Annotated in this window: 57 protein-coding genes (2 of these 57 only partly in view); 21 read left to right on the top strand and 36 right to left on the bottom strand. The window is 67.0% G+C overall.

Going from position 1 to position 54,874, the window contains the following annotated elements; translation table 11 throughout:
* Window positions 1-536: the end of an alcohol dehydrogenase catalytic domain-containing protein gene (locus ACZYZ9_RS19685; protein WP_463827945.1), read on the top strand. Its footprint begins 571 nt before the window's first position; only the last 536 of its 1,107 coding nucleotides appear in the window; its start codon lies beyond the left edge, outside the window; its stop codon occupies window positions 534-536.
* 11 nt (window positions 537-547) lie between these two features.
* Window positions 548-1,930 (top strand): sensor histidine kinase, encoded by a 1,383-nt coding sequence (locus ACZYZ9_RS19680; RefSeq protein ID WP_463827944.1) that lies wholly within the window; start codon window positions 548-550, stop codon window positions 1,928-1,930.
* On the opposite strand, the gene ACZYZ9_RS19675 is transcribed toward ACZYZ9_RS19680, so the two are convergent.
* The 8 genes from ACZYZ9_RS19675 to ACZYZ9_RS19640 form a co-directional block, all read right to left on the bottom strand.
* Entirely contained in the window at window positions 1,918-2,841 is a 924-nt protein-coding gene (locus tag ACZYZ9_RS19675; RefSeq protein ID WP_463827943.1) for an alpha/beta hydrolase, read from the bottom strand. The genes ACZYZ9_RS19680 and ACZYZ9_RS19675 overlap by 13 nt on opposite strands.
* The gene (locus tag ACZYZ9_RS19670) at window positions 2,838-3,545 is read right to left on the bottom strand and encodes an SDR family NAD(P)-dependent oxidoreductase (RefSeq protein WP_463827942.1); all 708 of its coding nucleotides are present in this window, start codon (window positions 3,543-3,545) and stop codon (window positions 2,838-2,840) included. Before ACZYZ9_RS19670 ends, ACZYZ9_RS19675 begins: the two co-directional genes overlap by 4 nt.
* On the bottom strand, window positions 3,542-4,282 hold the full coding sequence (locus tag ACZYZ9_RS19665; protein WP_463827941.1) for an HpcH/HpaI aldolase family protein: 741 nt from the start codon (window positions 4,280-4,282) through the stop codon (window positions 3,542-3,544). Before ACZYZ9_RS19665 ends, ACZYZ9_RS19670 begins: the two co-directional genes overlap by 4 nt.
* Window positions 4,279-5,247, bottom strand: coding sequence for a zinc-binding dehydrogenase (locus ACZYZ9_RS19660; RefSeq protein ID WP_463827940.1), 969 nt, complete (start codon window positions 5,245-5,247; stop codon window positions 4,279-4,281). Before ACZYZ9_RS19660 ends, ACZYZ9_RS19665 begins: the two co-directional genes overlap by 4 nt.
* 1 nt (window position 5,248) lies before the next feature.
* Complete coding sequence (locus ACZYZ9_RS19655; RefSeq protein WP_463828027.1) at window positions 5,249-6,421, bottom strand: cytochrome P450; 1,173 nt, start codon at window positions 6,419-6,421, stop codon at window positions 5,249-5,251.
* Between the two features lie 35 nt (window positions 6,422-6,456).
* Window positions 6,457-7,161 (bottom strand): NIPSNAP family protein, encoded by a 705-nt coding sequence (locus ACZYZ9_RS19650; protein WP_463827939.1) that lies wholly within the window; start codon window positions 7,159-7,161, stop codon window positions 6,457-6,459.
* A 6-nt stretch (window positions 7,162-7,167) separates the two neighbouring features.
* Window positions 7,168-7,707: a hypothetical protein gene (locus tag ACZYZ9_RS19645; protein WP_463827938.1), complete on the bottom strand. Its 540-nt coding sequence runs from the start codon at window positions 7,705-7,707 to the stop codon at window positions 7,168-7,170.
* Window positions 7,708-7,787: 80 nt separating this feature from the next.
* Complete coding sequence (locus tag ACZYZ9_RS19640; RefSeq protein ID WP_463827937.1) at window positions 7,788-8,951, bottom strand: CaiB/BaiF CoA transferase family protein; 1,164 nt, start codon at window positions 8,949-8,951, stop codon at window positions 7,788-7,790.
* A 288-nt stretch (window positions 8,952-9,239) separates the two neighbouring features.
* Here ACZYZ9_RS19640 and ACZYZ9_RS19635 point away from each other — a divergent pair, with 288 nt between their 5' ends.
* Window positions 9,240-9,896, top strand: coding sequence for a DUF427 domain-containing protein (locus ACZYZ9_RS19635; protein ID WP_463827936.1), 657 nt, complete (start codon window positions 9,240-9,242; stop codon window positions 9,894-9,896).
* Here the strand turns inward: ACZYZ9_RS19635 and ACZYZ9_RS19630 are convergent.
* Genes ACZYZ9_RS19630 through ACZYZ9_RS19620 form a run of 3 tightly spaced genes read right to left on the bottom strand, consistent with a single transcriptional unit; the run spans window position 9,866 to window position 12,852 of the window.
* Window positions 9,866-11,032, bottom strand: a complete 1,167-nt coding sequence (locus tag ACZYZ9_RS19630) for an acyl-CoA dehydrogenase family protein (protein ID WP_463827935.1) — start codon at window positions 11,030-11,032, stop codon at window positions 9,866-9,868. The genes ACZYZ9_RS19635 and ACZYZ9_RS19630 overlap by 31 nt on opposite strands.
* Window positions 11,033-11,953, bottom strand: a complete 921-nt coding sequence (locus ACZYZ9_RS19625) for an LLM class F420-dependent oxidoreductase (RefSeq protein WP_463827934.1) — start codon at window positions 11,951-11,953, stop codon at window positions 11,033-11,035. It abuts the gene before it with no gap.
* 5 nt (window positions 11,954-11,958) lie between these two features.
* Complete coding sequence (locus tag ACZYZ9_RS19620) at window positions 11,959-12,852, bottom strand: acyl-CoA thioesterase (protein ID WP_463827933.1); 894 nt, start codon at window positions 12,850-12,852, stop codon at window positions 11,959-11,961.
* A 120-nt stretch (window positions 12,853-12,972) separates the two neighbouring features.
* On the opposite strand from ACZYZ9_RS19620, the gene ACZYZ9_RS19615 reads away from it, so the two are divergent.
* Genes ACZYZ9_RS19615 through ACZYZ9_RS19605 form a run of 3 tightly spaced genes read left to right on the top strand, consistent with a single transcriptional unit; the run spans window position 12,973 to window position 15,213 of the window.
* The gene (locus ACZYZ9_RS19615; RefSeq protein ID WP_463827932.1) at window positions 12,973-13,803 is read left to right on the top strand and encodes an SMP-30/gluconolactonase/LRE family protein; all 831 of its coding nucleotides are present in this window, start codon (window positions 12,973-12,975) and stop codon (window positions 13,801-13,803) included.
* Between the two features lie 34 nt (window positions 13,804-13,837).
* Entirely contained in the window at window positions 13,838-14,671 is an 834-nt protein-coding gene (locus ACZYZ9_RS19610; protein WP_463827931.1) for a thioesterase family protein, read from the top strand.
* Window positions 14,668-15,213, top strand: a complete 546-nt coding sequence (locus ACZYZ9_RS19605) for a TetR/AcrR family transcriptional regulator (RefSeq protein WP_463827930.1) — start codon at window positions 14,668-14,670, stop codon at window positions 15,211-15,213. Before ACZYZ9_RS19610 ends, ACZYZ9_RS19605 begins: the two co-directional genes overlap by 4 nt.
* A 63-nt stretch (window positions 15,214-15,276) precedes the next feature.
* Here ACZYZ9_RS19605 and ACZYZ9_RS19600 read toward each other — a convergent pair whose 3' ends face one another.
* From ACZYZ9_RS19600 to ACZYZ9_RS19590, 3 genes are read right to left on the bottom strand one after another with little or no spacing between them, the layout of a single operon-like run.
* Window positions 15,277-16,644 (bottom strand): FAD-binding oxidoreductase, encoded by a 1,368-nt coding sequence (locus ACZYZ9_RS19600; protein ID WP_463827929.1) that lies wholly within the window; start codon window positions 16,642-16,644, stop codon window positions 15,277-15,279.
* On the bottom strand, window positions 16,641-17,411 hold the full coding sequence (locus ACZYZ9_RS19595) for a glucose 1-dehydrogenase (RefSeq protein WP_463827928.1): 771 nt from the start codon (window positions 17,409-17,411) through the stop codon (window positions 16,641-16,643). The genes ACZYZ9_RS19600 and ACZYZ9_RS19595 overlap by 4 nt, the downstream gene beginning before the upstream one ends.
* A gap of 15 nt (window positions 17,412-17,426) precedes the next feature.
* Complete coding sequence (locus ACZYZ9_RS19590) at window positions 17,427-18,527, bottom strand: NAD(P)H-dependent amine dehydrogenase family protein (protein ID WP_463827927.1); 1,101 nt, start codon at window positions 18,525-18,527, stop codon at window positions 17,427-17,429.
* 180 nt (window positions 18,528-18,707) lie between these two features.
* Here ACZYZ9_RS19590 and ACZYZ9_RS19585 point away from each other — a divergent pair, with 180 nt between their 5' ends.
* Window positions 18,708-20,120 carry a PE family protein gene (locus tag ACZYZ9_RS19585; RefSeq protein WP_463827926.1) on the top strand — a complete coding sequence of 471 codons (1,413 nt, stop codon included), beginning with the start codon at window positions 18,708-18,710 and terminating at the stop codon, window positions 20,118-20,120.
* 9 nt (window positions 20,121-20,129) lie between these two features.
* Here ACZYZ9_RS19585 and ACZYZ9_RS19580 read toward each other — a convergent pair whose 3' ends face one another.
* A complete protein-coding gene (locus ACZYZ9_RS19580) occupies window positions 20,130-20,753 on the bottom strand; it encodes a TetR/AcrR family transcriptional regulator (protein ID WP_463827925.1) in 624 nt (207 codons plus the stop codon).
* Window positions 20,754-20,915: 162 nt separating this feature from the next.
* Between ACZYZ9_RS19580 and ACZYZ9_RS19575 the strand changes: the two genes are divergently transcribed.
* Window positions 20,916-21,041: a hypothetical protein gene (locus ACZYZ9_RS19575; RefSeq protein WP_463827924.1), complete on the top strand. Its 126-nt coding sequence runs from the start codon at window positions 20,916-20,918 to the stop codon at window positions 21,039-21,041.
* 2 nt (window positions 21,042-21,043) lie between these two features.
* On the opposite strand, the gene ACZYZ9_RS19570 is transcribed toward ACZYZ9_RS19575, so the two are convergent.
* From ACZYZ9_RS19570 to ACZYZ9_RS19555, 4 genes are all read right to left on the bottom strand, one after another.
* On the bottom strand, window positions 21,044-22,486 hold the full coding sequence (locus ACZYZ9_RS19570) for an NAD(P)(+) transhydrogenase (Re/Si-specific) subunit beta (RefSeq protein ID WP_463827923.1): 1,443 nt from the start codon (window positions 22,484-22,486) through the stop codon (window positions 21,044-21,046).
* Entirely contained in the window at window positions 22,483-22,803 is a 321-nt protein-coding gene (locus ACZYZ9_RS19565; protein ID WP_463827922.1) for an NAD(P) transhydrogenase subunit alpha part 2, read from the bottom strand. The genes ACZYZ9_RS19570 and ACZYZ9_RS19565 overlap by 4 nt, the downstream gene beginning before the upstream one ends.
* Window positions 22,804-23,910, bottom strand: a complete 1,107-nt coding sequence (locus ACZYZ9_RS19560; protein ID WP_463827921.1) for a Re/Si-specific NAD(P)(+) transhydrogenase subunit alpha — start codon at window positions 23,908-23,910, stop codon at window positions 22,804-22,806. It abuts the gene before it with no gap.
* 94 nt (window positions 23,911-24,004) lie between these two features.
* Window positions 24,005-24,466, bottom strand: coding sequence for a nuclear transport factor 2 family protein (locus tag ACZYZ9_RS19555; protein WP_463827920.1), 462 nt, complete (start codon window positions 24,464-24,466; stop codon window positions 24,005-24,007).
* Window positions 24,467-24,609: 143 nt separating this feature from the next.
* Here ACZYZ9_RS19555 and ACZYZ9_RS19550 point away from each other — a divergent pair, with 143 nt between their 5' ends.
* From ACZYZ9_RS19550 to ACZYZ9_RS19525, 6 genes are all read left to right on the top strand, one after another.
* Window positions 24,610-25,830: an acyl-CoA dehydrogenase family protein gene (locus ACZYZ9_RS19550; RefSeq protein WP_463828026.1), complete on the top strand. Its 1,221-nt coding sequence runs from the start codon at window positions 24,610-24,612 to the stop codon at window positions 25,828-25,830.
* Entirely contained in the window at window positions 25,823-26,665 is an 843-nt protein-coding gene (locus ACZYZ9_RS19545; RefSeq protein ID WP_463827919.1) for a tyrosine-protein phosphatase, read from the top strand. The genes ACZYZ9_RS19550 and ACZYZ9_RS19545 overlap by 8 nt, the downstream gene beginning before the upstream one ends.
* Window positions 26,666-26,740: 75 nt before the next feature.
* Window positions 26,741-28,384 (top strand): PE family protein, encoded by a 1,644-nt coding sequence (locus ACZYZ9_RS19540; protein ID WP_463827918.1) that lies wholly within the window; start codon window positions 26,741-26,743, stop codon window positions 28,382-28,384.
* Between the two features lie 138 nt (window positions 28,385-28,522).
* Window positions 28,523-30,103 carry a PE-PPE domain-containing protein gene (locus ACZYZ9_RS19535; protein ID WP_463827917.1) on the top strand — a complete coding sequence of 527 codons (1,581 nt, stop codon included), beginning with the start codon at window positions 28,523-28,525 and terminating at the stop codon, window positions 30,101-30,103.
* A 151-nt stretch (window positions 30,104-30,254) separates the two neighbouring features.
* The gene (locus tag ACZYZ9_RS19530) at window positions 30,255-32,069 is read left to right on the top strand and encodes a PE-PPE domain-containing protein (protein WP_463827916.1); all 1,815 of its coding nucleotides are present in this window, start codon (window positions 30,255-30,257) and stop codon (window positions 32,067-32,069) included.
* Between the two features lie 102 nt (window positions 32,070-32,171).
* Window positions 32,172-33,881 carry a PE family protein gene (locus ACZYZ9_RS19525; protein WP_463827915.1) on the top strand — a complete coding sequence of 570 codons (1,710 nt, stop codon included), beginning with the start codon at window positions 32,172-32,174 and terminating at the stop codon, window positions 33,879-33,881.
* Here ACZYZ9_RS19525 and ACZYZ9_RS19520 read toward each other — a convergent pair.
* From ACZYZ9_RS19520 to ACZYZ9_RS19480, 9 genes are all read right to left on the bottom strand, one after another.
* Complete coding sequence (locus ACZYZ9_RS19520) at window positions 33,878-34,846, bottom strand: NADPH:quinone oxidoreductase family protein (protein WP_463827914.1); 969 nt, start codon at window positions 34,844-34,846, stop codon at window positions 33,878-33,880. The genes ACZYZ9_RS19525 and ACZYZ9_RS19520 overlap by 4 nt on opposite strands.
* Before the next feature lie 8 nt (window positions 34,847-34,854).
* Window positions 34,855-35,715: an SDR family NAD(P)-dependent oxidoreductase gene (locus ACZYZ9_RS19515; protein ID WP_463827913.1), complete on the bottom strand. Its 861-nt coding sequence runs from the start codon at window positions 35,713-35,715 to the stop codon at window positions 34,855-34,857.
* 47 nt (window positions 35,716-35,762) lie between these two features.
* Complete coding sequence (locus ACZYZ9_RS19510) at window positions 35,763-37,196, bottom strand: aldehyde dehydrogenase family protein (RefSeq protein ID WP_463827912.1); 1,434 nt, start codon at window positions 37,194-37,196, stop codon at window positions 35,763-35,765.
* A gap of 133 nt (window positions 37,197-37,329) precedes the next feature.
* Window positions 37,330-38,271 (bottom strand): class I SAM-dependent methyltransferase, encoded by a 942-nt coding sequence (locus tag ACZYZ9_RS19505; protein WP_463827911.1) that lies wholly within the window; start codon window positions 38,269-38,271, stop codon window positions 37,330-37,332.
* Window positions 38,268-39,200, bottom strand: coding sequence for a class I SAM-dependent methyltransferase (locus tag ACZYZ9_RS19500; protein WP_463827910.1), 933 nt, complete (start codon window positions 39,198-39,200; stop codon window positions 38,268-38,270). Before ACZYZ9_RS19500 ends, ACZYZ9_RS19505 begins: the two co-directional genes overlap by 4 nt.
* 76 nt (window positions 39,201-39,276) lie before the next feature.
* Entirely contained in the window at window positions 39,277-39,921 is a 645-nt protein-coding gene (locus ACZYZ9_RS19495) for a TetR/AcrR family transcriptional regulator (protein ID WP_463827909.1), read from the bottom strand.
* Window positions 39,922-39,923: 2 nt separating this feature from the next.
* A complete protein-coding gene (locus ACZYZ9_RS19490; RefSeq protein WP_463827908.1) occupies window positions 39,924-40,895 on the bottom strand; it encodes a pirin family protein in 972 nt (323 codons plus the stop codon).
* 120 nt (window positions 40,896-41,015) lie between these two features.
* Complete coding sequence (gene dps, locus ACZYZ9_RS19485) at window positions 41,016-41,567, bottom strand: DNA starvation/stationary phase protection protein Dps (RefSeq protein WP_463827907.1); 552 nt, start codon at window positions 41,565-41,567, stop codon at window positions 41,016-41,018.
* 86 nt (window positions 41,568-41,653) lie between these two features.
* Window positions 41,654-42,565, bottom strand: coding sequence for a DNA-3-methyladenine glycosylase family protein (locus ACZYZ9_RS19480; protein ID WP_463827906.1), 912 nt, complete (start codon window positions 42,563-42,565; stop codon window positions 41,654-41,656).
* Between the two features lie 98 nt (window positions 42,566-42,663).
* On the opposite strand from ACZYZ9_RS19480, the gene ACZYZ9_RS19475 reads away from it, so the two are divergent.
* Window positions 42,664-43,008 carry a nuclear transport factor 2 family protein gene (locus ACZYZ9_RS19475; protein WP_463828025.1) on the top strand — a complete coding sequence of 115 codons (345 nt, stop codon included), beginning with the start codon at window positions 42,664-42,666 and terminating at the stop codon, window positions 43,006-43,008.
* Window positions 43,009-43,015: 7 nt separating this feature from the next.
* Here the strand turns inward: ACZYZ9_RS19475 and ACZYZ9_RS19470 are convergent, their stop codons facing one another.
* Genes ACZYZ9_RS19470 through ACZYZ9_RS19460 form a run of 3 tightly spaced genes read right to left on the bottom strand, consistent with a single transcriptional unit; the run spans window position 43,016 to window position 44,952 of the window.
* Window positions 43,016-43,390 carry a DUF427 domain-containing protein gene (locus ACZYZ9_RS19470; protein WP_463827905.1) on the bottom strand — a complete coding sequence of 125 codons (375 nt, stop codon included), beginning with the start codon at window positions 43,388-43,390 and terminating at the stop codon, window positions 43,016-43,018.
* Between the two features lie 36 nt (window positions 43,391-43,426).
* Window positions 43,427-44,449, bottom strand: a complete 1,023-nt coding sequence (locus ACZYZ9_RS19465; RefSeq protein WP_463827904.1) for an NAD-dependent epimerase/dehydratase family protein — start codon at window positions 44,447-44,449, stop codon at window positions 43,427-43,429.
* Complete coding sequence (locus ACZYZ9_RS19460) at window positions 44,446-44,952, bottom strand: nuclear transport factor 2 family protein (protein WP_463827903.1); 507 nt, start codon at window positions 44,950-44,952, stop codon at window positions 44,446-44,448. The genes ACZYZ9_RS19465 and ACZYZ9_RS19460 overlap by 4 nt, the downstream gene beginning before the upstream one ends.
* A 59-nt stretch (window positions 44,953-45,011) precedes the next feature.
* On the opposite strand from ACZYZ9_RS19460, the gene msrA reads away from it, so the two are divergent.
* On the top strand, window positions 45,012-45,527 hold the full coding sequence (msrA, locus tag ACZYZ9_RS19455) for a peptide-methionine (S)-S-oxide reductase MsrA (RefSeq protein ID WP_463827902.1): 516 nt from the start codon (window positions 45,012-45,014) through the stop codon (window positions 45,525-45,527).
* Here msrA and ACZYZ9_RS19450 read toward each other — a convergent pair whose 3' ends face one another.
* Window positions 45,528-46,835, bottom strand: a complete 1,308-nt coding sequence (locus ACZYZ9_RS19450) for a cytochrome P450 (RefSeq protein WP_463828024.1) — start codon at window positions 46,833-46,835, stop codon at window positions 45,528-45,530. It lies immediately after the preceding gene.
* Between the two features lie 128 nt (window positions 46,836-46,963).
* Here ACZYZ9_RS19450 and ACZYZ9_RS19445 point away from each other — a divergent pair, with 128 nt between their 5' ends.
* A complete protein-coding gene (locus ACZYZ9_RS19445) occupies window positions 46,964-47,569 on the top strand; it encodes a TetR/AcrR family transcriptional regulator (protein WP_463828023.1) in 606 nt (201 codons plus the stop codon).
* An 11-nt stretch (window positions 47,570-47,580) separates the two neighbouring features.
* The gene (locus ACZYZ9_RS19440) at window positions 47,581-48,624 is read left to right on the top strand and encodes a zinc-binding dehydrogenase (protein WP_463827901.1); all 1,044 of its coding nucleotides are present in this window, start codon (window positions 47,581-47,583) and stop codon (window positions 48,622-48,624) included.
* On the opposite strand, the gene ACZYZ9_RS19435 is transcribed toward ACZYZ9_RS19440, so the two are convergent.
* Both ACZYZ9_RS19435 and ACZYZ9_RS19430 read right to left on the bottom strand, forming a co-directional pair.
* A complete protein-coding gene (locus ACZYZ9_RS19435) occupies window positions 48,614-49,498 on the bottom strand; it encodes an alpha/beta fold hydrolase (RefSeq protein WP_463827900.1) in 885 nt (294 codons plus the stop codon). The genes ACZYZ9_RS19440 and ACZYZ9_RS19435 overlap by 11 nt on opposite strands.
* A gap of 10 nt (window positions 49,499-49,508) precedes the next feature.
* A complete protein-coding gene (locus ACZYZ9_RS19430) occupies window positions 49,509-50,666 on the bottom strand; it encodes a sulfotransferase family protein (protein WP_463828022.1) in 1,158 nt (385 codons plus the stop codon).
* Between the two features lie 91 nt (window positions 50,667-50,757).
* Here ACZYZ9_RS19430 and ACZYZ9_RS19425 point away from each other — a divergent pair, with 91 nt between their 5' ends.
* Together ACZYZ9_RS19425 and ACZYZ9_RS19420 are read left to right on the top strand one after the other, a co-directional pair.
* Complete coding sequence (locus ACZYZ9_RS19425; RefSeq protein ID WP_463828021.1) at window positions 50,758-51,333, top strand: TetR/AcrR family transcriptional regulator; 576 nt, start codon at window positions 50,758-50,760, stop codon at window positions 51,331-51,333.
* Window positions 51,330-52,442, top strand: coding sequence for a DUF1214 domain-containing protein (locus ACZYZ9_RS19420; protein WP_463827899.1), 1,113 nt, complete (start codon window positions 51,330-51,332; stop codon window positions 52,440-52,442). Before ACZYZ9_RS19425 ends, ACZYZ9_RS19420 begins: the two co-directional genes overlap by 4 nt.
* Window positions 52,443-52,540: 98 nt before the next feature.
* On the opposite strand, the gene ACZYZ9_RS19415 is transcribed toward ACZYZ9_RS19420, so the two are convergent.
* Complete coding sequence (locus ACZYZ9_RS19415) at window positions 52,541-53,653, bottom strand: fatty acid desaturase family protein (RefSeq protein WP_463827898.1); 1,113 nt, start codon at window positions 53,651-53,653, stop codon at window positions 52,541-52,543.
* A gap of 35 nt (window positions 53,654-53,688) precedes the next feature.
* Window positions 53,689-54,789, bottom strand: coding sequence for a ferredoxin reductase (locus ACZYZ9_RS19410; protein WP_463827897.1), 1,101 nt, complete (start codon window positions 54,787-54,789; stop codon window positions 53,689-53,691).
* 70 nt (window positions 54,790-54,859) lie between these two features.
* Between ACZYZ9_RS19410 and ACZYZ9_RS19405 the strand changes: the two genes are divergently transcribed.
* Window positions 54,860-54,874, top strand: partial view of a TetR family transcriptional regulator gene (locus tag ACZYZ9_RS19405; protein ID WP_463827896.1) — the 5' end (the start) only. Its footprint extends 672 nt past the window's final position; only the first 15 of its 687 coding nucleotides appear in the window; it begins with the start codon at window positions 54,860-54,862; its stop codon lies beyond the right edge, outside the window.

Below are 54,874 nucleotides of genomic sequence, written 5' to 3'. Positions count from 1 at the left end.
ACCCCCGGCCGGGACAGTCGGTCGCCGTGGTCGGACTCGGCGGTGTCGGCATGGCGGCGGTCCTCACCGCGTTGACCTTTCCCGACGTGCGCGTCATCGGTGTCGATCAACTGGACGAAAAGCTCTCGGCGGCAACCGCTTTGGGTGCACATGAGACCTACACACCGCAGCGGGCCGAGGACGCCGCGGTCAAGGCCGATGTAGTCGTCGAGGCCGTCGGCCATCCCGCGGCGCTGCAGACCGCGATCGGGCTGACCGCGCCGGGCGGACGCACCGTCACCGTCGGACTGCCGCCACCGGATGCTCGAATCAGTGTGTCGCCGTTGGGGTTTGTCGCCGAAGGCCGGTCGCTGATCGGCAGCTATCTGGGTTCGGCGGTGCCCAGCCGTGACATTCCCCGGTTCGTCTCGTTGTGGCAGTCAGGCCGGTTGCCGGTGGAAGCGCTGGTGTCCTCGACGATCCGGCTGGACGACATCAACGAGGCGATGGACCATTTGGCCGACGGCACCGCAGTGCGTCAACTCATCACCTTCTGACGGGGCGGGACATGTCAATCAACGATCGGGTGTCCCGGTTGCTGCGGTTGCCGCTGCCGCTGGTGTCGTTGCGCACCATCGTCATCGTCGCGGCGATGTCGGTGATCGCGCTGGTCATCATTCTGGGCACCTGGGTGTGGGTCGGCGTCACCAACGATCAGTACAGCCAGCTGGATCGCCGGCTGGACTCGGTGAGCAGTCTGGGCGACGTGAGCACGCTGCTCAGCCCGCCACGCCCGGACGACGACCAGCCGGCGCCCGACGACCGGGTGGCCCGCACGGTGCGGGTGGGCGGCGAGATCCGGTCGGTGCCCAGCGGAGTCGTGCTGCCCGCGCTGCCACCCGGTTACGTCACCACCACGATCGACGGCGTCCCCTACCGGGTGCGCACCTTCACCGCCGGCGACGCCACGGTCGCCCTGGGTGCGCCGCTGGCCCAGGCCGAGGACCGGATCGACCGGCTACACCTGCGGGTGCTGCTGATCTGCGGCAGCGTCATCGTCGGCACCTTCCTGGTGGGCAGCGTGATGTGGTTGATCATGATCAACCCGTTTCGGCTGCTGGCTCAGCAGGCCCGGGCGATCAACGCGCAATCCAAGCCGGACGAGGTGCAGGTCCGCGGGGTGTGGGAGGCAGTGGAGATCGCCGAGGCCGTCGAAGGCATGCTGGCGCGCATCGGCGACGAACAACAGCGCACCAAGGACGCCCTGGACTCGGCCCGCGACTTCGCCTCCGTCGCCTCCCACGAGTTGCGCACCCCGCTGACCGCGATGCGGACCAACCTGGAGGTGCTGGCCACGCTGGAGTTGCCCGCCCGGCAGCGCGAAGAGGTGATGGCTGATGTGATGCGCACCCAGAGTCGCATCGAGGCCACCCTGTCCGCGCTGGAACGCCTCGCCCAGGGGCAGACGATCACCACCGACGACTTCGTGCCGGTGGACATCACCGAGTTGCTCGACCGCGCCGCGCACGACGCGGAGCGCAGCTACCCCGGGTTGACGGTGTCGCTGTTGCCGTCCCCGACGCTGCTGATGCTGGGCCTGCCCACCGGTCTGCGGCTGGCGGTGGACAACGCGATCGCCAATGCGGTCAAGCACGGCCACGCCGAACGGGTGCAGCTGTCGGCGGTCAGCTCCCGGGCGGGCGTGGAGATCGCGATCGACGACGACGGCACCGGTGTACCCGAGCACGAACGCGAGACCGTCTTCGACCGGTTCTCCCGGGGGTCGACGGCGTCGCACTCGGGATCCGGTCTGGGCCTGGCCCTGGTGGCACAACAAGCCGAATTGCACGGCGGCACCGCATCTCTGCACGCCAGTCCGCTCGGCGGCGCGCGGCTGCTGTTGCGGCTGCCCGGCCCACGCCCGCCCGGCGAGACGGCTCAGTCCGGGTAGAAGACTTTGGCCAGGGCCTCGCCCTGCAGCGCGAAAAGCCTTTGACTGGAGGACCATTCGGGCAGCAGCGAGTCGAATCCGTGACATGCGCCGGGAAATACGTGCAGTCCGGTGCCGACCCGCGCGCGCAGCATCCGCAGCGCGTATTCGACCGCCTCGTCCCGGAACGGGTCGATCTCGGCGCAGGTGATCAATGCCGGTGGCAGACCGGCCAGTTCGTCGCGGCGGGCGGGAACCGAGATCGCCGACGGCGCCTGCCCGCCCAGATAATGCCGCCACATCAGCTGCGCACCCTCGCCGTCGAAGGCCGGGGTGGCGCGGAATTCTGTCATGGACGCGGTCCGGCGGTCGTCCAGGACCGGCTGGTGCAGCAGCTGAAAAACCAACGGCGGCAACCACCCGTCGGCCGCGCCGTGCGCCAGGCAGGCGGCCAGCGCGGCGCCGGCGCTGCTGCCCGCGACGGCCACCCGAGCCGGGTCGACCTCCAGTTGCGTCGCACTGCCGGCCACCCACCGCAGCACCGTGACGGCGTCCTCGAGCGCCGCCGGAAAGGGATCCTCCGGCGCCAGCCGGTAGTCGACCGACACCACCGAACACCGTGCGCGACGGGCGAGTTCGAGGCACTGGCGATGGTCGGTGTCGAGGTTGCCCAGCGCGAAACCGCCTGCGTGGCAGTAGACCACAGCCGGCGCCGGCCGCGGGCCGCCCCGGTAGATGCGCACCGGCACGGTGCCGGCGACCGCGTTCTCGATGTCCACCCCGGGCGCGCCCTGCGCGATTTCGGCGCGGCGTTGATTCATCGAGTCGCGGATCAGCGGGATCGCCTCGGCGGTGAAGACAGTCCGGGTGACCGCCACGGCGCGCAGGGCAGGATGCAGCCGCTCGACGGCCTGTAATTGCCTCGTGCTCATCGGATCTGCAGACACTGGCCACCGTCGACGACGAGTTCAGACCCGGTGATGAAGGACGCCTCCTCGGACACCAGAAAAGCTACCGCGTCGGCGATCTCGGCCGGCCGGCCGAGCCGGCCGAACATCGCGACCGCGGCCAGCCGCTGCTGGATGTCCTGGTCCAGCATCGGGGTGGCGATCGGGCCGGGGAACACCGCGTTGACCCGGATCCCGTCCGGTGCCAGCTCGGCCGCCGCGGTCTGGGTCAACCCGCGCAGCGCCCACTTGGCCGAGCCGTAGGCACAGTGCTGCGGGAACGGCCGGATCGCTCCGGTGCTGCAGATGTTGACGATCGCGGCGCCGTCAGCCACACGCAACGCCGCCAGTGCGGCACGGATGCCGAGGAACGCACCCATACAGTTGACCCGCCAGGAGTTTTCGAAGTCTCCGACTGTTTCGTCGGCCAGCGCGGCGCGATGCAACACCCCGGCGTTGTTGACCAGCGTGGTCAGTGCGCCGAACCGGTCGACGGTGGCGGCGACGGCGGTCTCCCACTGGACCGGGTCGGTGATATCGAGCGGGATCGCCAGCACCGCGGCATCGGTGTCAGTGCCGACGGCTCGCAGATCGCAGGCCGCCACGGAATACCCTTGTGCACTGAGCTTTTGCACGATCGCCGACCCCTGCCCGCCGGCGGCGCCGGTGACCAATGCGACGCGGGTCATGGCGCGGTCGCCTCACGCAGGTGCTCGGCCGCGCCGCGGCGCAGGGCCTGCGATTCGGCCGCCAGGGTGATCATCTGAAATCCCATCCTGGACAGCGTATTACCCGTCGGGCCGTCACTGCCATGGATGCCGGTGACCAGGCCGGCGGCGGTGGCCGCGCGCTGAATCCGCGTGATCGCATCCTGCACCTGCCGGTTCCCGACGGCGCCGACCACGTCGAGGCCCATCGAGATCGCCAAATCGGCCGGTCCCACATAGATTCCGGCCAAGCCGTCGACGGCACAGATTTCGTCGATGCCGGCCACCGCGGACGCGGTCTCGATCATGGCGAACACACTCGCCCGGGATTCCAGCGCGGCCGGGTCGTGGCCGAGGCTGGCCCGCAGCGGCCCGAAGCTGCGCACCCCGGCGGGCGGAAACCGGGTCGCTGCGACCGCCGCGGCGGCCTGGTCCGCCGATTCGATCATCGCGATGATCACCGCGTCCGCCCCCGCGTCCAGCACCCGGCCGATCGGCGCCGGGTCGGCGTTGGGCAACCGCACCGCGGTGCCGATCGGGACATGCTCGAGGCGGCGCAGCATCCGTGCGACGTCGGCGTCGTCGAGATAGCCGTGCTGGGTGTCGAATCCGACGTAGTCGTATCCGGCCTTCGCGAATTCCTCGGGTCCGATCAGGGTGGGCCCGGTGACCCAGCCTCCCCAGATGGGCCGGTGCAGGGCGGTCTGGAAGATGCTCATCGGGCGATCGCGATCTTGACCCGCTCGGGGACCGGGCGGCACGCGAGGTCGAACGCGGCCTGCACATCCTCGACCGCGAAGGTGTGCGTCAGGTACGCCTCGAGCAGCTCCGGATGCCGAGCGGCGAACTTACCGGCGTCGCCCAGGACCCGCCGACGATCCAGTGTCACACCGGATTTCAAGGTCAGATTGTTGCGCAGCATGGCGCGCATGTTGATCGGGTAAGCGTCGTCGTCGGCCACACCGAAGTAGAACACGGTGCCTCCCGGCGCGGTGGCACTGATGGCGTGGTTCAGGGTGGCCACCTGGTGTCCGACCGCCTCGATCACCACGTCGGCACGGTCGGCGGCGGTGAGCCGGCTCGCCCACCGGTCGCTGGTGGCCCGTACCGCGTCGTCGACTCCAAAAGTGCGGGAGACGTTTTCGCGATCGACCGGGTCGACGCCGGTGACGCGCCGCGCTCCGGCCGCTTTGGCGACGTAGGAGAACAGCAGCCCGATCGAGCCCTGCCCGATGACCGCGACGTGCCGGCCGGCGAGGTCCGGCAGCTGTTCGCAGGCGTACAGCACGCAGGCCAGCGGTTGCAGGCCGACTGCCTGCGCGGGTTTCAGGGCCGGGTCGTAGGGTGCCAGGCCGTCGCCGTTGCTGATGACGCGTTCCATCAGCCCGTCGAAGCCGGATGCCCAGCCCACCACCAGGTCACCCGGACGATGATCGGGGTGGCGGCTGGCGATCACCTCCCCCGCGACTTCGTGGATGGGAAAGCCGTCCTTCTCCGCCGCACTGCGCCCGTCGTCACCGGGCAGGCGGCCACGGACGCCGCGGAACGCGGGCAGATCGCTGCCGCACACGCCGGCGGCCAGAAATCGCAGCAGCACGTGACCTTGCGTGAGGTCGGCCGCCGTCTTGTCGGGGATGTCGGTTCTTTCGAACAGGTAGGGGGCGATGATCCGATAGGACCACACGTCAGACCTCCACCGGGACGTTGTTCCAGCCCCACTGGAAGCTCGACGGCAGCCGGGTCGCTTTGTCGTCCTGGATCGCGAAGTCCGGCACCCGGCGCAGCCATTCCTCCAGCAGCACAGCCACTTCCAGCCGGGCGAGGTGGAAACCGAGGCAGAAGTGCTGACCCCGACCGAACACCAGCGAACGTTTGATCGGCCGGTCCCAGATGAATTCGTCGGGGTCAGGGAATTCCCGCTCGTCCCGGTTCGCCGACGCGAGCAGGGTGATGACGCGTTGCCCGGGCTCGATGGTCTGGCCGTGGATGGTAAAGGGTTTACGCGCGGTGCGGGCAAACCATTGTGCGGGTGCACAGTAGCGCAGTATCTCCTCGCGGGCTATCTGCACGTTGGTGGCCAGGTCGGCGCGCACCGCGGCCATCTGGTCGGGCCGGCGGCTGAGCTCCCAGAGCCCGGTCGCCACGATCTTGGGCACGGTCTCGGTGCCGCCGATGAAGACGCACAACATCTGGGTGGCGACCTCGACATCGCTGAGCCCGCTGCCGTCGGGCAGCTGGTAACCGAGCAGCCCGTCGACGATCGGCAGGGCTTGTGGGGTGCCGGCGCGGTGACGTTCGACCACCGGGACCAGGAATTGCAGGTAATTCGGCCGGGATTCGGCGGTGTCGACACCTTCACCGGGCTGGGCCAGGCTTCCGGCGTTGACCGCCGCCAGTACCTGCGCCGCGAGTTCTGTTGGGATGCCGAGTAAGTCGCACACCATCGACGCCGCGACGATGCCGCCGTACTCCTGGGTGAGATCGAACTCACCCCGGGGCAGCAGCAGGTCGAGGCGTTCGTTGGCCAATGCGCGGATGCGGTCCTGCAAGGCGGTGACCGACCGCGGCCGGAACGGCGCAGAGTGCGCACGGCGGATCTCGCCGTACAGATCGGCGTCGAACACGGCGTGAAAAGGCATGGGATGCAACGGTGGATCGGCGACCGGCCCGTCGTTGTGCCTGGCCAGCACCGATGCCGGCGGCAACGTTCCCTCCGACGCGACAAAGGTGCCGTCGTTGACTTCCAGCACCCGCCAGATGTCGTCGAACCGGGAGAGCGCGAAGGTATCCCACTGCGGCAGGTAATACACCGGGTATTCGTCGCGCAGGATGCGGTAGTAGGCGGGAGGGTTGGCCATCACCTGCGGGTCGAAGGGGTCGTAGCGGAAGTCCTTCACTGCAACGGCGACGGTGGTAGCGCCTGCAGGATCGAATCCTCCCAGCCGTCGCGCAGTGCGGGCGCCACACTCATCCAGGTGACGATCTCCGCCGGTGGGCTGTCCTTCCACGACGGGTAGTGGTTGGCGAAGCACGCCCAGCCGCCTTCGAGCGCCCAGTAATGGATCACCTCGTTGAACCGGAAGGTGGTGGTGAAGGAACCGAGCCAGTGTTTGCCGGTGCTTTCCGACCACGGGACGTAGAGCCGCTCCAGTTCGCGGATGTAGTCGTCCTGACGGCCAGGCTTGGTCTGCATGATCTCCTGAATCACCAGCGACGCACTGAAATTGGCTTCGGTGAGTTGCGCCAGACTCCGGTTGCTCGGGCCCGCGTACATGATGCGTCCCTCCCCCTTGGCACCGATGTCGGACAGGAACGCCGACCATGTGCCGGCCGCCGCCTCGTGGCTGCCGCCGCGGGCCTGCGCGGCGCCGATGCGTGCGTAGTCGGAGAACCCGTCGAGCTCCCAGATCACGGTGACCTGCGGCCAGTGGCCGTTGAAGGGGGTGGATTCCCAGATCGCGAACAACCGGGCACCGAGGTCCTGCATCATCGGCTGGTAAGTGTCGGTGAACACCTCGGTGAAGCGGTCGCTGCGTCCGGAGCCCAGGTCGATCGTCTCGTGCAGGTACAGCAGCGTGTGCCGGTAGTACTTCTTCATCCCCGACTAACCCAGCCAGGCCGAGTCGGTCAGCAACTTTTCCGTGGGAGCTATTGAGAGACAAGGGATTCCGGCGGCACGTAACGCCTGCCCCTTGAACGCGCGGGCAGCGGCGCTGAGCCGATAGCTGGTGCTGGTCAGCCCACGAGTGACCCCCAGCGGCCAGCCCTCACCCCACAGGGCGACCTCGGTGCCCCGGTTGCGTTGCTTGTCCAGGGCGCGGCGAACCACCTCACGGACGCAGTCGTAGGCAGTCAGAGCTGCCACGCTGGCCGCCAGACCCTGACCCATACCCGCCATGTCGAAGTCCGATTCCAGGTCCAGTACCTCGACTCCCAGAATGCGCAGCGGCCGGGAATCGTAGCCCTGGGGCAGCATCACATTGACTTCCCAACCGGCCATCACCCGGTCGAACAGCCAACCGCCGGCCGTCTGCACCACATCGTTGGCGTCGGCGGCCAATACGTCGAGCCGGTGCCGCAGGACCTGGCCGTCGTCGCGCGGGCGCCGCGCCGCACTCGTCACATCGATTGTTGAGATGACCATCAATCCGTACCTGTCGCGCTAATCATGGGCTGTGGACAGCGTGACAGTCTTGCATAGTTTTGTAAAGCGCCCGGTGGGGCTCAGGAGTCGCGGCGAACCGCCAGCTCGGCGAGCACCTCGGCGGTGTGCTGCCCCAGCTCAGGGGCCGTCCAGCGCGGTGACCAGGGGGTACCGTGGAAGTCCGCCGGGGTGGCCACCATCGGCACGGTCGCCTCTCCATCCGGCACGTCGACGATTCCGCCCGCGGCATGGAACTGGTCGTCGGCGACGATGTCTTCCAGGGAGTTGATCGGCGACCAGAAGAAGTCCGGTTCGCCGGCGAAGAGTTCGGCCCATTCGTCCAGCGTCCTGGTCGCGAAGATGTCGTCGAGTTCGGCAATGAGTTGTACCGCGTTGTCGGCGCGGGCGCGGGCATTGGGGTATTGCGTGAGCCACTCCGCCTTGCCGACCACGCGGCACAGCGCCGGCCAGTGCCGCTCGACTTCCAGTCCGACGATCCAGAACCGGCGCCCGTCGCCCGCGGCGTAGTTGTTCATGCACGGGTTGCCCATGGTGGCGCGTTGTCCGATCGCGATCGGCTGACCGGTGAGCAGATAGGTGTTGAGGTCGAAGCTCACCGTGTAGGCGCCCTGGCGGTACAGCGAAGTGGTGACCAGTTGGCCCTCACCGGTGCGGGCGCGGGCCACCAACGCTGCGCACACGGCCGCCGCCAGGGTCATGCCGGCCGAGTGGTCACCCATGCCGCCGCGCTGGAACGGCGGCGTGTCGCCGGGCCGGGTCAGCAGGTGGGCGATACCGCCGCGCGACCAGAACGCGGCCACGTCGAAGGCGGCGCGGTCGGCGTCCGGCCCGGTTTCGCCGTAGCCGGTGATGAGGCCGTAGACCAACTTCGGGTTGCGCGCCGACACCGACTCGTAGTCCAGTCCCAGCCGCTGCAACGCCGCGGTTCGGACGTTGGTGACGAAAACGTCTGCGGCGGCAAGTAATTCGAATGCCGTGTCGCGGCCGGCGTCGGTCGTCAGGTCCAGGACGATGCTCCGTTTGGACCTGTTGTCCATTTCGAACGGTGGGTTCACGCCGAGGTCGCAGCCCAGCATCCGGCCGAACAGCCGCCCGGGGTCGCCGGCCGGTGGTTCGATCTTGATGACGTCGGCACCCCAGTCGGCCAAGATGCCTGCGGTCGCGGGCCCAGCGACCCACACTCCGAGTTCGACGACGTTGATGCCTGCTACCGGTCCTGCCATGACTGGGACCTTAATCAGCTGCGTCAGAACGGTGGTTCGTCGGGCAGTGGCGCTCGGGGTGGTGGTGCCCAGTCCGGGGGGAGGTCCTCGGGTTCGCGGGGGTCGTTGACCCAGGTGCAGAACGGGCTGGTGCTGGGCATCGGGACCCATCTCCAGCAGCTCGTCGAACATATTTTCGATTATGGCGTATCAGTCCGACAATCTCTCGTGTGCTGTCTCGGTGCAGACGAGTACGGGCACCCCGACGCGGACGGGTTATCCCGCTGCGCCTGTTACTACGCTGTACCGATGAGTCTGGTAACCGGCCGCGGACCGTTGAGCAGCGATCCGGCTGGACGTTTCGTTCCCCCGATTCCCGCCAATGTCGTTTATATCGAGCCACATCCGCGTCGGATCCTGGCGATCAAGCACAGCCGCACCGTCATCGACACCGAGCAGGCCCTGCTGGTGCACCGGCCCGACCGCCCGCTCAGTTACGCCTTCCCCGCCGACGCGGTCACCGACCTGCCCAGCGAACCCGAACCTGACGCGCCGGGTTACCGGCGCGTGCCGTGGGACGCCGTCGACGCCTGGTTCGAAGAAGGACGCAAACTGGTCCATTACCCGCCGAACCCGTACCACCGTGTCGACTGTCGTCCGACCAAACGGCGACTCACCGTATCCATCGACGACACCGTCCTGGTCGATACCGACGATACGACTGTGGTCTTCGAAACAGCTTTGCCGCCACGGCTTTACGTGGCGCCACAGCATGTGCGCACCGACCTGCTGCACAAGACCGACACGTCCACCTACTGCAATTACAAAGGCTTCGCGACGTACTGGGCAGCGGCCGGCAAAGAAACAGCGTGGAGCTATGAGGACCCGCTGCCCGAAACCTCGCCCATCAAGGGATTTTTCAGCTTTGACGCCACTCAGGCCGACGTCGAAGCCGAACTCCCGTAGGCAGGCCGGCCCAGTCGGAGTTCGTGCTGGGCGATCATGTTGCGGAACACCTCCAGGGATCCGCCGTAGATCCCGACCGGCACCGCCAGCCGCGCAACCTGTTCGGTCGCGCCGTCATCGGGCGACCCTTCAGTACCCGCCGGCAGTACCGACGCCGGGCCCAGCAGCTCCATCAGATCCCGGGAGACGTCCCGCATGGTCTGCGCGATCGCCACCCGTCCGTACATCCCCGGGGTGGACAGCGCCGCCTCTATCTGGGCGCAACTGCGTCCGAGCCGGTATGCCACCGCGTCGTCGTCCACATCCACGTGCGCCGCAACGCCGTCCAGCGCTTCGGCCATCAGCATGCCCTGCATCACCATCGCCGCGACATCCTGCAGGCCGTGGTCCCCTGCCTCGGTCAGGCCGTGTTCGGAGTCGAGGGCGGCCCGCATCACCGTCCAGCCGCCGTTCACCTCGCCGATCCGGTAGACGTCGTCGACCCGCACATCGCTGTAGTAGACGATGTTGGTGCGGTCGCCATCCAGAGTCCGGATGCCCTGGATCTCGATGCCCGGGGTGTCCAGCGGCACCAGAAACATGGTCAGGCTCTGGTGTTTCGGCGCTTGCGGGTCGGTGTTGGTGAGCAGGAAGACGTATTTCGCGTTCTGCGCGTTCGAGGTGAACATCTTGGAGCCGTTGATGATCCAACCCTCGCCGTCCCGCACCGCGCGGGTTTTACAGGTGGCGACGTCCGAACCACCTTCGGGCTCGGTGTAACCCAGGCACAACCGGATGTGGCCGGAAAGCACACCGGGCAATACCTTTTCGGCGAGTTCCGGGGCTCCGAACTGCTGCACCAGGTGAGCGACCACCGAGGTGGTGCCCCAGTGGTACCACGGGGTGTGCGCCCGCGCGATCTCCAGGTTGAAGATCCGCCGGCGGACCGGGCTGAATCCCCCGTCGGACTCCTCGTTCCAGTCAGCGGCCAGATACCCCGCCTCGCCGAGCGCCAGATGTACCTTCTCGTCGAAGTTTTCGCCGAACTCACGATTGCGGCGCAACACCTCGTCGGTGACCAGCGAAGTCACCAGGGCACGCGTCCGGTCGTAGAAGGCCTGGTCGTCGTCAGAAAGCGCTACCCGGGAGAAGTCCATTCAGATCACATCTATCACCGAAGAGCGGAACCGGTCGATGGTTTCCAGGATGTGCGTCAGGCTGTCGCCGGGCAGGTGCACCGTTGTCCAGGTAACGCCCAGTGCGGCAAGCTTTTCCAGACCGGCAAGGTAGGCGTCGGCATTGAAGTCATCGGTGGCCGGATTGCCGCCGTCGAAGTTGGTGAAGGTCACGTCCACCGTCGACCAGTCGCGGCCCAGGGATTCGCACCTGCGCCGCAAATCGTCGATGCCCGCGGCGAGCTTGTCCACGGAGTCGATGGAGGCGGTGCCCGCGGTGCGGGCCAGACCCGCCGGTGCCGGGAACGGACACCAGCCATCGCCGTACTGAGCCACCCGCTGGCGGGCCGTGGTGGTGTTGCCGCCCACCCAGATCGGTGGGTGCGGATGACTGACCGGGTGCGGATGCGCGGTGATGCCCCGGGCGGTGAAATGCCTACCCTCGTAGGAGAAATCGTCGGAGGTCCAGACGGTGCGGATGACATCGAGCGCTTCTTCGAACAATGCCGCACGCTCGTCGTAATCCACACCCAGCGCGGCGAACTCCTTCCTGAGGTAACCGACCCCCACCGCCAGCGTGAAACGACCCCCCGACAGCACGTCGAGCGTCGCCCCGGACTTGGCCACCACGAACGGATTCCGGTAGGGCAGCACCACGATGTTCGGGATCAGCCGCAGCGTGGTGGTCCGGGCCGCCGCATAACCCAGTGCGACAAAGGGATCCAGCGCGTCGTGACCGCCGGCCTGCAGCCAGCGCTCCGACGGCGCCGGGTGGTCGGTGAATCCGAATCCGTGCAGACCTGCCTGCTCGGCGGCCGCGGCCACCGTCGCGATACCGGCGCCGGTGATCAGCTCCGGATTGTAGGGATGGCTGTGCATCGGGTGCGTGACGGTGAACCGCATGGGAATCAGAACCGCGCCCGGGCATCGATCGAGGTGTCGCTGGTGCGCAGCGGGCGGATCAACGCCTCCTGGGCGAACGAACACAGCAGCTCGCCGTCTTCGGTGTGCACCGTGCCGCGCACGTAGGACATCCCGGCACCAACCTGGGTGCTCTCATGGGTGTAGAGCAGCCAGCCGTCCCAGCGCACCGGTTCATGGAACGAAACGAAGATCGACATCGGTGCGGTGGAGACCGTCAGGTGCGCCTGGGCGGTGCCGATGCCCTCGTGGGCGCGCATGGTCGTCGAAATCCCCAAGTGGCCAGTGAAATACGCGAGCAATGCCTTGGCCAGGTCGTCGCGCTCCGGGATCGGATCGTAGTGCAGCCAGGCGTACAGCTCCGGCGGCCCGACCTCGTCGGGGCTGTTGACGTCGACCACGTCGACGAGCCGCAGTTGCCGCCCGATCATCGGCATCTGCGACACGTTCGCGTCCGCGGGCGCGGCCACCTCGGGTCGCGGCTGATGGTGGCGAATCACGTCGTCGGTCGGCACATCGGTCAGCACCGTGACCACGACGCAGCGCTTCTGGTTCTGGTACACCGAGACCACCGCGGTGGCCGTCGACCGTCCCTCGTTGAGTACGTCGAGGACGAGTTCGACCGGCGGGCCGACCATGATCGCGCGGGCGAAGACCGCATGCGCCGAGCGCACCGACTTGCCCTGGAACCGGGTGGCCGCGGCCACGATCGCCTGGGCCACCACCTGGGTGCCTTCCACGACCTGGCGGCCGTCCTGCCCGGGCAGTCCGGTCTCCGCGGCATAGCGATCGACACCGTCAATGGCCTGCACCGCGAAAAGATCCAGTAGGCCCGCGACCGACCATTGGGCCTGGTCCGATTCTGTCGTCAACGCGTTCACCCCTTGCTCCGGCAGCTCCCGCCCAGCGTGACATTTTGCGTATTGTTTGTAAAGCTAGATAAGGGTCCGTCGCGGTACGGTACGTTGACAGCAACGCCCGCGTTGCATGACACTTCTGCAGTGATTTGTAAAGGCACGACGGCAGCGCCCCCGCTCGCCCACGGCTTTTGCTTCGGCGAGGGTCCGCGCTGGTTCGAGGGCCTGCTCTGGTTCTCCGACATGCTCGGGGAAGCGGTCCACACTGCGGACCTGCGCGGCTCCCTGACCACGGTGCCGTTGCCGGGCCGCACGCCCTCCGGCTTGGGCTTTCGCCCCGACGGTTCGCTGCTGATCGTGTCGGCCGACGATCGGGTGGTGCTGAGCTACGACGGCGAGACGGTCGTCCCGATCGCCGACCTGACGAAGCTCGCGCCGGCCGGCCTCGGCGACATGGTGGTCGATGACGCGGGACGCGCCTACATCGGATCCCAGGCATTCGAAGGCGGGCTGATCATCCGCCTCGATCCGGACGGCCGCGCCGTCGTCGTCGCCGACGATCTCGACTTCCCCAACGGGATGGTCATCACCGAAGACCGCAAGACCCTGATCGTCGCCGAGTCGGTTGGCCGGCGGTTGACCGCGTACCGCATCGGGGACGACGGTGCACTGCACGACCGCCGGATCTTCGCCGACAACCTGGACGGGCCGCCGGACGGTATCGCGCTGGACGCGCAGGGCGGGGTGTGGGCGGCCATGACGCTGGCGCATCAGTTCGAGCGGATAATCGACGGCGGCGAGGTGACCGACCGCATCGACATGGACCGTCGGGTGGCCATCGCCTGCGCGCTGGGCGGCCCGGAGCGACGCACGCTGTTTCTGCTGTCGAGCACCGATGCTTATCCCCAGCGCCTGGTGGGCACCCGGCTGTCGCGGCTGGACGCCGTGCGGGTCGAGGTTCCCGGCCTGCCCTGAACGTAAGGTCTGCCGTGACACGAAAGGTGGGTGAATGTCCGACTCGTACTACGAGCTGATAGGCGATGACACGCACGGCGAAAAATTCCGTGCCACCGATCTTTCCCGCGGTACCTGGTCGGCCACCATCCAGCACGGCGCACCGGTGTCGGCGTTGCTGGTGCGCGCCCTGGAGCGCTGCGCGGCGCGCGACGACACCCGGCTCAGTCGCGTCGTCGTCGACCTGCTCGGCCCGGTGCCCGCCGACGGCGACCTGTGGGTGCGGTCGCGCATCGAGCGCGGCGGCAGGCAGATCGAACTGGTGACCGCCGAGATGCTGGCGCCGGGCCCCGACGGGCAGCCCCGGCCGGTCGCCCGCGCCAGTGGCTGGCGGCTGCAGCAACTCGACACCGGGGCCATCGCCCACGCCTCGACCCCGCTGCCGCGCCCGGTGTCCGAGGCCCGCGAACGCAACATGAAGGCGCAGGGGTGGGACCGCAACTACGTGCACAGCCTGGAGTGGCTCTGGTTGACCGAGCCACTGGCTCCCGGTGGCGGCGAGTCGTGGATCAGACCGATCGCCGACCTGGTCGCCGGTGAAGCGATGACGCCGTTGGAGCGGCTGTTCGCGGTCGCCGACTGCGCCAACGGGATCGGCAGCACGCTGGACATCAGCAAGTGGACTTTCCTGAACACCGATCTGGCGGTGCACGTGTTCCGGGTGCCTGCCGGGGACTGGATCGGGATTCGAGCGGAGACCAGTTACGGACCCGACGGCATCGGGACGACAATCGGGTCATTGTTCGACGAAACCGGTGCGGTCGGCGCCATCCTGCAGTCGGTGCTGGTACGGCCCAGACCGCCTAAGCCGCCGAAGGTGCAGTCATGACTCAAGCCTCCGAGACGGACACCTTCGAGTCCGACAGTTCCACGCGCCTGCGCATCCTGGCCGCCACCGCGGAAGTGCTCGCTCGCAGCGGCAAGACCAAGCTCAGCCTGTCGGAGGTCGCCGCCCAGGCGGGGGTGTCCAGGCCGACGCTGTACCGCTGGTTCGCGTCCAAAGAAGAACTGATGTCGGCGTTCTCCCGCTACGAGCGGGAGGTCTTCGAACGAGGGATAGCCAAGGCCACCGCCGGGCTCAGGGGCGTCGAAAGGCTGGACGCCGCAATGCGATTCATCGTCGACTTCCAGTACTCCTACTCCGGGGTGCGGATGGTCGACATCGAACCCGAGCACGTCATCTCCCAAATGGGCGGGGTGATCCCGGAGATGCGCGCCGGTCTGCAACGACTCATCCCGGGACCCAATGCCGCGGTGAAGGCGGCGACGGTGATCCGAATTGCCATCTCGCACTACGTGGTTCGCAGCGACGACGCCGACCAGTTCCTGGCGCAGTTGCGGCACGCCGTCGGCATCAAGAACAGCGACTAGCCCGGCAACCTCGGTGCGCGAGCAGACGCAAAAGCCCCCTGAGGGGGCGCTTTTTAGGGGCTTTTACGTCTGCTCGCGCGAGAACAGCACCGCCGCATTGAGATAACCCGTCGGGTCCAACGCCGCCTTCAACGTCCGCATCGCCGCGATATCCGCCGCCTCGCGGGACATACCCAGATACGGCCGCTTGCGGGTGCCGACCCCGTGCTCGGAGCTGACGTTGCCACCGCACCCGGCGACCAGGTCCATCATCTGCGCATACAGCTCGTCCTCGCGGTCCGCCGGAAAGCGCAACACGTTGAAATGCAGGTTGCCCTCGCCGACGTGGCCGAACAGCAACGGCAGCGCCTCGGAAACCGAACCGGTCACCAATTCCACTGCCCTACAGGCGAAATCAGAGATCGCCGACAACGGCAGCGACACGTCGAACTTCAGCGGCGGCCCGTGCCCGCCCAATACCTCGGCCAGTGATTCCCGGACACGCCACAACCGTTGCTGCGCAGCCACATCCACGCCCACCGCCGGCTCCCCGCACAACCGCACTCCGTCGAGCAACTCAGCCAACCGCTCGCTCTGATCGTGGTCGGCGGCCAACTCCACCAGCAGCAACCAGTCACCGGGCACCGGCGGAGGCACCCCGAGCTCGGACTGGACCAGCGCGGCGGCCCGGCCGTCGATCATCTCCAACGCGGCGATCCCGTCGACCTCGGCGAACTGCCGGCCAACGTCGACCAGCTCCGCGAGATCGTCGAACCCGCAGACCGCCGTCACCCGGTGCGCCGGGGTCGGGTGCAGCCGCAGGTCCAGCGCGGTGATGACGCCCAGGGTGCCTTCGGCGCCGACGAACAGCGCGGGCAGGTCGTAACCGGTGTTGTCCCGGCGCACCCGGCTGTGCCGGCGCAGCACTGTCCCGTCGGGCAGCGCCACGTCCAGACCGACGATCTGCTCGCCCATGTTGCCGTAGCGCACCGTGCGTAACCCGCCGGCATTCGTCGAAGCCATCCCGCCGACGGTCGCGGTAGCGCGGGCCGCCAGGTCGACGCCGAACACCAGGCCCGCCGCCGAAGCGGCCTGCTGCACCGCCGCCAGGGTGGCTCCGGCACCGGCCGCCACCCGGCGTTCCGACGAGTCGACATCACCTACGGCACAGAGCCTTTCGGTGGACAACAACACGTCGTCGTGCTCGGGAACGGCGCCGGCCACCAGCGAGGTCCGGCCACCCTGCACGGTCACGAAGGCGCCGGCATCGCGGCACACCCGCAGCACCTGCGCGACCTCGTCGGCCGAACCCGGGCGTACCAGCGCGCTGGCACGACCGCGGTACCGTCCGGTGTGGTCGACGCTGCGACCGGCGAGCACGTCGGGATCGGTGACGACGTGATTGGCGCCCACCACATCCCGCAACGCGCCGGCCAGACCCGCCGCGGTCATCCAGCGCTGAAATCTTTATGGTTCACGTCGGTCACCAAGCCGCCGTCCATGATGAACTCGCTGCCCGTCGCGTAGGACGCCTCGTCGCTGGCCAGGAACACCACGAAGGTCGCCACTTCGCGCGCCTCGGCGGGACGTCCCAGCGGAATGGTGACCATGTCCTCGGGCAGGTGGGCGGTCATCGGGGTGCGGATGAAGCCGGGGTGCAGCGAATTCACCCGGATGTTGAGCGGCGCCAGTTCCAGTGCCGCCGACTTGGTGATGCCCCGCACCGCCCACTTGGACGCGACGTACGGATGCACCATCGGCGCGCCCCGGATCCCTTCGATCGAGGACACGTTGATGATGGACCCGCCGCCGGCCTCGGTCATCGGGTCGACGGCCGCGCGCATGCCCAGGAAGGTGCCGGTCAGATTGACGTCGAGCACCTGCTGCCACTTGTCCATCCGGAACGCGCGTAACGGCCCGGCCGCGACGATGCCGGCATTGTTGACCAGCACGTCGAGCTTCCCGAATTCGCCGGTCGCGGTGGCGACCGCCGCTTCCCACTGGTCCTGTTGGGTGACGTCGAGGTGGACGTAGCGCGCCGAGTCACCGATTGCTTCGTTGATTTCGGAGGCCAGTGCGCTGCCCTCGTCGTCTCGGATGTCGCCGATCACCACCTTGGCGCCTTCGGCGGCCAGCAGCCGCGCGTCCTCGGCACCCATTCCGCGGGCGCCGCCGCTGATCAGCGCGACCTTGCCCTCGACCCGTCCCGGTCGTTCCATTGAGAGTCCTTTCGGTTATGTGGCGACTGGATCCGGCGGCGCGAACAGGCCCGTGCCGGTGACCAGCGGCAGGTCCAGCGTGTTCCGAATGCCGGGTGGGGCGGCGATCACATCCGGGATGGAGTTGACGATGCGGCCGGCAGCGCCGGCGATCGCGGCGTGGTTGTGGTCGCCTTTGCGGCTGGTCGGCACGATGTCCACGGCGTACGACGGTTCGCCGGTGATCTCGACCCGGTACGAGCCGGTGCCCGCGGCGGGCTGCGGAAGATCCGGCCGCAGATCCGGACGCAGCCGGGTGATGTGCTCGATGACGATGGCCGGGTGTCCCTTGACCAGGCCGCGTATCTCGAACTGCAGGACCGCGACGGTGCCCTCGGCCACGTGGCCGACGGCGATGTCGAAGTCCTCCGGCGCCGGTTCACGTTGGTAGGACTCGGTGATCTCGTCGACCTCGATGCCCAGGCCGGCCGCCAACTGTCGGATCGCGGTTCCCCAGGCGATGCTGAGCACACCCGGTTGCAGCAGCATCGGAATCTCGTCCATGGGCCGGGCGAACCCCATGTAGTGCATCACTTCCGCGCCGTTGTAGCTGGCATAGTCGTGGATCTCCATGCACCGCACCTGCTCGATGCGCTGGCAGGTGCCGGCCAGTGCGAACGGGACCAGGTCGTTGGCGAAGCCGGGGTCCACGCCGGTGATGAAAATACTCGAATTGCCTTGCTGCGCAGCGGCTTCCACCCGACCGATGTACTTCTCGGGCATCACGCCCCACGGGTACTGCAGCAGCCCGGGCGACGACCCGACGACGTTGATCCCGGCGGCCAGGATGTTCATCACGTCGGCCATCGCGTCCGGCAACCGGGTGTCACCCATGGCGCAGTACACGATGCAGTCGGGTCGGGTGGCCAGCAGTGCGTCGAGGTCGTCGACGGCTTTGATCCCGGTCTCCGCCGGGGCGTCCAGGCCGACTCCGCAGAGTTCGCCGGCATCCTTACCGACTTTTCCCGGAGTGGACACGCATACCCCGGTCAACTCGAACGTCGGATTGGTGATGAGTCCGGCCAGCGCCAACCCGCCGACATTTCCGGTGCCGACATGGGCGACACGAATCGCCATGACTGTCCTTCCGTCCGTAGGGCCCAGAAGAGATCCGAACTTTTCCAGACAGTAGTCCATAATTTTTGAAGGGGTTCCGATGGCACTGCTGTCGCGAAACGCCGAAATACCCGGCGGCACCGTTCTACCCTCTGTGAGTGCCTACTGCCCGCGGTCTCGGGTAGGGGAAGGACGGGGGAAATGTCCTACTTGCTTGCCACGACCGACACGCTCGCAGCTGCGGCCACCGACGTAGACGGCATCGCCGCGGCCATCCAGGCGGCCAACGCCGCAGCCGCCGGCCCCACGTCGGGACTGCTCGCCGCGGCCGGTGATGAAGTTTCGGCCGCCGTCAGCGCGCTGTTCAACGCCTACGGCGCCGAATACCAGGCAGTCGTGCGCCAGCTGGGCGCCTTCCAGAGCGAATTCACCCGCACGCTGGCCGCAGCCAGCAATGCCTACGCACAGGCCGAGGCTGCGGCGGTCCAGGCACTGGTCGGCCCCACGACGGGAGCGGCGCTGCCGGCGGCAGCCACCAACGTCGCGCTGATCATGGGCGGCACCAACAATCCGCTGCCCATTCAGGAGTACATCGACGACATCCGCACGAATTGGCTCGGCAGACTTTATTCGGGCGTACCTTCCTTCGGCTTACTCACTCCGCAACAGTTCTGGCCGGTCACCCCCGACATCGGCACCATGACGTACAGCCAGTCGGTCGCCAAAGGTGTCGCCGCGTTGCACAGCGCGATCCAATCGCAGATCGGTTTCGGCAACAGTCCCGTCGTGTTCGGCTATTCGCAGAGCGCGTCGATCATCAACAACGAGATCCTGAACCTCATGGCGAACGGCTCGCCGTACCACGATGAGCTGTCGTTCATCATGGCGGCAGCCGGAAACAACCCGAACGGGGGCCTGCTGGCCCGCTTCCCCGGCTTCTACCTGCCCATCCTGGACGTGCCGTTCAACGGCGCGACGCCGGCCAACAACCCGTACGAGACCCTGATCTACACCGCGCAATACGACGGCGTCGCGCATGCGCCGCAGTACCCGACCAATATCCTGGCCGACGTCAACGCGCTGATGGGCTACTTCTACGTGCACAACCAGTACCCGACGTTGAATCCTCTGGACGCGGTCCAGCTGCCCACCTCGCCCGGCTACGACGGTGCCACCAAGTACTACATGTTCCTGACGCAGGATCTGCCGCTGCTACAACCGATCCGCGACATCCCCTACGCCGGTCCGCCGATCGCCGACATCTTCCAGCCGGCCCTGCGGGTGATGGTCGACCTGGGCTATTCCGACTACGGCTACGCCGACCTGCCGACTCCGGCCGGGTTGATCAACATCCCGAACCCGTTTGCCGTCGCGTACCACCTGGGCCAGAGTCTGTGGATGGGCCCCTACGGCGCGGCGGTGGAGATCGGCGTGGAGGCCGGGTTCTGGGGTCCCGAGCACTTCCCGGACGCCTATCCCTGGGTCCCCTCGACCAACCCCGGCCTGAACTTCTACCTCGGTCCGCAGTTCAGCCAGCCGCCGGTGACGCTGCTGTCGACGGTCGGGGGGGCGCTGGGCAACGTCCTGCACATCATCCCGCCGATCTTCAACTGAGCAGGACGGTCACGGTCCCAGCGGAGCGGTGGTGCGGATCCCCTCGTCGCGAATCAGACCGCGCAGCAGCGCCGTGCTGAACTCGGCGGCGATCTCCTTGGCCGACCGCCGTCCACTCGGCCGCAACCAGCGGTAGCTTCCCAGCGTCATCCCGATATAGCCGAGCGCCAGCACGTGCGAGTCGCACTCGTAGAACTCGCCGCTGGCGACCCCCCGGTCGATCAGGCCGTGCACGTGCTCGTAGACCTGGGCTTCCTTCTCGCGGACCTCGGCCACCTGTTCGCTGGTGAACCACTCGGTGATGTAGGGCTGTTCCTGGAAGTACACCGCGGCCCGCTCCGGGTTGCTGGCAATGCCCATCAGCAGCCGGACGGTGTACTGGTACAGCGCTTCCCGGGCGGTCCAGGTCGGATCGTCGTGCACCGCGGCCAGGGTGCCCTCGGCCGCCTGACGGTAGATGTCGAACAGGATCAGCGACTTGCTGGCGTAATAGTGATAGACGGTCGCCTTGTTCAGGCCGATCACGTCGGCGACGTCGTCCATCCGGGTGCCGTGATAGCCACGGGCGGCGAACAGCTTGGTCGCAACGGCCAGCAACTCTTCGCGGCGTGTCAGGCCAGTTTCGGACGGCATCGGTACTCGCTATTCGTCACTGCCGCCCCGGTCCAACAGCACCCGGCGCGACATTTACCAATCAACTGGTTGGACAGTTTACGGGCGATGCCGCCTGTCGCTGCGACCCGGATGGGACTAGACTCGATTTTCGGACCCAGTCGCGACGAGAGAGGCGAAGGAATGGACCCCACTCCTGACTACGACGGCAGCGACGAGATCGAGTTCTTCTTCAGCTATCTGACCTGGGGTTTGCGCGGGGTGGAGTCCGGCAACGGCTACCCGCCGCCGGCCTACCCGCCCGTCTAGAGCTACAGCGCTTTCAGTTCCTCGGCGACCTCGGTCACCGATTTCTTCGCGTCCCCGAACAGCATCGTGGTGTTGTCACCGAAGAACAGTGGGTTCTCGATGCCGGCGTAACCCGATGACATCGAACGCTTGAGCACGATCACCGAACGGGCCTCGTCCACGTTGAGGATCGGCATCCCGTAGATCGGACTGGACGCGTCGTTGCGCGCCGCCGGGTTGGTGACGTCGTTGGCGCCGATCACGATCGCGACATCCGTCCGGCTGAACTCGCCGTTGACGTCGTCCATCTCCTTCATCGCGTCGTATTCGACGTCGGCTTCGGCCAGCAGGACGTTCATGTGGCCCGGCATCCGGCCGGCCACCGGGTGGATCGCGTACTTCACCTCGACGCCCTTGGCCTCGAGCAGCGACGCCATCTCCTTGACCGCGTGCTGGGCCTGCGCGACCGCGAGCCCGTAACCCGGCACCACGATCACCTGATTGGCGTAGGCCATCTGGATCGCGGCGTCGGCTGCGGAGGTGGACTTCACGGTGCCCTGCTCGCCGCCCGGACCGGCCGCCGCGCCGCCGTCACCGCCGAACGAGCCGAACACGATCGCCGGGATGGATCTGTTCATCGCGACCGCCATCAGGTTGGTCAGGATCGAACCCGAGGCGCCCACGATCATGCCGGCGACGATCATTGCGGTGTTGTTCAGCGCCAGACCCGCAGCAGCCGCCGACAATCCGGTCATCGCGTTGAGCAGCGAGATCACCACCGGCATGTCCGCGCCGCCGATCGGGAACACCACGAACAGCCCCATCACGCCCGCGAAGGCCAACACCAACAGGATCCACCAGACCGGCCGGCCCGGGGTCAGCCCGAGGTAGACCGCAACGCCGACCGCGCCGAACAACAGCACGATGTTGGAGAGCTGGAAGAGCTTGGCCGACGCCACCAGCCGCTTCTCCACGTTCTTGGGGATCGACTCCTGCAGCTTCAAGAACGCCACCAGCGAACCCCAGAACGACACCGACCCGATGATCGCGGCGAACAGTGATCCGACGACCAGCGCGACGGTCGGCGACTGGTCCGGCCGGAAGACCGAGAAACCTTTGGTCTCAATGAATTCCGACCAGGCGATCAAGGCGACAGTGCCGCCGCCGACGCCGTTGAACAGCGCCACCAGCTGCGGCATGGCGGTCATCTTGGTCTTCTTGGCGGGTGGCACACCCAGCACCACGCCGATGGTCAGGCCCGCGGCGATCAGTATCCAGTTGAACGGCGCGGTGTCGCGCACCTTGATCAGCGTCGCGACCACAGCGATGCCCATACCGACCGCGGCGATCCAGTTGCCGCGCACCGCGGTTTTCGGGCCGGTCAGGCCGGACAGGCCGTAGATGAACAACGCGAACGCCGCGATATAGAGGACGTCCACGCCGTAGTTGACGTTCTGCGCGCTCATTTGACGGCTTCCTTGTCGGGCGCGGGCTTGCGCGACTTGAACATGCCCAGCATCCGGTCGGTCACCAGGAAGCCACCGATCACGTTCAGGGTGCCGAAGATCAGCGCGACGAACGCGATCGCCCGCACCCCCCAGCCGGCGTCGGCGGGCAGTTCACCCAGCACCAGCAGCGCACCGAGCACCACGATGCCGTGAATGGCGTTGGTGCCCGACATCAGCGGCGTGTGCAAGGTGTTGGGCACCTTGGAGATGACCGCGAATCCGACGAACCCGGCGAGCACCAGGATCGCCAGGTTGGCCAACAGCTGGTCGTACATCTAGGAGTCCTCCCCGGTGGTTCGGGTCACGCACGAGCCTGCGACGACCTCGTCGTCGAAGTCCGGCGCCAGCTTGCCGTCCTTGATCAGCAGCTCCAGCAGCGCGGTGATGTTCTTGCTGAACAGTTCGCTGGCGTGCTCGGGCATGGTGGCCGGCAGGTTCAGCGGCGACGCGATCGTCACGTCGTGCTTGACCACGGTCTGCCCCGGCTCGGTGAGCTCGCAGTTCCCACCGGTCTCGCCGGCCAGGTCCACCACCACGCTGCCGGGCTTCATCGCCTCGACCGCAGCAGCGGTCACCAGGCGCGGCGCCGGGCGGCCCGGAACCAGCGCGGTGGTGATCACCACGTCGAAACCGCTGATCGCCTTCTCCAGCTCTTTCTGCTGCTGGGCGCGTTCTTCGTCGGTGAGTTCGCGGGCGTACCCGCCCTCGCCGGCTGCGTCGATGCCGATGTTGAGCCACTGGGCGCCCACCGAGCGCACCTGGTCGGCCACCTCGGGACGCACGTCGTACCCGGTGGTCCGGGCGCCCAGCCGCTTGGCTGTGGCCAACGCCTGCAGTCCGGCTACCCCGACGCCTAGCACCAGCACGGTCGCCGGCTTCACGGTGCCCGCCGCGGTGGTCAACATCGGGAAGAACCGGGTGGACTCCGAGGCGGCCAGCAGCACGGCTTTGTAGCCGGCGACGTTGGCCTGCGACGACAGCGCATCCATGGCCTGGGCACGCGAGATGCGCGGGATCGCCTCGAGCGCGAACGCCTGCACCCCGGCCTGCTTGAGGGCACCGATCGCGTTCTCGGCATTACGCGGCGCGAGGAAACCGATCAGGGTCTGCCCGTCCCGCAGCTTGCCGACCTCCTCGGCGGTGGGTGGCGCCACCTTGACCACGATGTCGGCGGCCCAGGCATCGCCGATGCTGGCGCCGGCGTCGGTGTAGAGCTCGTCGGGCAGCAGCGCCCGCTCACCCGCGCCGGATTCGACCACGACGGCTGCGCCGCTTTTCACCAGTCCTGCGACCGCCTTGGGGACCAGCGCGACCCGGCGCTCGTCGACTCCGGACTCGGCGACGACCCCGACCTTCACGAGTCCCGTCTGCGCTTCTGTCATGGCGCGTACATCTACTTCCCTCATAGGTTGGGGTGGACCCCGATTAGATTGCTCAGACACCCTACGGGACTGTTCGGCCGCCCAAGAAACGCGACTACCAGAGCGGTATTTCGCTGTCGTGCTGGACTGCCGGGCGCGGACCGAAGATTCGCCGCTGCGCTTCGGTGATCGGTACGTCGTTGATGCTCGCTTCGCGCCGCGCCATCAGACCGTCGGCGGTGAACTCCCACAACTCGTTGCCATAGCTGCGAAACCATTGGCCGGTGCGGTCGCGGCATTCGTATTGGAATCGCACGGCGATGCGGTTGTCGTGGAAACTCCACAAGCTCTTGCGCAGCGAATAGTCGAGTTCGCGCTGCCACTTGCGGGTCAGGAATTCCACTATCTGCGCGTGGCCGACGAGGTGCTCGTCGCGGTTTCGCCACTGCGAGTCGGCGGTGTAGGCCAAGCTCACCCGGTCGGGATCGCAGGTGTTCCAGGCATCCTCCGCGGCTTGCACTTTCAGTTGCGCCGTAGCGGCGGTGAACGGCGGAAACGGCGGGCGGGGCTCGGTCATGACCACCATTCTTCCCCGCGAGCAGACGCAGAATCGCACAAATCCTGCCTGCCACATGCGATTCTGCGTCTGCTCGCCAGCGGGAGGTACCCCTACCCCGCGGCGGAGCGGATTGTCATATCGTGGCGGTCATGGACTTCGCGATGTCGGCCAAAGGCAGCGACTACCACAAGAAATTGTCCGACTTCATGACGGAGCACGTGTTTCCGGCCGAGGCCGAATACGACAGGTACCGGCACCAAGCCGGACCCAATGACCACAGCGTGCCGCCGGTGGTCGAAGACCTCAAGATCAAGGCCCGCGAGCGTGGCCTGTGGAACCTGTTCCTGCCGGCCGAGTCCGGACTGACGAACCTGGAGTACGCGCCGCTGGCCGAGCTGACCGGCTGGAGCCTGGAGATCGCGCCCGAGGCGCTGAACTGCGCGGCGCCGGACACCGGCAACATGGAGACGCTGCACCTGTTCGCCACCGAGCAGCAGCGCAAGGACTGGCTGGAGCCGCTGCTCAACGGTGAGATCCGCAGCGCGTTCTCCATGACCGAGCCGGCGGTGGCCAGCAGCGATGCCCGCAACATCGAGACGTCGATCGTGCGCGACGGCGCCGACTACGTGATCAACGGCCGCAAATGGTGGACGTCGGGTGCGGCAGACCCGCGCTGCAAGATCCTGATCGTGATGGGCCGCACCAATCCGGAGGCCGCCAGCCATCAACAGCAGTCGATGGTCCTGGTTCCGATCGACACCCCCGGGGTGACCGTGGTGCGCTCGACGGGCGTGTTCGGCTGGCAGGACCAGCACGGGCACTGTGAGATCGTCTACGACAACGTGCGGGTGCCCGCCACCAACCTGCTCGGTGAGGAAGGCGCGGGCTTCGCGATCGCCCAGGCCCGGCTGGGTCCGGGCCGCATCCATCACTGCATGCGTGCCCTCGGCGGCGCCGAACGGGCGCTGGCGCTGATGGTGCACCGGGCCAACACCCGGATTGCATTCGGCAAGCCGCTGGCCGACCAGGGACTGGTGCAGCACGCAATCGCCAAGTCCCGCAACGAGATCGACCAGGCGCGCCTGCTGTGCGAGAAGGCGGCCTGGACCATCGACCAGCACGGCAACAAGGCCGCTCATCTGCTGGTCTCACAGATCAAGGCGGTTGCCCCGCAGGTGGCCTGCGACGTCATCGACCGCGCCATCCAGGTGCACGGTGCCGCCGGCGTCTGCGACGACACGCCACTGGCCCGGCTGTACGGCTGGCACCGCGCCATGCGCATCTTCGACGGTCCCGACGAGGTGCACATGCGCACCATCGCGCGCAAAGAGCTCGGCGGGGAGCAGTCCGCGCTCGCCGCGGCGGTCACCCGCCATGGCTGACGGCCTGCGAGAGTTGCCGGGCGCGTGGAATTTTCGCGACGTCTCCGACACGGTCCCGGCGCTGCGTCCGGGCCGGTTGTTCCGGTCCAGCGAGCTGAGCAGCCTCGACGACGACGGCCGCGCGATACTGCGGCAACTGGGCATCACCGACGTCGCCGACCTGCGCGCGGCCCGGGAGGTGGCCCGGCGAGGTCCGGGACGCGTGCCCGCCGGCGTCGAGGTCCACCTGCTGCCGTTTCCCGACCTCGCCGACGACGACAAGGCAGCCGACGCCGGCACCTACGACGAGGCGCCACACGAGTCCGCATTCAAGCGGTTGATGATCGAGGGCGAATCCGACGAGTCGGACGAGGCCATCGAGGCCAAAGCCGTCCGCTACATGACCGACGAATACCGCCAATTCCCCACCCGCAACGGGGCGCAACGCGCAGTGCACCGGGTTTTCACCCTGCTGGCCTCCGGCCAGCAGGTCCTCACCCACTGCTTCGCCGGCAAGGACCGCACGGGTTTCGTGGTCTCCACCGTCCTGGCGGCGGTCGGGCTGGACCGTGACGTCATCATCACCGACTACCTGCGCAGCAACGACGCCGTCGCCACGCTGCGCGACCGGATCAGCGACATGATCGCGCAGCGCACCGACGTCGAACTGACTCCCGAGGTGGAGACGTTCACCAAAGCCCGGCTCTCCGACGGGGTGCTGGGGGTGCGAGCCGAATACCTCGAGGCGGCATGGCAATCGATCGACGAGTCGCACGGGTCGCTGGACGGTTATCTGCGTGACACGGGAATCACCGAGGACGATGTGGCCCGGCTGCGGAGTGCGCTGCTGGGCTGAGCTCCCTATGAGCTCGGCCAAAGCCCGGACAGCCCGGCGGGATTCGCCCTACCCTCTACGCAGGAGGGAGTCAGCTTGTCTCACGTATTCGCACAACCGCCCGTATTGACTGCAGCCGCAACCGAGTTGGCCGGGATCGGCTCGGCCGTCGGGGATGCCGCCGCGCTCGCCGCTGCACCGACCACCGGCATCCTGACCGCCGCGGCGGACGAGGTGTCGGCCGCCATCGCCAACTTCTTCGGTGGCTTCGGGCTCGAATTCCAAACTGTCAGCGCCAATTTCGGCCTGCTCTACGACGGATTCGTGCAGCGGCTCAACGCCACCGTGGCGTACTACACCAACGCCGAGGCGATCAATGTCGCTCAGCTGGTCCAGGGCGCGACGGGTGGGCTCCCCAACCCGCCGACCGGCCCGGCCGTCCCGATCGGGAATGTGGCGATCATCATGGGCGGGACCGGCACGCCGATACCGGGACCCACGTACGTCAATGCCGTCTATGACCTGTTCGTGGCGCCCTTCAACCCGCCTGCCGTCAAGATACCGCTGGCCACACCCGAGCAGCTCTACCCCATCACCGGCGTGCGGTCGCTGCCGCTGGCCACCTCCGTGCAGCAGGGGTTGGAGATTCTTAATGCCTCCGTCTCGGAGCAACTCGCCGCCGGAAACCACGTCACCGTGTTCGGCTACTCCCAGAGCGCCATCATCTCGTCGCTGCTGATGCAGCACTACATCTCGCTGGGTCCGAACATGCCGAACCCGGACCTGATCAACTTCGTCCTCACCGGCAACGAGATGAACCCCAATGGCGGGATCCTGGCCCGCATCCCGGGCTTGAACATCTCCACCATCGGCCTGCCGTTCTACGGCGCCACCCCCGACGGCCCCTATCAGACGACCACCTACACGCTGGAATACGACGGCTTCGCCGACTTTCCGCGCTACCCGCTGAACATCCTGGCCGACATCAACGCGGTGTTCGGCATCCTCACGGTGCACACCACGTACGCGGATCTGACCCAGGCCCAGATAGATTCGGCCATTCTGCTGCCGACCGAGGGTCCGACGAACAACGAGTACTACATCATCCCGCATCCCGATCTGCCGCTGCTGGACCCGGTGCGGGCGATCCCGGTGATCGGCCCGCCGCTGGCGGCCCTGGTGCAACCCGACCTGAAGGTCTTCGTCAACCTCGGGTACGGCGACCCGAACTACGGCTATTCCACCAGCCCGGCCAACGTACCCACCCCGTTCGGACTGTTCCCCAACGTGCCGCCCGGCGTCATCTTCGATGCCCTGGTCGCCGGGACCAACCAGGGCATCAACGACTTTGCCGCCGCGTTGCCGGTTGCGCTCAGCACGCCGCCGGTGATCCCCACCCCCGCGTTCCCGCCGCTGATCCAGGCCTACCTGCCGGACCCGCCGCCGAGGGTGCCGGCGACCCCGGTGAACATCGCCAACACGTTCGCTTCCGTGGTGTCCACCGGCTACTCGGTGCTGCTGCCGACGGCCGACCTGGCCACCGCGTTCGCCACCACCCTGCCGGCCTACGACGCGACCCTGTTCGTGAGCCAACTACTGCAGGGCAACATCAGGGAAGCGATCGAACTTCCACTGGCGGCGACGGCCGGATTGGCGGCGCTGGGCGGCATGATCGAATTCATCGCGGTGGTGGAAGCGGCGGCGGAAATTGCTCAGGACCTGCAGAGTCTCTCCTTCTGAGACCGGCCGGGCGTTGATCTCAATTCGGTTGCGCAGCAACAAATCACCGTAAAACGCCGATGTTTCCGGGTGTTCCCCCTACGCTTGCGCCTGGGTTCAGGGGTCAGCGCAGCCTGACGGTCGGGAAAGGGTGTGGCCTTGTCGTATCTATTCGTTGAGCCGGAAATCGTCACGGTGGCGGCCGCGCAGGTGGCAGAGGTCGGCTCCGCGATCGGCGCCGCCAGCGCCGCCGCGGCTGCGCCCACCTCGAACCTGCTGGCGGCGGCCGCCGACGAGGTGTCCGCCGCCGTCGCGAATTTCTTCGGCGCGTTCGGGCGTGAGTACCAGGACCTCCTCACGCAGCTGACCGGATATCAGAACCAATTCCAGCGGACAATAACCGCAGCGGCGACCGCGTACTCCACCACCGAGGTGGCGTCGGCCGCGGCCCTGCCTTGGCTTCCCAACGACGTGTCGCTGTTCATGAGCGGGACCGGGGTCCCGATCGTCACGTCACAGTTCATCCAGAAGGCCAACGACCTCTACGTCGGCGCCACCGGCCTACTGCGCGGACTCAACACTCCTGAGGAGCTGTATCCGCTGACCGGAGTCAGGAGCCTGTACTTCAACAAGTCAGTCGATCTGGGACTGACCATTCTCGACAACGCCGTCTTCGAGCAGATCCAGCAGGGAAAGACCGTCACTGTTTTCGGGGTTTCGCAGAGCGCGGTCATCTCGTCGTTGTACATGCGGAATCTCGCTGCGGGTCTGACGAGTTTCGGAGCCAACCCGCCGGGGGCGGGGGAACTCAACTTCCTGTTGGCCGGCAACGAGATGAATCCGAATGGCGGTCTGCTGTCGCGCTTCCCGGGCCTGTCGATGACGAGTCTGGGCCTGGACTTCTACGGCTCCACCCCGTCGGACACCATCTACCCGACCAAGATCTACACACTGGAATACGACGGCTTCGCCGATTTCCCCAAGTACCCGCTGAACATCGTCGCCGACCTCAATGCGATCGCCGGCATCATCTATGTCCACCCGACGTATTTGTCGCTGACGCAGGCGCAGGTCGCGAACGCCATTCAGCTGACGCCGTCGCCGGGCTATACCGGCAACACCGAGTACTACATCATCCCGACCGAACACCTGCCCCTGCTCCAACCGCTGCGCGCGATACCCGGCATCGGCAATCCGTTGGCCAATCTGCTGGAGCCGACTACGCGGGCGATCGTCAACCTCGGCTATGGCGACCCGGCCTATGGCTACTCCACCAGCCCGCCGGACGTACCAACCCCGTTCGGCCTGTTCCCCGAGGTGGCTCCAAGCACTGTCTTCAACGCGCTGACAGCCGGGGTGCAGCAGGGGGTCACCAATTTCAGCTCCGACGTGCAGGTGCTGCTCAGCCAGCCGCCCGTGGTGCCGACGCTCGACCTGCCCATCCCGACCGCGCTGCCGTCGCCGTCGACCATCGCCAACACGGTGGCGTCGATCATCTCGACCAACTACAGCGTGCTGCTGCCCACCGCCGACATCGGGCTGTCCATGGTGACCTCGCTGCCCGCCTACAACCTGCAACTGTTCACCGAACAACTCGCGCAGGGCAACCTGATCAATGCGATCGGCTATCCGATTGCCGCCGACATCGGCTTGGCGACGGTGGCCGGCGGCGTCGAAGTCCTGGTGATCGCCGAGGCGGCGGTGAACACGATCCGCGACATCCAGTCCCTTTTCGCCTGAAAGATCCCGTCGGATATTTAGTCGGCAAAAGCAGTATGCGGTTGACCTGACCGTTCTAGTCTGACAAGTGCCGAGCTCACTGGTGTCCTCAGCGCCGGGTTATCGAGCTCAGCTCCGCAACGAAATACCCTGGCCGTGAAGGGACTTCGCCGTGTCGCAGCTGACCGTGCAACCGTCATCGATTACCGCCGCCGCAGAGAACCTGGCCGGTATCCGAGCCGCTCTGGCAGAAGCCAACGCTGCCGTCGCCGGACCGACCACCAGTCTGCTGGCCGCAGCTGCCGACGAGGTGTCCGAGGCCGCGGCCCAATTGTTCGGTGTGTTCGGGCTGGAGTACCAGCAGATCGTCGGTCAAGCCGCGGCGTACCACGCGGAGTTCAACCGTGCCCTGGCCGCGGCCAGCCTTGCCTATGCGGAAGCCGAGCTGGCCAGTGCGGCAGCGCTGGCGGCACCGTCGCCGATCGAGGCGTTATTCGCCCCGCTGCTCGCACCGTTCCAATCGCTCTTCGGACCGCCCGCCATTTCGGGCGGAACTCCGGTGACCGCGCCCCAGGTGTTGCCGTCAACCGACGTGGCGCTGATCATGACCGGCAGCGGTACGCCGATTCCCACGCTGGCCTACATGGCGAGTGTGCGGCCCTGGATTGCAGCCACGCTCACCCAGGGTCTGTTGATACCGCTCAACACCCCCGAGGGGCTGTATCCGCTGACCGCGATTAAGGATCTGCCCCTCAACATCTCCGTCGACCGTGGCGTCGAGATGCTGCACAACGCGCTCTTCTCCCCCACCGGGCTGATCACCAACAACCAGAGCGTTTCGGTACTGGGTTACTCGCAGAGCGCCGCATTGTCCTCGATCGAGTTGCGCAACCTTGTTGCTTCGAACATCCCCTACGACCCGGCCAACCCGCTGACCTTTACCCTGCTGGGCAACCCGATGGCACCCAACGGGGGCCTGCTCGCCCGCTTCCCGGGCCTGACGCTGCCCGCCCTGGGCCTGGACTTCTTCGGCCCGACACCGTCCAACACCGGTTACCCGGTCAACATGTTCTCGTTGCAGTACGACGGCTACACGCAATTTCCGAGGTACCCGATCAACTTGCTGGCCGACCTGAACGCTTTCCTGGGCATCCAGACGGTCCACGGCGACTACCCGAGCATCATCCAGGCCGACGGGACGCTGGCCCCCGGTTACAGCATGGTGGAGTTGCCGGTGTCGCCCGGCAATGGCACCGACAACTACTATCTGATCACCTACGACGGCCTACCGCTGGTGCAGCCGATCCGCGCGATCCCGGTGATCGGGAATGCGTTGGCAGAGCTGGTCGAACCGAATTTGACCTACCTGGTCAACTGGGGATACGGCGACCCGCGCTACGGCTATTCGACCGGCTACGCCGATGTGCACACGCCGTTCGGGCTGATCCCGCCGATCCCACCGAACTTCATCGGTGACCAGATCGCGCTGGCCAACCAGGGTTGGGGCGCGTTCGTGGGTGAGGTCGGCGCGATGGTTCCGACGTCGCTGCCGGCACTGACGGATCTGCTCCCGACAGGTGGTGGCGGCGGTGACGGTGGCGGGCTGCCGTTCGAATTGCCCTCCCTCGAGGGCATTTCGGTGAACGGCATCTTCGACGCATTGGAAGCGGCGAACACCAATGTCACCACCGCAGTCACCACTTCGGCCGCAGCCGCCTACGCGACGCTGCTGCCCACTGCCGACATCGTCAACTCGCTGTTCACCACCCTGCCTTCCTACAACGTGAATCTGTTCCTGGACGGCATCCAGCAGGCGTTCAATGGTGACCCCGCGGGGTTGATCAACGCGTTCGGTAACCCGATCGCCGCTGACGTCGCGTTGTTGACGCTGGCCGGAGGTTTCCAGCTGATCGTGGTGATGGACGCGCTCACTTCGATCATCGACAATCTGACCGGCGCTCTCATCCCTATCGATGTGATTCCGTAGTCGACGCATTGGTAAAAGTGCTGCGTGGAAATGCGAACGGCTCTACGCTGGCACATGCCGCAGTGCGGCAATGGGGGGCCCTAACAGCTGAAGGATGGGCCGATGTCGTATGTGACCGTGCACCCGGACCTGCTCGCTTCGGCAGTCACCAGCCTCGGAGAACTCAGTTCCACGATCGGCGCGGCGAACACGGCAGCAACGTCTCCAACCACCGGTGTGCTGGCCGCGGCCGCCGACGAGGTGTCGGTCGCGTTCACCCGGCTGATGAACGAGTTCGCCGCGGGATACCAGGGCGCCGCGCGGCAGGCCGCAGCGTTTCACGAGCAGTTCGCCGGTCTGGTCGCGGGCAGTGGATTGGCTTATGCCCAAACCGAACTCGCCAACGCCGTCGACAACGCACTGGCGCCGGTCCGGTCGCTGATCGCCAACACCGCCGCGGCCCCGGCCGCGGGTGTGTTCACCCTGGTGATGGGCGCCAGTGGATACCCGATTCCCATCGAGGACTACATCCAGGGCATCCCGCCGTCGTATATCGACCCGATCTGGGGCGGGGGGATCAACCTCGGTATCAATACCCCCGAAGGGTTGTATCCGCTCACCGGAATCAAGGACCTCACCTTCGACGTGTCGGCGGCGCGCGGGCTGACCATCCTGGACAACGCGATTCGGGCGGCATTCGGTGAACTGACCGCCAGCCAGGTCAACGTGTTCGGTTACTCCCAGAGCGCGGTCATCGCCTCGATGGAGATGATCGCGCTCAATCCCGCCAATATCCCGGGCGCGGGCGTCTTCACCGACTTGAACTTCACCCTGGTGGGCAATCCCAGCAACCCGAATGGCGGTCTGCTGGCACGTTTCCCGGGGCTGGCGCTGCCGAGCCTGGGGTTGGACGTGTTCGGCGTCGCGACGCCGGACAACTCGTTCCCGTCGCGCATCTACACGATCGAGTACGACGGATTCGGCGGCTTCCCGCAATACCCGCTCAACGTGGTCTCCGACATCAACGCATTCCTGGGCATCATCGAGCTCCACGGCCGCTACCCGTTCCTTTCCGCGCAGACGTTGGCCAACGCGGTCGAACTGACCAACACCACCCACCCGACGCTGACCGAGTACTACATGATTCCCACCGAGAATCTGCCGATCCTGTCCCCGTTGCGCGCCATCCCGATCATCGGGCACCCGCTCGCCGCGCTGGTCGAGCCGTGCACGGAAGTGATCGTGAACCTCGGCTACGGCAGCACCACCAACGGCTGGTCGCCGGATCCGCCGAACGTGGCCACCGGATTCGGTGTCATCCCGCCGGTACCGCCGGGTGAGATCGTCGCCGCTCTGGCCGCCGGGGCCCAGCAAGGTGTCGTCGACTTCGCGCACGAACTGTCGCTGATCGGACCGTCGGACTTCACCTCGTTGCTGCCGACGGTCGATACCGCCGGGCTCAACAGGGTGCTGACGGGCGCACAGTACTCGTTGTCGTCGCCGCAGCATCTGGTCGAGTCCCTGCTCAATGCGAACCTCAAGATCGGTTACGCCACGTCGGCCATCGCTGCGTCGGCCTACTCGACCGTCCTGCCGACCACCGACATCGTGAACGCCGCGCTGACTGCCATCCCCGCCTACAACGTCAGCCTGTTCGGGAACGGAATCCTGCAGGCGCTCAACGGCGACCCCGTCAACGGGCTGATCAACGCGTTCGGCAAACCGGTAGCCGCAACAGTCGGATTGGGAGTGCTGATGGGCGGATTCGAGGTGCGGGTCTTCCAGCACGCGGCCAGCGACATCGTCGCCGAGATCAACGGCCTGTTCGCCTAGGGCTCCAGAACGACCTTGCCGAGCACCCCGCCGTCATCCAGGCTCTGCAGCGCGGCCCGTGCCTCGGACAGCGGATAGCGTTGCGGCGGAGGTGGTTTCAGTCCCAGTGAGACCAATTGGTGTAGACCCGCTGCGAACACCACCGCCGAACCAGGCACCTTGTTCAGGTACTCGCCCCACGCGACACCCAATACCCCGACGTTGCGCAGCAACAGCCGGTTGACGGTGAGCGTGGGAATGCTGCCCGCGGCGAAGCCGATCACCAGGAGCTTGCCGTCAATGGCCAGCACCCGGATTGCGTCGTCAAATGTCTTGCCGCCGATGGGATCCACGACGATGTCCACGCCCTGGCCGTTGGTGTGTTCGAGCACCCGCTCGACCCAGCCGTCGGCCAGGTGCACCACCTGGTCGGCGCCCAGTGCCGCCACATAGGCCATCGCGGCTTCGCGGTGCACCACCCCGATCACCTGGCTGGCACCCATCGCCTTGGCGATCTGCACGGCGGCGGTACCCACGCCGCCGGCCGCGCCGAGTACCAGCACCGTCTGTCCCGGCCGCAGCACCGCGCGCCGGGACAGGGCGAAATACATGGTGTTGTAGTTGACCAACAACGACACCGCTTCGGCGTCGTCGAGTTCGGCCGGGCTGCGGATCACGTGGGACACCGGCACGGCCACCTGCTCGGCGTAACAACCCAGCACACCGAAGGCCGAAACCCGTTCGCCCACCCGGAAACCCGAGTCCACCGGCGCCGATCGCACCACCCCGGCCGTTTCCATGCCGGGCACGAACGGCGGCGGCAACTTGAGCTGGTATTTGCCCTTGCTCAGCAGCAGATCAGGAAAGCACACCCCGGCGGCGCGTACCTCGATGACGATGTTGCCACCGCCATCGGGTACGTCGTCGATATCGGTGTAGACGATGCCGGACGGACCGGAAAGCTCTTGTACCACAGAAGCTTTCACGGTTCGTCTTACAGCTTGAAGCCAGCTTTTTGCGCGGCCGACAAGTCGGTGATCTGGCCCCACTGGTCGGCGACGTCCTCCACCGTCGGCGGCTTGTCGAAGTTCACTCCGTCGTTCTGGAACAACGCAACGCGCTGCACCTTGCCGCCACCCACCACGAACACCGACCCGTTGTCCGGGTTCTCCTCGGTGCACAGGTAGGCCACCACCGGCGCGACGAACTCGGGCGTCAGCTTGTCCAGCACTTCCTTGGGCATGATGTCCTCGGTCATGCGGGTGGCCGCGATCGGGGCGACGGCGTTGGAGTGGATGTTGTACTTGGCACCCTCGAGCGCCAGCGTGTTGATCAGACCGACCAGGCCGAGCTTGGCGGCGCCGTAGTTGGTCTGGCCGAAGTTGCCGAACAGCCCGCTGGTGGAGGTGGCCACGACGACCCGGCCGTAGCTCTGCTCCCGGAAATGCGGCCAGGCCGCACGGATCACGTTGTAGCCGCCGTAGAGGTGCACCTTGAGCACGGCGTCCCAGTTCTCCGACGTCATCTTGTGGAACGTGCCGTCCCGCAGAATCCCGGCGTTGCTCACCACCCCGTGCACCGCGCCGAACTCGTCGATCGCGGTCTTGATGATGTTGGCCGCGCCGTCGGCCTCGGCGACGCTGTCGTAGTTGGCGACCGCACGGCCGCCGCCGTCCCGAATCTCGGCGACGACCTGGTCGGCCATCGCCGAGCCGCCGCCCGTGCCGTCGCGGGCACCGCCGAGGTCGTTGACTACGACGCTGGCGCCCTCCCGGGCGAGAGTGAGGGCGTACTCACGACCCAGCCCTCCGCCGGCTCCGGTAACTACGACGACGCGATCCTGCACTCCGGGCATCAGTTTCCTTTCCGCAACTCTGCAACGCGCTCAATGGACGCCTCAGGCTAGAACAGCTTGCGAGCCAGCTTGAAGGCCCGGTCGGTGTACGGCGGATAGATCATCTTGGAGAAGTCGGGACGGGTCGGCTTGGTCAGCACCGCTTTGCGGTGGCTGAACTCGTCGAAGCCCCATTTGCCGTGGTAGGCACCCATCCCGGAGGCGCCGACGCCGCCGAACGGCAACTTGGCGGTGGATACCTGGAAGGCGAGGTGGTTGATCAGCATGCCGCCCGCGGTGACCTCTTTGATCACCCGTTCGCGGGTTTCCTTGGCCTTGGTGAACAGGTAGGCCGACAGCGGCTTGGGCCGGGCGTTGACGTAGCGGATCGCCTCGTCCAGGGACTTGACGGTGACCACCGGCAGGATCGGCCCGAAGATCTCGTTCTGCATCAACGGACCGTCCGGGTCGGGATCGACGACCACGGTCGGCTGGATACGCAACGTCGATGGGTCGCACTTGCCGCCGACGGCGACGGTCGACTTCCCGTCGGACTGCGCCTCCTCGAGGTAGCCGCTCAACCGGTCGAACTGGCGCTGGTTGACGATGCGCAGACCACTAGGGTTGTCCCCGCTCCGGAACTTGGCGAGCGAGGCCCCGATCTTCTCGACGAGTTCGTCGCGGATGGTGGCATCGGCCAGCACGTAGTCGGGTGCCACGCAGGTCTGCCCGGCGTTCATGATCTTGATCCAGGCGATCCGCTTGGCGGCGACGTCGACGTCAGCGTCGGCCGCCACGATCACCGGGCTCTTGCCGCCGAGTTCCAGCGTGACCGGGGTCAGGTGCTTGGCCGCACCTTCGTAGACCTTGCGGCCGATCTCGGTGCCGCCGGTGAACAGGACGCGGTCCAGGCCCTGCTTGATCAGCTCCTGGGTGGTGGCGCCATCGCCCTCGATGACCGCGACCGCCTCGGTGTCCAGGTACTTCGGTACCAGCTCGGCCATCAGCCGCGACGACGCCGGAGCAATCTCCGACGGTTTGAGGATGACGGCGTTGCCGGCGGCCAGGGCGCCGACGGCGGGACCCAGCGTCAGGTAGAACGGGTAGTTCCAGGCGCCGATGATCAGCACCGTGCCGTACGGCTCGTACTCCACCCAGCCGCGGCCGGGCAGCTGCGGCGCCTCCAGCAGCAGGTACTTGCGGCGCATCCATTTCTTCAGCTTCTTGGCCGCATACTTGGCCTCGCCGGCGGTGGTGGCGATGTCGGCGATGAACGCCTCGACCTGGTTGCGGTCCAGGTCCTCGGCCAGAGCGGCGGCGATGGCGGGTTCGTTCTCCTCGACCAGGTTCGCCAGGGCCAGCAGCTGCTGCTTACGCCACTCGTAACTGCGGGTGCGTCCCGAGGCGAACGTGCTGCGCAGCCGGGCGACCGTACCCGCCACCGCGTCGGTGTCCGGGGTGACGTGCGCCTGCGAGGGGGCGGGTGGGGATTCGGTGGTCATCGTTGTCCTTCCTTCCCCAGGGCCCGCACGCCGTCGGCGCGCGGTCGCTCGTGGGTGATAACCGCGATCCTAGTCACCCGGCGGTAGCCGCAGTAGGACGGCGGTAGGAAAGAAAACGACGAACGCGCAGGCGCTACCGGCGCTGCGCGGTGACGAAGTCGGAAAAGGCGCTCTTGTCGTCGGCCATCGGCACCTCGGCCACCCAGCGGCCCAGCCGCTCCATCTCGTCGGCGGAGCTCACGCCCACCGCCTGCCAGCCGTTGGCGTTCAGCCAGTCGGCCACCGGCGCGCGATGCTCGTCGCGGTACATCAATTCGCCGACATCGATGGTTTCTTCCAGGCCGATCTCGTCGGCGACCTTCTTGAACCGCTCGCGCATCTGCTGGCGCCGCTCGTCGGCATGGGCGGGCGCGGTCTCGGCCGCGATCCGGCTTCCGGCCGGGCTCAGCTCGCCGACCTGGGTGAACAGCTTGTCCTGCGCCTCGGCGGGCAGGTACATCAGCAGCCCTTCGGCCAGCCACGCCGTGGGAGCCGAGGCGTCGAAGCCGGCCTCGCGCAGGGCCGCCGGCCAGTCCTGACGCAGGTCGATGGCCACCGCGCGGCGATCGGCCGACGGCGTCACGCCGTTGTCCGCGAGGGTTTCGGACTTGAACTGCAGCACCTGGGGCTGGTCGATCTCGAAGACGGTGGTGCCGGCCGGCCAGTCCAGGCGGTAGGCCCGCGAGTCCAGGCCCGAGGCCAGGATGACGATCTGGCGGATCCCGGCGGCCACGGCGTCGCGGAAGAACGTGTCGAAGAAGTGCGTGCGCACCGCCTGGTAGCCGCGCATGTGGCGGACCATCGCGGCGGCCTCGGGGTCCATCGCTTCGACCTTGGCCGCGACGGCCGGGTCGAGCATGGCCTCCCACAGCACCCCGGCGTTGGCGTTGGTCACCAGCAGTTTGGCGAACGGGTCACGGATCAGCGCGTCGGGTTGCTCGGTTTCAACGGCCCGCGCGGCGGCCACCATCACAGCGGTGGTGCCGACGCTGGTCCTGATGTCCCAGGTGTCGTCGTGGGTGCGCAGTCCGCTCATCGTTGTGCTCCTGTCAGGTGGCCCCACATCAGGGTCGACGTGATGGCGTCGGGGACCAGGTCTTCGGGTACCGGACGGCCCAGCCGGGCTATCTCCTGGTGGTTACCCACGCTGTGCACCTGCCAGCCGTGGTCGGCCAGCCACTGCGCCGGATCCGAACGGTCCGGCTCGTGGTAGGTGAGGTCGCCGATGTTGACGTCCAGACCGAGCCGGTCGCGCATCCGGTCCCAGCGCCGCCGGTTGCCGTCGACGACCATGTTGAACGCCTCGACGGCGATCCGGCTGCCCGGCGCGCTCTGCGCCGTGCACATCTGGAACAGGCGGTCCTGGGCATCGCTGGGCAGGTAGGCCAGCAGTCCCTCGGCCAGCCACGCGGTCGGACGGGTCGGGTCGAATCCGGCCCCGGTGAGCGCGGCCGGCCAGTCGTCACGCAGATCGACCGCGACCGCGTGCCGGGACGCGGTGGCGGCCACGCCGTGCGCACTCAGAATCTCGGCCTTGTATTCCAGCACCTTGGGCTGGTCGATCTCGTACACCTGCGTTCCCGACGGCCACTGCAGCCGGTACGCGCGCGAGTCCAGTCCGGCGGCGAGGATGACGACCTGGCGGATGCCGGCCTCGGCTGCCGCTGCGCAGTAGGCGTCGAAGTAGCGGGTACGCACGGCCTGGTAGTCGCAGCCGACCCGGTGCAGCCGCTGCCCGTGCTCGTCGCCGTCCAGCCAGGCGATGCTGGGGTCGGCCAATTGCGCCCAGGCGGGGCCGGCAGCGGAGACCAGTAGCTGTGCGAACTCGTCGCGGATCAGCGGATTCGAGCCGGCCGTTTCCACGGCGCGCGAAGCGGCGACCGCCAGGGCAGTGGCACCGACGCTTTCGGTGATATTCCAGCTGTCGCCGGCGGTGCGGAGCAGGGGTGAGTGCAGGTCGGTCATGAACCGACATCTTACCTCGTAAGTTAGGCAAACTATACGCTCTGTGTGGCAGTTCACGGCGGGCGAATCAGCGCCGTCAGGACCGCTGCGACCCGGGACTCCACAAGCTGCCCCCGATCAACTGCCGCAACGTACCCAGGATGTTCTCCACCTCCTGGAAGGAGCCCACGAAGCCCGCATAGAACCCGACCCCGCACAACATCAGCAGCAACGCCTCGGCCAACCGGTCGCCGTCGATGCCAGAGGCGAGTTCTCCACATTCCAGGGCTTCGGTGACCGACCGCCGCAGGAAGTCCCGGGTGACGCGCACCGCGTCGTTTTCGACCCGCCGCAGTTCCGGATGCCGCTGGGACTCCAGTACCGCAGTGGCCAGAAACGCCGCGGTTCCCGGGTTCTCCGCGTCCGCTTCCATCGCGACGGTGATGAACGCGGCCAACCGCCCCATCAGCGTCCGTTCCCCCCGCGCCCGGTCGATGCCGGCGGTGACGACGAGTTCGTTGGTGCGGTCGGATACCTCGGTGTACAGCACGCGCTTGCTGGCGAAGTAGTGGTTGATCGCCGGCCGGGTCAGATCGGCGCGCATCGCGATGGCCTGGAACGTCGCCCCGTCGTAGCCGCGTTCGCTGAACACCTGGCGGGCCGCGCGCACGATGCGCTTGCGCGTCTCGTCAGCTTTCGCGGCGGGAGGGCGCCCGGGCCCGCGACTTGCCAGGTGCGGCATCCCTAGAGTGTGCCACCGCTACGGTGCGGCATCAGGGCGTTCGGCGGGATACTGCCGAACTTGCCGGCCTGGTAGTCCTCCAACGCCTGGATCACCTCCGACTTGGAGTTCATCACGAACGGGCCGTAGTGGAAGACCGGTTCCCGGATCGGCTGCCCGCCCAGCAGCAGCACGTCGAGCGGGGTCTCCCGGCCGGCCCGGGCTGCGACGGTGATGCGATCCCCCACCCCGAGTACGGCGAGTTGGCCCTGCTTGACCGGGTGGCCGACCGGACCGACCGACCCTTCGCCGGACAGCACATAGACCAGCGCGTTGAAGTCGCGGCGCCACGGGATGTTCAACCGCGCTCCGCTTTCAACCGTCGCGTGGGCCATGGTGATCGGCGTGTGGGTGATCCCGGGCCCGAGATGACCGTCGACTTCGCCGGCGATGACCCGAATCAGCGCGCCACCGTCGTCGGACGCCAGCAGCCTGGTGTCGCCGCCCTCGATGGCCTGGTAGCGCGGCGGGGCGAACTTGTCCCGCTTCGGCAGGTTCACCCACAGCTGGATGCCGTGGAAGAGTCCTCCGCTGCCGACCATCTCGGCCGGCGGGGTCTCGATGTGCAGGACGCCCGACCCGGCCGTCATCCACTGGGTCGCCCCGTCGGTGATCAGGCCACCGCCGCCGTGCGAATCCTGATGGGCGAACGTGCCGTCGATCATGTAGGTGACGGTCTCGAAGCCGCGGTGCGGGTGCCAGTCGGTGCCTCGCGGCTCACCGGGCTGGTAATCCACCTCGCCCAGTTGGTCCATGTGCACGAACGGATCCAGGGCGGCGGCGCTGACCCCGGCGAAGGCGCGGACCACCGGGAAGCCGAGGCCCTCATAGCCTTTCGGACCGGTGGTGACGGATCGGACCGGGCGCTCGGTATCCGCGGGGCCGGCCGGCGCCACCCTGGTCAAGGTGAGGGTGTCGGCGGTGATAGCTGGCATGGGTACCTCCTCGATAGCAGATACCCGATATAACCGGACCGCAGTCCGTTTATTCCGTCCAGCCGGACGCTTGTTCCCGCACGCCGGAGGAGGTGCAACCCCGGCTGCGAGGCGGCAGCGCTACTTGCTCTTCTTGCGCGCCGCGTTGGCGGCGCCCTTTTCGCTGGTCGCCCCACCGTGCGCCAATTCGCCACCCGAACTCTCCAGGTGGGCCCGCACGAACCACTGGAACTTCTCCAGCTGACCGGCCTGCCCGATCAGCAGATCCTGGGTGACGGGGTCCAGGTCATCGGTTTCGTCGATGGCTTTACGGATGTCCTCGATCACGCCGTTGTAGACGAGGTCCAGGGCGGCCAGATGCGCCTGGACGGTGTCGCGGCCCACCGAGTAGTCGTCCCAATCCCGATCCTCGATGATCGCGGTCGGGGTGCCCTTGGGGGACGCGCCCAGGGCTGCAATGCGCTCGGCTACGTCGTCTGCAAACCCCCGCACCGCATCAACCTGCGGATCGATCATCTCGTGCACGCCGATGAAATTGGGACCCACCACATTCCAGTGAATGTGCTTCAGCGTCAGGTGCAGGTCGTTGTAAGTGCTCAGCTGGCGCTGCAGCAACTCGGCGAGCCGCGCACCCTGCTTGTCGGTGAGGCCTGGAATGGTGAACTGCGTCATCGATGTCCCCTCGAAAAGTCGCTTTGTGGTCCTTTGGTGTCCTTGCAGCCGGGTACCCGATGGACGATTCCCTAACCCGAATGCCGTTACAGCAAACGGATTTGCTGCACCGGCAGGCGCGGGCCGCGGCGCGGTTCGTACGCCAATCCACTGGCGTACAGCAACTGGACCACCCGATGCCGGTGTGGGCGCATCGGCTCGAGCAGCTCGACCATCTCGGCGTCGTCGATCGGGTGGCCCAGCAACGTCCAGCCGATCATCTTCGACACGTGGTAGTCGCCCACCGACAACGCATCGGCATCACCGAAGGCACGCTGCGCGGTCTCGGCGGCGGTCCATATCCCGACGCCGGGCAGCGTCATCAGCGCGGCCCGCGCCTGGTCCGACGGCAGCGCGACCAGACGTTCCAACGAAGACGCCCGTCGAGCACAACCCACCACCGTCTGCGCCCGCCCGGGATCGACGTTGGCCAGGTGAAACTCCCAGGATGGGATGTGTCGCCACGCGTCCGCCGACGGCGGCACCCGCATGCCGTCCGGCGCCGGGCCGGGCGCCGGGGTGCCGAACTTGGTCACCAGCACGCGCCAGGACCGGAAGGCGTCGGCGCCCGGAACCCGCTGTTCGATCACGGCCGGGATCAAGGCTTCCAGCACCTGTCCGGTGCGGCCCAGCCGCAGGTCCGGGACGTTGCGCAGCGCGGCGGCCACGGTCGGATGCCGCGGCACGAAGTCGGTGGCGTCGTCGTCGGCGCCCAGCAGCGCCGCAAATCGCTCGGCGAACTCCGCCGCTCCGTCGCCCCACGCTTCGCAACGCGCACTGTCGTGGGCCACCCTGCTGATGCGGGCGGTGACGGGCCCGCTCGGCAGCAAACTGGTGCGCCACACAGCGCCGTCCCCGGGTACACGACAGCACGGATCGCCGCGGCCGCGCCGCAGCGGTGCCAACGTATGCCCGAAGCGGGCGGCCCCGGGGAAGGTGACGGTTCGCGTAACACTCATGGCCATGAATCTGCGGTCAATTGACCGCGAACTCCCCGCCGGGACAGGATGACGGGGTGACGACGCCCTTCGACGACCCCCAGGCCGAGCTCGCCTGGATGTTCCTGCAGAGCATGTGCGAAGGCGGCGACGTCGACGAGGGCTTCGCGCTGCTCAGCGATGACTTCACCTACTGGAGCATCGTCACCCGGGTGGAATACGACAAGCGGCAGCTGCGGAAAGCGTTCGAGCGGCGCAGGAAAGTGTTCGAGACCAACATCGATCTGCTGCGCTGCGTCAACGAGGGTGAGACGGTGGTGGTCGAAGGCCAGGTCGACGGCGCCACCGCGGACGGCACTCAATACGAGAGTCCCTTCGTCTGCATCTTCGACACCCGCGACGGGCTCATCGTGTCGGTGCGCGAGTACACCGACACCCAGTCATTGGCGAAGGTGTTCCCCTGACACGCCATCACTCAATACTGATCTCGGCTTTGCTCGGATAGAAAGCCACGTGCCCGGCGATTGCGGCGACCGCGGGGTAGGGCTGTTCGTAGAACCAGATCGCATCCTCGACGGTCTCGCCGGCGGTGGTGGTCACGCTGTAGTAGCCCGCCTCGCCCTTGAACGGGCAGTAGCTGGTGGTGTCGGAGCGGGTCAGCCGGTCCCGCGCCACGTCGGCCAGCGGAATGTATTGCACCAGCGGCAAACTGGCCTCCTGCAGGCTCAGCGCCGCGGTGCTGTCGGCGACGAGTTCACCGTGGACCCGAACCCGGACCCGGCCCTCGGTCGGCTCGATCGTGATGGGGTGCCCGGCGCTGGGTTCTTTGATTTCTGGATGGCTCATAGCCTGTGCAACGCCGAGTAGCGACCGGCATTCCCGTCAGCCGGGCTTGCCCGCCTTGCCGGTGGTGCGCATCGCCGCCCAGAACCGGGCCGCCTCCCGTATCGATTCCTCGACCGGGCGGGGTTGCCAGCCCAACTCCCGTACCGCCTTGCCGTGGTCGACGTGGGCCTCGGCGCGCATCATCCGCACCGACTCCAGGCTCAGCTCGGCGTCCTTTCCGGTGAGCTTGGCCCGCGCGCTGCCCAGCGCGCCCAGCGCGTACAGCACGGGCACCGGGATCGACCGTTGCGGTGGCCGCACCCCGGCTTCGTCGGCCGCGAGGCGGACCACGTCGGTCAGCGGCATCATCTTCTCCGAGATCAGGTACTTCTCCCCGTTGCGCCCGCGCTCGGCGGCCAGGATCATCGCGCGTGCCGCATCGTCGACGCCGACCACCTCGAGTTGGATGTCCTTCATCAGGAACGGCAGTTTGCCGAAGACCGCGCCGGCGATGAAGGCGCCGTGCGGGGTGCGGCCCCAGTCTCCGGTGCCGTAGGTGGTCGAGACGCACATGGCGACGGCGGGCAGCCCGTGCTCGGCGACGTAGCGCAACACCAGGTCCTCGGCCTGCACGCGGGACCGGACATAGGGACTCACCCGGCGGTTGCCGATCCGGTCGGCCTCGGTGGCGACGTGGCCGTGCCGGCGGTCCACCGTCGCGTAGGTGGAGGTGAACACGAACCGGCGCAGGTCGGCGTCCTTGGCCACGTCGAGGACGTTGCGCAGGCCCTCGACGTTGGTGCGGAACAGCGGCGCGGGGTCGCGCAGCCAGGCGCGGGTGTCGACGACGCAGTAGTACACGTCGTCGCAGCCGTCCATCGCCTCGCGCACGGTGGCGGTGTCGAAGACATCCCCGTGAAAGCGGGTGAGCTCGAGGTCGTCGATCGAACGGGTGTTGGCGCCGTCGCGCACCATCGCGCGCACCTGGTGCCCGTCCTGCACCAGCAGGCGGGTGACGTGCGACCCGAGGAACCCGTTGGCGCCGATCACCAACTTGGGTTTGCCACTCCCCGAGCTCATTTGGCCGCACCGTACTGCTTCAGGAAGCGCGCGGCCTCGTCGTCCAGCGTGCCGCACTCCTGCGCCTTGCGGCACCACTTCAGCGCGGCCTGCACAAAGCGCAGCGGGTTGTAGATGTCTTCCTGCCGGCGCCACAGCCCGTCGCCGGCGTAGGTGATGATCGAGATGTTCGTCGCGGTGACCACGCTGCCGTCGCCGGGGTCGCGCATCGGATTGTCGAGTTCCATGATGACGCGACCGGTGGGCTCGTCGATCACCGACCACAGCGACGGGAATTCCACCATGTGGCTGCCCGGGAAGGTGGTCATCGTCCGCTGGATCCAGGTGCGGACTTCGTCGCGGCCGTGCATCGTTCCCGCTGCGTGTTCGATGTACAGCACGTCGGGGGTGTAGTGCTGCACCCAGGCGTCCCAGTCGTGGGTTTCGGCGGCGCGAGCGACCGTCTGCTCGAACGTCGCGAAGGCCTCGACGAGTTCGCTGCGGGGGAATTCTGGGCTGCTCACGAGCCGTTACACCTCACGGGCGGAGTGTAGCCTGGGGATTCTTGCGAGGGAGGACTGAGATGACGAGCACCCGACGAGCCGTTCTTGCCGGTGGCTGCTTCTGGGGAGTGCAGGATCTGATCCGCAAGCAGCCCGGCGTGATCTCCACCCGGGTCGGCTACAGCGGTGGCGACCTCCCCAACGCGACCTACCGCAACCACGGCACGCACGCCGAGGCGGTCGAGATCGTCTACGACCCGTCGGTCACCGACTACCGCACGCTGCTGGAGTTCTTCTTCCAGATCCACGACCCGACGACGAAGAACCGGCAGGGTAACGATCGCGGGCTGAGTTACCGCTCGGCGATCTACTACGTCGACGAGGAGCAGAAGCGGATCGCCCTGGACACCATCGCCGACGTCGACGCCTCCGGTCTGTGGCCGGGCAAGGTGGTGACCGAGGTCAGCCCGGTCGGCGATTTCTGGGAGGCCGAACCCGAGCACCAGGATTACCTGCTGCGCTATCCCAACGGTTACACCTGTCACTTCGTGCGGCCCGGTTGGAAGCTGCCGCGCCGCGCTGAGGCAAATCAGTAGCTATCGGCGCCGGTGCACCACGACGCGGCCGCCGTCCTTCGGGACGAACGCGACGCCGCGGTTGTGCGAGCGTTCCCCCGGCGCATCGGTGGTCGCAAAGCTGAACTCGCGCAACACCGTTCGCAACACCACGTCCATCTCCATATTGGCGAAGGCCGCCCCGACGCAGCGCCGGGTGCCGCCGCCGAACGGTATCCACGCCGCCGGGTTCGGCTTGTTCCCCACAAAGCGGTACGGGTCGAAGCGGTCCGGGTCAGGAAACACCTCGGGATTGGTGTGGATCTGCGAAATGCTGGTCAGGATCGAGTAGCCGCGGGGTATCTCCCACTGACCCAGTCGATACATGGGCGCGTGCACCTGACGCGCGGCGAAGTCGATCACGTTGCCCACCCGCTGGACTTCCAGGATCGTCGCCTGACGCAACTCGCTGCCACCGGCGTCGGCTTCCTTGACCAGCGCGGCCAGCACCTCGGGGTGCCGGGTCACCCGCTCGAACGTCCAGGCCAGCGTCGACGCCGTGGTCTCATGGCCAGCGGCCAGCAAGGTGAGCAGCTCGTCGGCAATGTCCTTGCGCGACATCGCCGATCCGTCGTCGTAGGTGCTGCGCAGCATCAGCGCCAGCACGTCGGTGCGGTTCTCGAAGTTCGGGTCGGTCCGCTCGCCCTCGATGAGTGTGTCGATCACGATGTCGTACTGCCGCCGGTAGTTGGCCAGCCGGCCCCACGGGCTGTAGCGACCGTAGTCGCGCTTGGTCTGTGGCATCAGCGCCATCCGCGAGCCGAGGGTGACCCACGGCGGGATGATGCGGCGCAACTCGTCGAGTTCGGCACCGTCGGCGCCGAAGATCGCGCGCAGGATGGCGTTGAGGGTGATGTGGTTCATCGACGGCAACGTCGCGAAGTGCCGACCCTGCGGCCAGTTCGCCGTCTCGCGCAAGGTCTCTTCTTCGATGATCGTTTCGTATTTCTTCATGGCCTTGCCGTGGAACGGCGGCGCCAGCAGGCGGCGCCGGCGGCGGTGGTCGTCACGGTCGAGGGCGAACACCGAGCCGGAACCGAACAGCCGGCTCAGGTTCGGCTGGATGTTGCCCAGTTCCTCGGGGCTGGTGGTGAAGATCTGTTTGGCCAGTTGCGGCTCACACACCACCACCACGTGGCCGAATACCGGGATGCGGACGGTGAACACGCTGCCGTGCCGGCGGACCATGCTGTCCATGAACTGCCGGCGGCGGACGGCAAAACCCAGCCCCTGCACGAATTTGGGCGCCCGGACTGCCGGTGGCAGCCGCGGTGCGGGGGTCGTCACCATCACGTCGCTGATCGCGTCGGCGCTCATCGAGTCATCCCTCCCTACGCGGTACTGCGGCGTACCACGCCTCTATCCCGGTACGGTACTCTGTGGTACCAACCATGACAAGCGCGAAGGGCGGGTCGGACGTGACGGTTACGGCCGGCGACACGGCACTGGCCGGGCCCGACCCGTTCCGGCTCCGGCTGTTGGACGGACTTGCCGACTCCATCGCAGCGCGTGGCTACCGCGCCACCACCGTCGCGCACATCGTCAGTGCGGCGCGCACCTCCAAGCGCACCTTCTACGACCAATTCCCAAGCAAGGAGCAGTGCTTCCTGGAATTGCTGCAGGTGCAATTCGGGGTGATGGCCGAGGACATCCGCGTCGCGGTCGATCCGGACGCCGACTGGCATCAGCAGATTCGCCAGGCCGTCGAAGGCTACGTCGGCCACATCGAGGCCCGTCCCGCATTGACGCTCAGCTGGATCCGGGAACTGCCGTACCTCGGTGACGAGGCCCGGCCCGTGCAGCGGCAGGGCTTGGAGCTGTTGACGAACTTGTTGATCAGCCTCAGCAGCAGCCCCGGTTTCCGGCGGGCGGAGCTGCCTCCGTTGACCTGGCCGCTGGCGGTGATCCTGGTCGGTGGCCTGCGGGAGTTGGTCGCGCTGGCCGTCGAGGACGGCCGGCCGGTCCGGGACATCATGGCGCCGGCGATCGACGCGTCTGTCGCTTTGCTCGGACCCCGGCACTAGGTTCGGTAAGTATGCCCGCCACCATGCGCGCCGAGCGCTTCTATGCCGACACCAAAACCGTTGCGTTGGAAGATGTTCCAGTGCCCCAGCCCGGACCCGGCGAAGTGCTGGTGAAGGTGGCCTTCTGCGGCATCTGCCACTCGGACCTGAGCCTGATCAACGGAACCTTTCCGGCCCAAGCGCCGGTGGTCACCCAGGGCCACGAAGCGTCGGGCACCATCGCCGAACTCGGTCCGGGGGTGACCGGCTGGGCCGAGGGCGACCGGGTGGTGGTCGCCGCCGGCCGGCCGTGCCTGCGATGCCCGAACTGCCGGCGCGGAGACGTGGTGAACTGCCTGCGAATTCAGTTGATGGCCTTCGCTTATGACGGCGCCTGGGCCGAATACACGGTGGCGCAGGCGGCCGGCCTGACCCGGGTTCCGGACAACGTGCCGCTGGAGCAGGCGGCGATTCTGGCCGACGCGGTGTCGACACCGTTCGGTGCGGTCGTGCGCACCGGCAAGGTGGCCGTCGGCGAATCGGTGGGAGTGTGGGGCGTGGGCGGCGTGGGCACCCACATCGTCCAGCTCGCCCGGTTGGTGGGCGCGGTGCCGGTGATCGCGCTCGACATCAACCCCGCGGTATTGGAACGCGCGTTGCAGATCGGCGCAGACTTTGCGTTCGACACCCGCGACGAGGCCCTGCGGGACAAGATCGCCGAGGTCACCAGCGGCCGCATGTTGGACGTCGCATTCGACGCCGTCGGGCTCAAGGCGACCTTCGAACAGGGCCTGGACGCGCTGACCGCCGGCGGCCGGCTGGTCGGTGTCGGGATGAGCGCCGAGTCGCCGACGGTGGGCCCCACCGCGATGTTCGGGCTCACCCGCAAGCAGGTACTCGGCCACCTCGGCTACCAGAACGTCGATATCGAAACGTTGGCGAAGCTGGTTTCCTATGGGCGCCTTGATCTTTCACGTTCGATCAGCGAAATCGTGGCGCTCGAGGACATCGCCCTGGGCATTGCGAAGCTGGAACGCCAGGACGGCAACCCGATCCGGATCCTGGTCAAGCCCTGAGGAATGCGCGCAGCCGGTCCAGCACCAGATCCGGGCGCTGGTCCACGATCCAGTGGCCGACGCCAGGCACCAGCTCCACGGCGAAATCGCTGATGTGGTCTTCGTATCCGTTGGTGCCGTCGGGGGTGATCACCGGATCCTCGGTGCCGGTGAGCCAGCGGACCGGAACGTCCACCCGGGCGTCTTTGTATTCGCCGCGCGACCAGCGCAGCATTTCGGTGCGCTGAAACGAGCGGTACCAGCGCGACCCGGCCTCCGCGTGACCCGGCTCGGTCATGCACTCGAGGTAGAGGCGCATGTCCTCCTCGGGCAGCCTGAAACCGCCGCCCACCCAGGACGCCAGCATGCGGGCGTAGCGGGCCTTGGGGTCGCTGATCAATCGCGGGCCGATCACCGGCAGCGAGATCGGAATCTGATACCAGAACCGCCAGAGCTTACCCAGCGCAGCGAGGTCGCGCTTGACGAAGGGCGCTGCCGTATTGCAGCCGAAGAAGCCGGTCACCTTCTCCGGATGACGCAGCATCATGATGAACGCGGCCGGCCCGCCCCAGTCGTGCGCGACCAGCGTGACCTGCTCGACAGCCAGCGCGTCTAGCAGGCCGGCCAGGTCGTCGGCCAGCTCGCTTTTGAGGTACCGGGTCGGCGGCGCCGAACTCCAGCCCGACCCGCGTAGATCGGGGCAGAGCACGCGGTAACCGTCGGCGGCCAACGGCCCGATCAGCGCGTGCCATTCCCACCAGTTCTGCGGAAATCCGTGCACCAGCATCACCACCGGACCGTCAGCCGGGCCGGCATCCGCCACATGGATGGTGACCCCGTCGCCCAGGTCGACGAACCGGTGTTCAACGCCTTCGAGTTCGGGCATGGTGACCATCTGACAGAACCTACTGCAGGAACCGCTCCACGTAGGGCGCGAAGCGTTCGCGCAGGTCTGCTTCGTCCAATCCGAACATCTCGAATGACGTCTCGACACTGCCCAGGCGCCCCCGCTGGTGACCAGACAGGTAGCCGGCGACGGCGGCGCGCACCTCGTCGGTGAACGGTTCGTCGGCCAGCGCGTAGATCCGTTTGGCGATGCCCACTTCGTCGGCCATGAAGTCGTCGAATCGGACGTCGATGGACCGGTCGTGCCCGAAGATGTCGCGGTCGCGGACCAGGGCGCTGAGCATGCGATCGAGGCGTTCGATCCAGTATTCGGCGATCTGGTGCACCGGCACCGGGGAGCGGTGCATCCGCGCCGAGTAGGTGATCATCGCAATCATCGACAACGCCACCGGCACCGGGTCGCGGTGGGTGAACACCACGATGCTGTCCGGGAAAACCCGGTCCAGCACCGGCACCTGCTCGAGGTGCTGTGGGGACTTGAGCAGCCAGCGCCGCCCGCCGCGCAGGAATTGCATCGCCTTGAGCTGGCGGGCGAGGTAGCGGTAGTGCGGCGTCTGGTCGTGGGTCTGGTAGTAGTCGCGCCAGCGCGGCACGTGACCGAGCGTCTCGAACAGCATGGTCGAGAAATCGTTGGCCAGGAGCTGGATCTCCTCGTGGACGTGGTCGGTGGTCATCTCGTGCATCAGCGCGAAATGCGGCATGACCAGGTCGATCACGCTGACCGCAACGTCCATCCGCGCCCGGCGCTCCTCGATACCGCTTTCGGAAGGCAACGGAAACGGCTCGTTGCTCTCCCAGTACGGCATGGTGCGGAAGGTGGGTGGCGCTGCCAGCAGGTTGTGCAGGTGGGTGGTGCCGGTCCGGGGCAGGCCCGCGATCACCACCGGCGAGTGCAGTTCGATGTCGTCGATCTCAGGATGACGGCTCGTCAGGTCGGTGAGCAGCAGCCGGTTCTTGAGCATTTGCAGCAGTTGGCCGTAGAAGTTGACGACTCCGGCGTCGTGCAGGCCGTCGATGTCGCGCACCGCGGCGAGGTAGACGTCGAGGCGTTCGCGGTAGTCGTCGGGGCCGAAATCGACCAGGCCGGTGTCGGCGCTGGCCTGGGCGTGCAGTGCGTCGGAATCCAGCGGACAGTTCGCGGCCATCGCGGCCATCATGTCCAGGATCGGCTGGGCCTCGGCGCTGAACCGGGGCTGCTCTAGATCGTCGAGGCGGGTCACGCCGAATTATGTTACTTTGAGTTTCGTAATGGTTCTAGATCTGGGTCGTCCCCGTGATCCGCGCATCGACGCGGCGGTGCTCAACGCGACCGTTGAACTGCTCGCCGAAACCGGTTATCCCGGCCTGTTGGTCTCGGCGATCGCCGAACGGGCCGGCACCAGCAAGCCGGCCATCTATCGGCGCTGGGCCAGCAAGGCCCATCTGGTGCACGAGGCGGTGTTCCCGATCGGTGCTGCGACCGAAATCCCAGACACCGGAACGTTTTCCGACGATCTGCGCGAGATGGTGCGGCGCACCACCGCGGTACTCACCACACCGGCGGCCCGGGCAGCGCTGCCCGGACTGGTCGCGGAGATGGCCGCCGACCCGACGCTGCATTCGGCACTGCTGGACCGGTTCGCCGGAATCTTCGCCGGCGGACTGGCCGGGCGCCTGCACAGTGCCGTCGCCCACGGCGAGGTCCGTCCCGACGTATCCGCCACCGAACTTGCCGAGGCGATCGCCGGTCTGACCCTGATCGCCCTGCTCACCCGGATCACCGCACTCGACGATGCCTGGGTCGAACGCACCACCACACTGCTCCTGGAAGGAATCGGCGCATGACACACGAGTCGACCGCGGCCTGGAAAGACCTGTTGGCCACCCTCGGCGAGCTGGACCGCGGCTTCCTCGAAGGCGACAAGGCCGTCACCGACGACCGCCACATCGCCGACGGCTACCGCATGCTGGCCACCACGCTCGGAGTCGCGCTGGACACCTATTTGTTCACCGAACCCGGGCGCCCGCAGTTCTTCGCGGTCAACACGCCGTTTCGCCGCGATCGCCGCTGGGGTGGCGACAACACCGATGCCTACTACTTCTGCTGTCCGGTGGACCCGCAGCGGCGCTACCGGATCAGCGGCAACAAGGGCGACAGCGTGTACTTTTCGCTGACCGCCTACAACGAACCCTCGCCGGGCGCCTGGTCGGACCGGGTGGTCTCGATCGTGCGCGACACCGACCTCGACGTGGACGCCCACGGCAACTTCAGTTTCGAGTTCCCGCCGACGCCCGGCGCTGCTGTACTGATGACCAGGGACTACCAGGCCGACCCGTCCACCGGTCGCCCGGTCACCTGGGAGATCGAGGCGCTGGACACGCCGGAACCGATCCGGCACGGGGACGCCGAGACCGCGGCGCGGTTACGGGCAGCGACCACCTGGCTGCGCACCATGTTCGCGATCGTACCGCTAGCGGTGGGCGCCCGGGCCGCGGACGAGCATGCGCTGGGACACGAAGTAGGTTATGCGGCAAACCAATTCGCCGATCCCTATCAGGTGCCTGATGCCAACTTCGGCTGGTCGGCACGCGACGCGTGCTACGCCTACGGCAGTTTCGTGCTCGACGACGACGAGGCACTCGTGATCACGCACCGGCCCCCGTCGTGCCGGTTCTGGAACCTGGTGGTGTGGAACCAGTTCATGGCAACCTATGGCGCCTCGGAGGGCCCCGACATCCGCTGTTCGGTCAACGGCCGCAGCGCCGTGCCCAACAGTGACGGGTCGGTGACCGTCGTGTTGTCCAATGAGGTGACCGGACACCCGAATTCGTTGACGACGCTGGGTTACCCGCGTGGCAATCTGGCCTTTCGCTGGTTCCTGGCCGACGGGGTACCGGCGCGGCCCGAGGTCGAGCTGGTAAAGCTCTCGGACGCACCTACCGAGACCGACTAGACGTCGGTGCCAGTTCGAGACTGCGACCAGGGTGACCCGATATCGGATGACACACCCTGGCCGCAGTCTCGGCGCCACCAGTACAGGCTGGTGAAGAATCAGGCAGCCACCAGCTCTGGCTCAGCGGGCGCCGGAGCCTTGGTGCGGGACCCGAACTTCCACGAGTCAGGGAAGGTCAGTCGCACGATCTTGCGGACCACCGTGCCGAATTGCTGCAACAGCGGACCCTTGTTGTACGGGATTCCGTAGCGCTCGCAGATCTCCTGCACCTCCGGGGCGATCTCGGCGTAGCGGCGGGCCGGCATGTCCGGGAACAGGTGGTGCTCGATCTGGTGGGACAGGTTGCCCGACAGCAGGTGGAAGACCTTGCCGCCGGTCAGGTTCGCCGAACCCAGCACCTGCCGGAAGTACCACTGGCCGCGGCTCTCGTCCCGGGTCTCCTCGACGGTGAATTCCTGCGTGCCGTCCGGAAAGTGCCCGCAGAAGATGATCATGTACGACCACACGTTGCGCATCAGGTTGGCGGTCAGGTTGCCGGAGAGGACGAACGGCGCGAACGGGCCGGCCAGCAGGGGGAAGGCGACGTAGTCCTTGAGCGTCTGCCGGCGGGTCTTCTTCCAGATCTCCTTGAGCGTCTCGCGCTTGTCGCGCAGCTTGATCTCACCGGCGCGGATCCGTTCGGTCTCCAACTCGTGCAGCGCCACGCCGTACTGGAACAGCACCATCAGCAGGAACGCGTAAGCAGGGTTGCCCAGGAAGTAGGGCTCCCACGGCTGGTCCTCGCTCATCCGGATGATGCCGTAGCCGATGTCGCGGTCCATTCCCACGATGTTGGTGTGGGTGTGGTGCATGTAGTTGTGCGAGTGTCGCCACTGGTCGGCCGGGCAGGCGGTGTCCCACTCGAAGTCGCGGCCGGAGATCGTCGGGTCACGCATCCAGTCGTACTGACCGTGCATGATGTTGTGGCCGATCTCCATGTTGTCCATGATTTTGGCGATGCCCAGCATGCCGGTGCCGAACAGCCAGAACGGCGGCAGGAACAGCAGCGCCCGCCCGCCGACTTCGAGGCTGCGCTGCAGCTTGATGACCTTGCGAATGTATTCGGCGTCTTCTTCGCCGAGGTCGGCCATCACGCGTTCCTTGATGGTGTCGAGCTCGCGGCCGAAGGCGTCGGCCTGTTCCTTGGTGAGGCTGATCTTGTTCTGTGACATGGCTTTTCCTTCTGTATTCCGTGGTGGCAGGGCGGTCAGAGGGAGATCTCGACGTCGCCGACGGGGGCGGTGACGCAAATTTGCACCTTCTCGTCGGGCGCGGTGGAAACAGCGCCGGTGACCAGGTTTCGTACGGTCCCGGAGGTCTTGCGGCGGGTGCAGGTGTGGCAGATGCCCATCCGGCAGCCGTTCTGCGGTGTCAGACCGGCCGCTTCGGCCTGCTCCAGAATCGAGCGGCCGTCGTCGGCGACGTCGACGTTGCTCTCCGCAAAGACCACTCGACCACCCGTCGGGGCGGCCGGTGCCGCGATCACCGGCGGCACGAAGCTTTCGGTGAACACGTTTTCACAGTTGGCCGCTGCACAGTGCTCCCGCACGGCATCGACCAAAGCGGTTGGCCCGCAGACGAACACCGCGTCGGGCGCTGTCATCGCTGCCGCCAGGTGCTCGGCGCCGAACCGGCCGTCCAGGTCGCCGGCGCCGGATCGGGTGTAACCGTGCAACACCCGCACACCGGGCATCGTGGCCAGCTCGTCGCGGTAGCAGGCTTCCTCGGCGGTGCGGGCGTAATGCACGAAGGCGAGTTCGGTGCCCCGGTGGTTCGGGTGGCCTTCGGCGACCAGGGTGCGCAGCATGGCCAGCACGGGCGTGATGCCGCTACCGCCGGAGACGAACAGGATCCGGTTCGGTCGCTGCTCAGGCAATACGAAGTCACCACCGACCCCGTCCAAGCCGACTACCAGGCCGGGACGGGCCTGCTCATAGAGGAAAGTCGAGACCAGACCGCCGTCGTGGACGCCGACCGTGAACTCGAGTTGGGTGCTGCCCTCGACGTTGGCCGGCGAGTAGCACCGGGAGTGCATGCGGCCGTCGATCTCGACCGTGACGTTGACGAACTGTCCGGCCTTGACGGTGTGGCGCTCGGTGAAGGCGGGATTCGGGGCCAGCGTCAGGGTGACGCTGCGCGGCGTGGACCGCCGCACATCGACCACCTTGGCGCGGGCTTCGCCCGACGTCCAGGTCGGCGTGACGAGCTCGGTGTACCGGTCGACGCCGTGCGGACCGGTGAGCAGGTCGACCAGGTCGGATCTCAGGACCCGCTTGGCGATCGTCCGAGTGAAAGTTTGAGTGAACATATGTACACCGTGACATCCGTTGATGCAGGTGGTCAAGGGTTTTCACCGGCCTTGTGGTACGGTTCACATAGTGAACGGTCGTACT

The organism is Mycobacterium sp. IDUB_28 (genome assembly GCF_055419285.1).
Note: the sequence above shows the minus strand (reverse complement) of the source record. Positions and strands in the feature narration are given on the sequence as shown.

Bases quoted from the DNA above. Each gene is read 5' to 3' on its own strand.
- ACZYZ9_RS19680 (WP_463827944.1), top strand. From the start codon at position 548: ATGTCAATCAACGATCGGGTGTCCCGGTTGCTGCGGTTGCCGCTGCCG.
- ACZYZ9_RS19675 (WP_463827943.1), bottom strand. From the start codon at position 2,841: ATGAGCACGAGGCAATTACAGGCCGTCGAGCGGCTGCATCCTGCCCTG.
- ACZYZ9_RS19670 (WP_463827942.1), bottom strand. From the start codon at position 3,545: ATGACCCGCGTCGCATTGGTCACCGGCGCCGCCGGCGGGCAGGGGTCG.
- ACZYZ9_RS19665 (WP_463827941.1), bottom strand. From the start codon at position 4,282: ATGAGCATCTTCCAGACCGCCCTGCACCGGCCCATCTGGGGAGGCTGG.
- ACZYZ9_RS19655 (WP_463828027.1), bottom strand. From the start codon at position 6,421: ATGGCCAACCCTCCCGCCTACTACCGCATCCTGCGCGACGAATACCCG.
- ACZYZ9_RS19650 (WP_463827939.1), bottom strand. From the start codon at position 7,161: ATGAAGAAGTACTACCGGCACACGCTGCTGTACCTGCACGAGACGATC.
- ACZYZ9_RS19645 (WP_463827938.1), bottom strand. From the start codon at position 7,707: ATGGTCATCTCAACAATCGATGTGACGAGTGCGGCGCGGCGCCCGCGC.
- ACZYZ9_RS19640 (WP_463827937.1), bottom strand. From the start codon at position 8,951: ATGGCAGGACCGGTAGCAGGCATCAACGTCGTCGAACTCGGAGTGTGG.
- ACZYZ9_RS19635 (WP_463827936.1), top strand. From the start codon at position 9,240: ATGAGTCTGGTAACCGGCCGCGGACCGTTGAGCAGCGATCCGGCTGGA.
- ACZYZ9_RS19630 (WP_463827935.1), bottom strand. From the start codon at position 11,032: ATGGACTTCTCCCGGGTAGCGCTTTCTGACGACGACCAGGCCTTCTAC.
- ACZYZ9_RS19625 (WP_463827934.1), bottom strand. From the start codon at position 11,953: ATGCGGTTCACCGTCACGCACCCGATGCACAGCCATCCCTACAATCCG.
- ACZYZ9_RS19610 (WP_463827931.1), top strand. From the start codon at position 13,838: ATGTCCGACTCGTACTACGAGCTGATAGGCGATGACACGCACGGCGAA.
- ACZYZ9_RS19605 (WP_463827930.1), top strand. From the start codon at position 14,668: ATGACTCAAGCCTCCGAGACGGACACCTTCGAGTCCGACAGTTCCACG.
- ACZYZ9_RS19600 (WP_463827929.1), bottom strand. From the start codon at position 16,644: ATGACCGCGGCGGGTCTGGCCGGCGCGTTGCGGGATGTGGTGGGCGCC.
- ACZYZ9_RS19595 (WP_463827928.1), bottom strand. From the start codon at position 17,411: ATGGAACGACCGGGACGGGTCGAGGGCAAGGTCGCGCTGATCAGCGGC.
- ACZYZ9_RS19590 (WP_463827927.1), bottom strand. From the start codon at position 18,527: ATGGCGATTCGTGTCGCCCATGTCGGCACCGGAAATGTCGGCGGGTTG.
- ACZYZ9_RS19585 (WP_463827926.1), top strand. From the start codon at position 18,708: ATGTCCTACTTGCTTGCCACGACCGACACGCTCGCAGCTGCGGCCACC.
- ACZYZ9_RS19580 (WP_463827925.1), bottom strand. From the start codon at position 20,753: ATGCCGTCCGAAACTGGCCTGACACGCCGCGAAGAGTTGCTGGCCGTT.
- ACZYZ9_RS19575 (WP_463827924.1), top strand. From the start codon at position 20,916: ATGGACCCCACTCCTGACTACGACGGCAGCGACGAGATCGAGTTCTTC.
- ACZYZ9_RS19570 (WP_463827923.1), bottom strand. From the start codon at position 22,486: ATGAGCGCGCAGAACGTCAACTACGGCGTGGACGTCCTCTATATCGCG.
- ACZYZ9_RS19565 (WP_463827922.1), bottom strand. From the start codon at position 22,803: ATGTACGACCAGCTGTTGGCCAACCTGGCGATCCTGGTGCTCGCCGGG.
- ACZYZ9_RS19560 (WP_463827921.1), bottom strand. From the start codon at position 23,910: ATGACAGAAGCGCAGACGGGACTCGTGAAGGTCGGGGTCGTCGCCGAG.
- ACZYZ9_RS19555 (WP_463827920.1), bottom strand. From the start codon at position 24,466: ATGACCGAGCCCCGCCCGCCGTTTCCGCCGTTCACCGCCGCTACGGCG.
- ACZYZ9_RS19550 (WP_463828026.1), top strand. From the start codon at position 24,610: ATGTCGGCCAAAGGCAGCGACTACCACAAGAAATTGTCCGACTTCATG.
- ACZYZ9_RS19545 (WP_463827919.1), top strand. From the start codon at position 25,823: ATGGCTGACGGCCTGCGAGAGTTGCCGGGCGCGTGGAATTTTCGCGAC.
- ACZYZ9_RS19525 (WP_463827915.1), top strand. From the start codon at position 32,172: ATGTCGTATGTGACCGTGCACCCGGACCTGCTCGCTTCGGCAGTCACC.
- ACZYZ9_RS19515 (WP_463827913.1), bottom strand. From the start codon at position 35,715: ATGCCCGGAGTGCAGGATCGCGTCGTCGTAGTTACCGGAGCCGGCGGA.
- ACZYZ9_RS19510 (WP_463827912.1), bottom strand. From the start codon at position 37,196: ATGACCACCGAATCCCCACCCGCCCCCTCGCAGGCGCACGTCACCCCG.
- ACZYZ9_RS19505 (WP_463827911.1), bottom strand. From the start codon at position 38,271: ATGAGCGGACTGCGCACCCACGACGACACCTGGGACATCAGGACCAGC.
- ACZYZ9_RS19500 (WP_463827910.1), bottom strand. From the start codon at position 39,200: ATGACCGACCTGCACTCACCCCTGCTCCGCACCGCCGGCGACAGCTGG.
- ACZYZ9_RS19495 (WP_463827909.1), bottom strand. From the start codon at position 39,921: ATGCCGCACCTGGCAAGTCGCGGGCCCGGGCGCCCTCCCGCCGCGAAA.
- ACZYZ9_RS19490 (WP_463827908.1), bottom strand. From the start codon at position 40,895: ATGCCAGCTATCACCGCCGACACCCTCACCTTGACCAGGGTGGCGCCG.
- dps (WP_463827907.1), bottom strand. From the start codon at position 41,567: ATGACGCAGTTCACCATTCCAGGCCTCACCGACAAGCAGGGTGCGCGG.
- ACZYZ9_RS19480 (WP_463827906.1), bottom strand. From the start codon at position 42,565: ATGAGTGTTACGCGAACCGTCACCTTCCCCGGGGCCGCCCGCTTCGGG.
- ACZYZ9_RS19475 (WP_463828025.1), top strand. From the start codon at position 42,664: ATGTTCCTGCAGAGCATGTGCGAAGGCGGCGACGTCGACGAGGGCTTC.
- ACZYZ9_RS19470 (WP_463827905.1), bottom strand. From the start codon at position 43,390: ATGAGCCATCCAGAAATCAAAGAACCCAGCGCCGGGCACCCCATCACG.
- ACZYZ9_RS19465 (WP_463827904.1), bottom strand. From the start codon at position 44,449: ATGAGCTCGGGGAGTGGCAAACCCAAGTTGGTGATCGGCGCCAACGGG.
- msrA (WP_463827902.1), top strand. From the start codon at position 45,012: ATGACGAGCACCCGACGAGCCGTTCTTGCCGGTGGCTGCTTCTGGGGA.
- ACZYZ9_RS19450 (WP_463828024.1), bottom strand. From the start codon at position 46,835: ATGGTGACGACCCCCGCACCGCGGCTGCCACCGGCAGTCCGGGCGCCC.
- ACZYZ9_RS19440 (WP_463827901.1), top strand. From the start codon at position 47,581: ATGCCCGCCACCATGCGCGCCGAGCGCTTCTATGCCGACACCAAAACC.
- ACZYZ9_RS19435 (WP_463827900.1), bottom strand. From the start codon at position 49,498: ATGGTCACCATGCCCGAACTCGAAGGCGTTGAACACCGGTTCGTCGAC.
- ACZYZ9_RS19430 (WP_463828022.1), bottom strand. From the start codon at position 50,666: ATGATGGCCGCGATGGCCGCGAACTGTCCGCTGGATTCCGACGCACTG.
- ACZYZ9_RS19425 (WP_463828021.1), top strand. From the start codon at position 50,758: ATGGTTCTAGATCTGGGTCGTCCCCGTGATCCGCGCATCGACGCGGCG.
- ACZYZ9_RS19420 (WP_463827899.1), top strand. From the start codon at position 51,330: ATGACACACGAGTCGACCGCGGCCTGGAAAGACCTGTTGGCCACCCTC.
- ACZYZ9_RS19415 (WP_463827898.1), bottom strand. From the start codon at position 53,653: ATGTCACAGAACAAGATCAGCCTCACCAAGGAACAGGCCGACGCCTTC.
- ACZYZ9_RS19410 (WP_463827897.1), bottom strand. From the start codon at position 54,789: ATGTTCACTCAAACTTTCACTCGGACGATCGCCAAGCGGGTCCTGAGA.